48 protein-coding genes and 4 tRNA genes are annotated in these 57,671 nt (G+C 43.0%); 24 read left to right on the top strand and 28 right to left on the bottom strand.

Annotated features, from left to right (window positions below; translation table 11 throughout):
• Positions 1 to 12: 12 nt before the first annotated feature.
• From BTV98_RS08255 to acs, 3 genes are all read right to left on the bottom strand, one after another.
• Positions 13 to 441: an MgtC/SapB family protein gene (locus tag BTV98_RS08255; RefSeq protein ID WP_058367943.1), complete on the bottom strand. Its 429-nt coding sequence runs from the start codon at positions 439 to 441 to the stop codon at positions 13 to 15.
• A gap of 56 nt (positions 442 to 497) precedes the next feature.
• Complete coding sequence (locus tag BTV98_RS08250) at positions 498 to 1,778, bottom strand: NAD(P)/FAD-dependent oxidoreductase (protein WP_143505704.1); 1,281 nt, start codon at positions 1,776 to 1,778, stop codon at positions 498 to 500.
• A gap of 224 nt (positions 1,779 to 2,002) precedes the next feature.
• Complete coding sequence (acs, locus tag BTV98_RS08245; RefSeq protein WP_058367942.1) at positions 2,003 to 3,973, bottom strand: acetate--CoA ligase; 1,971 nt, start codon at positions 3,971 to 3,973, stop codon at positions 2,003 to 2,005.
• A 608-nt stretch (positions 3,974 to 4,581) separates the two neighbouring features.
• Here acs and BTV98_RS08235 point away from each other — a divergent pair.
• Positions 4,582 to 5,844 (top strand): NAD(P)/FAD-dependent oxidoreductase, encoded by a 1,263-nt coding sequence (locus BTV98_RS08235; protein ID WP_058367940.1) that lies wholly within the window; start codon positions 4,582 to 4,584, stop codon positions 5,842 to 5,844.
• A gap of 86 nt (positions 5,845 to 5,930) precedes the next feature.
• Here the strand turns inward: BTV98_RS08235 and BTV98_RS08230 are convergent, their stop codons facing one another.
• The 3 genes from BTV98_RS08230 to trpB all read right to left on the bottom strand — a co-directional run bounded on the left by BTV98_RS08230 (position 5,931) and on the right by trpB (position 9,611).
• Positions 5,931 to 7,043 (bottom strand): alkene reductase, encoded by a 1,113-nt coding sequence (locus BTV98_RS08230; RefSeq protein WP_058367939.1) that lies wholly within the window; start codon positions 7,041 to 7,043, stop codon positions 5,931 to 5,933.
• 307 nt (positions 7,044 to 7,350) lie between these two features.
• Entirely contained in the window at positions 7,351 to 8,253 is a 903-nt protein-coding gene (locus BTV98_RS08225) for a DMT family transporter (RefSeq protein ID WP_058367938.1), read from the bottom strand.
• A 131-nt stretch (positions 8,254 to 8,384) separates the two neighbouring features.
• A complete protein-coding gene (gene trpB, locus BTV98_RS08220; RefSeq protein WP_058367937.1) occupies positions 8,385 to 9,611 on the bottom strand; it encodes a tryptophan synthase subunit beta in 1,227 nt (408 codons plus the stop codon).
• A gap of 254 nt (positions 9,612 to 9,865) precedes the next feature.
• On the opposite strand from trpB, the gene BTV98_RS08215 reads away from it, so the two are divergent.
• Positions 9,866 to 10,177, top strand: a complete 312-nt coding sequence (locus tag BTV98_RS08215) for a Trp family transcriptional regulator (protein WP_058367936.1) — start codon at positions 9,866 to 9,868, stop codon at positions 10,175 to 10,177.
• 120 nt (positions 10,178 to 10,297) lie between these two features.
• Here the strand turns inward: BTV98_RS08215 and BTV98_RS08210 are convergent, their stop codons facing one another.
• The gene (locus BTV98_RS08210; protein WP_075103381.1) at positions 10,298 to 11,104 is read right to left on the bottom strand and encodes a DUF2971 domain-containing protein; all 807 of its coding nucleotides are present in this window, start codon (positions 11,102 to 11,104) and stop codon (positions 10,298 to 10,300) included.
• A 334-nt stretch (positions 11,105 to 11,438) separates the two neighbouring features.
• Here BTV98_RS08210 and BTV98_RS08205 point away from each other — a divergent pair, with 334 nt between their 5' ends.
• From BTV98_RS08205 to BTV98_RS08180, 6 genes are all read left to right on the top strand, one after another.
• Positions 11,439 to 12,542, top strand: coding sequence for a M28 family peptidase (locus BTV98_RS08205; protein ID WP_075103380.1), 1,104 nt, complete (start codon positions 11,439 to 11,441; stop codon positions 12,540 to 12,542).
• Between the two features lie 268 nt (positions 12,543 to 12,810).
• Complete coding sequence (locus BTV98_RS08200) at positions 12,811 to 13,815, top strand: lipoate--protein ligase (RefSeq protein ID WP_075103379.1); 1,005 nt, start codon at positions 12,811 to 12,813, stop codon at positions 13,813 to 13,815.
• Positions 13,816 to 14,032: 217 nt separating this feature from the next.
• A complete protein-coding gene (locus BTV98_RS08195; RefSeq protein WP_075103378.1) occupies positions 14,033 to 14,566 on the top strand; it encodes a PAAR domain-containing protein in 534 nt (177 codons plus the stop codon).
• Positions 14,559 to 15,677, top strand: a complete 1,119-nt coding sequence (locus BTV98_RS08190) for a polymorphic toxin type 44 domain-containing protein (protein WP_075103377.1) — start codon at positions 14,559 to 14,561, stop codon at positions 15,675 to 15,677. Before BTV98_RS08195 ends, BTV98_RS08190 begins: the two co-directional genes overlap by 8 nt.
• 10 nt (positions 15,678 to 15,687) lie before the next feature.
• Entirely contained in the window at positions 15,688 to 16,173 is a 486-nt protein-coding gene (locus BTV98_RS08185) for a hypothetical protein (protein WP_075103376.1), read from the top strand.
• 86 nt (positions 16,174 to 16,259) lie between these two features.
• Positions 16,260 to 17,066 (top strand): tetratricopeptide repeat protein, encoded by an 807-nt coding sequence (locus BTV98_RS08180; RefSeq protein ID WP_058367929.1) that lies wholly within the window; start codon positions 16,260 to 16,262, stop codon positions 17,064 to 17,066.
• A gap of 96 nt (positions 17,067 to 17,162) precedes the next feature.
• Here the strand turns inward: BTV98_RS08180 and BTV98_RS08175 are convergent, their stop codons facing one another.
• The gene (locus BTV98_RS08175) at positions 17,163 to 19,277 is read right to left on the bottom strand and encodes an NADPH-dependent 2,4-dienoyl-CoA reductase (protein WP_075103414.1); all 2,115 of its coding nucleotides are present in this window, start codon (positions 19,275 to 19,277) and stop codon (positions 17,163 to 17,165) included.
• A 505-nt stretch (positions 19,278 to 19,782) separates the two neighbouring features.
• On the opposite strand from BTV98_RS08175, the gene BTV98_RS08170 reads away from it, so the two are divergent.
• Positions 19,783 to 21,447, top strand: a complete 1,665-nt coding sequence (locus BTV98_RS08170) for an AMP-binding protein (protein ID WP_075103375.1) — start codon at positions 19,783 to 19,785, stop codon at positions 21,445 to 21,447.
• A gap of 167 nt (positions 21,448 to 21,614) precedes the next feature.
• Here BTV98_RS08170 and BTV98_RS08165 read toward each other — a convergent pair whose 3' ends face one another.
• The 4 genes from BTV98_RS08165 to hemA form a co-directional block, all read right to left on the bottom strand.
• Positions 21,615 to 22,034, bottom strand: coding sequence for a DUF6691 family protein (locus BTV98_RS08165; protein ID WP_075103374.1), 420 nt, complete (start codon positions 22,032 to 22,034; stop codon positions 21,615 to 21,617).
• Positions 22,035 to 22,111: 77 nt separating this feature from the next.
• Entirely contained in the window at positions 22,112 to 22,549 is a 438-nt protein-coding gene (locus tag BTV98_RS08160; RefSeq protein WP_058367933.1) for a YeeE/YedE family protein, read from the bottom strand.
• Between the two features lie 150 nt (positions 22,550 to 22,699).
• Positions 22,700 to 23,836 carry an aminotransferase class V-fold PLP-dependent enzyme gene (locus BTV98_RS08155; protein ID WP_075103373.1) on the bottom strand — a complete coding sequence of 379 codons (1,137 nt, stop codon included), beginning with the start codon at positions 23,834 to 23,836 and terminating at the stop codon, positions 22,700 to 22,702.
• 512 nt (positions 23,837 to 24,348) lie between these two features.
• Positions 24,349 to 25,707, bottom strand: a complete 1,359-nt coding sequence (gene hemA, locus BTV98_RS08150) for a glutamyl-tRNA reductase (RefSeq protein WP_075103372.1) — start codon at positions 25,705 to 25,707, stop codon at positions 24,349 to 24,351.
• A 640-nt stretch (positions 25,708 to 26,347) separates the two neighbouring features.
• On the opposite strand from hemA, the gene BTV98_RS08145 reads away from it, so the two are divergent.
• The 10 genes from BTV98_RS08145 to BTV98_RS08100 all read left to right on the top strand — a co-directional run bounded on the left by BTV98_RS08145 (position 26,348) and on the right by BTV98_RS08100 (position 35,248).
• Positions 26,348 to 28,288, top strand: coding sequence for a tetratricopeptide repeat protein (locus BTV98_RS08145; protein ID WP_256713874.1), 1,941 nt, complete (start codon positions 26,348 to 26,350; stop codon positions 28,286 to 28,288).
• 174 nt (positions 28,289 to 28,462) lie between these two features.
• Positions 28,463 to 29,128: a lipoprotein insertase outer membrane protein LolB gene (gene lolB / locus BTV98_RS08140; RefSeq protein WP_083606152.1), complete on the top strand. Its 666-nt coding sequence runs from the start codon at positions 28,463 to 28,465 to the stop codon at positions 29,126 to 29,128.
• 12 nt (positions 29,129 to 29,140) lie between these two features.
• Complete coding sequence (gene ispE, locus BTV98_RS08135; protein ID WP_075103370.1) at positions 29,141 to 30,106, top strand: 4-(cytidine 5'-diphospho)-2-C-methyl-D-erythritol kinase; 966 nt, start codon at positions 29,141 to 29,143, stop codon at positions 30,104 to 30,106.
• Positions 30,107 to 30,248: 142 nt separating this feature from the next.
• Positions 30,249 to 30,324, top strand: a tRNA-Gln gene (locus BTV98_RS08130).
• Between the two features lie 166 nt (positions 30,325 to 30,490).
• Positions 30,491 to 30,566, top strand: a tRNA-Gln gene (locus tag BTV98_RS08125).
• A gap of 110 nt (positions 30,567 to 30,676) precedes the next feature.
• Positions 30,677 to 31,624: a ribose-phosphate pyrophosphokinase gene (locus BTV98_RS08120; RefSeq protein WP_058367921.1), complete on the top strand. Its 948-nt coding sequence runs from the start codon at positions 30,677 to 30,679 to the stop codon at positions 31,622 to 31,624.
• Between the two features lie 387 nt (positions 31,625 to 32,011).
• Complete coding sequence (locus BTV98_RS08115) at positions 32,012 to 32,698, top strand: 50S ribosomal protein L25/general stress protein Ctc (RefSeq protein ID WP_058367920.1); 687 nt, start codon at positions 32,012 to 32,014, stop codon at positions 32,696 to 32,698.
• A 224-nt stretch (positions 32,699 to 32,922) separates the two neighbouring features.
• A complete protein-coding gene (gene pth / locus BTV98_RS08110) occupies positions 32,923 to 33,504 on the top strand; it encodes an aminoacyl-tRNA hydrolase (protein WP_058367919.1) in 582 nt (193 codons plus the stop codon).
• A gap of 163 nt (positions 33,505 to 33,667) precedes the next feature.
• Positions 33,668 to 34,048, top strand: a complete 381-nt coding sequence (gene panD, locus BTV98_RS08105) for an aspartate 1-decarboxylase (protein ID WP_010196068.1) — start codon at positions 33,668 to 33,670, stop codon at positions 34,046 to 34,048.
• A 159-nt stretch (positions 34,049 to 34,207) separates the two neighbouring features.
• Positions 34,208 to 35,248 (top strand): calcium/sodium antiporter, encoded by a 1,041-nt coding sequence (locus BTV98_RS08100; RefSeq protein ID WP_058367918.1) that lies wholly within the window; start codon positions 34,208 to 34,210, stop codon positions 35,246 to 35,248.
• 46 nt (positions 35,249 to 35,294) lie between these two features.
• Here the strand turns inward: BTV98_RS08100 and BTV98_RS08095 are convergent, their stop codons facing one another.
• The 3 genes from BTV98_RS08095 to BTV98_RS08085 all read right to left on the bottom strand — a co-directional run bounded on the left by BTV98_RS08095 (position 35,295) and on the right by BTV98_RS08085 (position 36,478).
• Positions 35,295 to 35,951, bottom strand: a complete 657-nt coding sequence (locus BTV98_RS08095; protein WP_058367917.1) for an RDD family protein — start codon at positions 35,949 to 35,951, stop codon at positions 35,295 to 35,297.
• A gap of 178 nt (positions 35,952 to 36,129) precedes the next feature.
• Positions 36,130 to 36,206, bottom strand: a tRNA-Arg gene (locus BTV98_RS08090).
• 182 nt (positions 36,207 to 36,388) lie between these two features.
• Positions 36,389 to 36,478: transfer RNA gene (locus BTV98_RS08085), tRNA-Ser, on the bottom strand.
• 381 nt (positions 36,479 to 36,859) lie between these two features.
• On the opposite strand from BTV98_RS08085, the gene BTV98_RS08080 reads away from it, so the two are divergent.
• The gene (locus tag BTV98_RS08080; protein WP_075103369.1) at positions 36,860 to 37,657 is read left to right on the top strand and encodes a hydroxymethylpyrimidine/phosphomethylpyrimidine kinase; all 798 of its coding nucleotides are present in this window, start codon (positions 36,860 to 36,862) and stop codon (positions 37,655 to 37,657) included.
• A 145-nt stretch (positions 37,658 to 37,802) separates the two neighbouring features.
• Here BTV98_RS08080 and BTV98_RS08075 read toward each other — a convergent pair whose 3' ends face one another.
• From BTV98_RS08075 to ppx, 5 genes are all read right to left on the bottom strand, one after another.
• Positions 37,803 to 38,372, bottom strand: a complete 570-nt coding sequence (locus BTV98_RS08075) for a YggT family protein (protein WP_058367916.1) — start codon at positions 38,370 to 38,372, stop codon at positions 37,803 to 37,805.
• 85 nt (positions 38,373 to 38,457) lie between these two features.
• Complete coding sequence (gene proC, locus BTV98_RS08070; protein WP_075103368.1) at positions 38,458 to 39,288, bottom strand: pyrroline-5-carboxylate reductase; 831 nt, start codon at positions 39,286 to 39,288, stop codon at positions 38,458 to 38,460.
• Positions 39,289 to 39,481: 193 nt separating this feature from the next.
• Positions 39,482 to 41,044 (bottom strand): tRNA lysidine(34) synthetase TilS, encoded by a 1,563-nt coding sequence (tilS, locus tag BTV98_RS08065; RefSeq protein WP_075103367.1) that lies wholly within the window; start codon positions 41,042 to 41,044, stop codon positions 39,482 to 39,484.
• A 159-nt stretch (positions 41,045 to 41,203) separates the two neighbouring features.
• Positions 41,204 to 42,007: an acetyl-CoA carboxylase carboxyltransferase subunit alpha gene (locus tag BTV98_RS08060; protein WP_075103366.1), complete on the bottom strand. Its 804-nt coding sequence runs from the start codon at positions 42,005 to 42,007 to the stop codon at positions 41,204 to 41,206.
• A gap of 186 nt (positions 42,008 to 42,193) precedes the next feature.
• A complete protein-coding gene (ppx, locus tag BTV98_RS08055) occupies positions 42,194 to 43,732 on the bottom strand; it encodes an exopolyphosphatase (protein ID WP_075103412.1) in 1,539 nt (512 codons plus the stop codon).
• A 394-nt stretch (positions 43,733 to 44,126) separates the two neighbouring features.
• On the opposite strand from ppx, the gene BTV98_RS08050 reads away from it, so the two are divergent.
• The gene (locus tag BTV98_RS08050; RefSeq protein WP_058367912.1) at positions 44,127 to 44,543 is read left to right on the top strand and encodes a DUF962 domain-containing protein; all 417 of its coding nucleotides are present in this window, start codon (positions 44,127 to 44,129) and stop codon (positions 44,541 to 44,543) included.
• A 23-nt stretch (positions 44,544 to 44,566) separates the two neighbouring features.
• Here BTV98_RS08050 and BTV98_RS08045 read toward each other — a convergent pair whose 3' ends face one another.
• The 3 genes from BTV98_RS08045 to BTV98_RS08035 form a co-directional block, all read right to left on the bottom strand.
• On the bottom strand, positions 44,567 to 46,303 hold the full coding sequence (locus BTV98_RS08045) for an AMP-binding protein (RefSeq protein ID WP_075103365.1): 1,737 nt from the start codon (positions 46,301 to 46,303) through the stop codon (positions 44,567 to 44,569).
• Between the two features lie 226 nt (positions 46,304 to 46,529).
• A complete protein-coding gene (hemL, locus tag BTV98_RS08040; protein ID WP_075103364.1) occupies positions 46,530 to 47,831 on the bottom strand; it encodes a glutamate-1-semialdehyde 2,1-aminomutase in 1,302 nt (433 codons plus the stop codon).
• A gap of 77 nt (positions 47,832 to 47,908) precedes the next feature.
• Positions 47,909 to 48,262, bottom strand: coding sequence for a zinc ribbon domain-containing protein YjdM (locus BTV98_RS08035; RefSeq protein ID WP_075103411.1), 354 nt, complete (start codon positions 48,260 to 48,262; stop codon positions 47,909 to 47,911).
• A gap of 310 nt (positions 48,263 to 48,572) precedes the next feature.
• On the opposite strand from BTV98_RS08035, the gene BTV98_RS08030 reads away from it, so the two are divergent.
• Both BTV98_RS08030 and BTV98_RS08025 read left to right on the top strand, forming a co-directional pair.
• Entirely contained in the window at positions 48,573 to 49,325 is a 753-nt protein-coding gene (locus BTV98_RS08030) for a folate-binding protein YgfZ (RefSeq protein ID WP_075103363.1), read from the top strand.
• A gap of 64 nt (positions 49,326 to 49,389) precedes the next feature.
• On the top strand, positions 49,390 to 50,718 hold the full coding sequence (locus BTV98_RS08025; protein ID WP_075103362.1) for a D-amino acid dehydrogenase: 1,329 nt from the start codon (positions 49,390 to 49,392) through the stop codon (positions 50,716 to 50,718).
• Between the two features lie 161 nt (positions 50,719 to 50,879).
• On the opposite strand, the gene BTV98_RS08020 is transcribed toward BTV98_RS08025, so the two are convergent.
• Positions 50,880 to 53,108 carry a molybdopterin oxidoreductase family protein gene (locus BTV98_RS08020; RefSeq protein ID WP_075103361.1) on the bottom strand — a complete coding sequence of 743 codons (2,229 nt, stop codon included), beginning with the start codon at positions 53,106 to 53,108 and terminating at the stop codon, positions 50,880 to 50,882.
• A gap of 132 nt (positions 53,109 to 53,240) precedes the next feature.
• Positions 53,241 to 53,945 (bottom strand): TetR/AcrR family transcriptional regulator, encoded by a 705-nt coding sequence (locus BTV98_RS08015; RefSeq protein WP_075103360.1) that lies wholly within the window; start codon positions 53,943 to 53,945, stop codon positions 53,241 to 53,243.
• Between the two features lie 414 nt (positions 53,946 to 54,359).
• Between BTV98_RS08015 and BTV98_RS08010 the strand changes: the two genes are divergently transcribed.
• The gene (locus BTV98_RS08010; protein ID WP_058367905.1) at positions 54,360 to 54,563 is read left to right on the top strand and encodes a CsbD family protein; all 204 of its coding nucleotides are present in this window, start codon (positions 54,360 to 54,362) and stop codon (positions 54,561 to 54,563) included.
• Between the two features lie 1,081 nt (positions 54,564 to 55,644).
• Here the strand turns inward: BTV98_RS08010 and BTV98_RS08005 are convergent.
• The 3 genes from BTV98_RS08005 to purC form a co-directional block, all read right to left on the bottom strand.
• Complete coding sequence (locus BTV98_RS08005) at positions 55,645 to 55,956, bottom strand: YqfO family protein (RefSeq protein WP_075103359.1); 312 nt, start codon at positions 55,954 to 55,956, stop codon at positions 55,645 to 55,647.
• Between the two features lie 52 nt (positions 55,957 to 56,008).
• A complete protein-coding gene (locus BTV98_RS08000; RefSeq protein WP_075103410.1) occupies positions 56,009 to 56,674 on the bottom strand; it encodes a DNA-3-methyladenine glycosylase in 666 nt (221 codons plus the stop codon).
• 189 nt (positions 56,675 to 56,863) lie between these two features.
• Positions 56,864 to 57,577, bottom strand: a complete 714-nt coding sequence (gene purC / locus BTV98_RS07995) for a phosphoribosylaminoimidazolesuccinocarboxamide synthase (RefSeq protein WP_058367900.1) — start codon at positions 57,575 to 57,577, stop codon at positions 56,864 to 56,866.
• Positions 57,578 to 57,671: the final 94 nt, after the last annotated feature.

The raw sequence follows: 57,671 nt of genomic DNA, 5'->3' as shown, positions 1-57,671 counted from the left end.
GTTTGACTACTATCACTTATTTTTGACTTTAAATGGTTCCGAAAATTGCAGTATTAAAAACCCAACCAAAGACAAGATAATCGCTATCTCGTAACGACCATAGGCAACTGAAATACCGATAGCACCAGTATTCCATAAGCTGGCTGCTGTAGCGGTGCCTTTTGAGCCTTCCTCATTTTTAAAAATGGCACCACCACCGATAAAGCCCATACCAGTAATAATGGCGTACATAATCCGCGCTTCACCAGCAGATTCATAGATATCCATACCGACTAGCATAAATGCACATGAAGCAATCGTTACAAGCGGGAAAGTTCTAAGTCCTGCGCCGTTGTCTTTCATCTCACGATTCAGCGCAATCGGCAGTGACAATACAAAGGCAATGCTTAATTGAAAAAAGTGGTACTGCATTAAGTCTATATCTATATCAAATCCAAACATGGTTTACGGTGCTCTCTATCTTTAAGTTGCAAATGAATGAATTTGGCTTATCTTGTCTACTTTATTTTACTGATGCTTTGTACGGTGTTTTTTGCCACGTGATAACAGCTTTCAATATTGCCTTGTCCGCACCAGTCACCACTGACAATCCATTGATGCTCTTGATCAAACAATATTCCTAACGTTTCATTGTTGTCTTTATTTTTTGCCTCAATCACTGTCGCAGCATAGCGCCAGCGATGGCAATCTATCTGGCTGGGTGCTGTATCCGCGCTCCAATGCAACGCTTGCTGGGCTGCTGCTAATAATTGCGCTTTAACCGTCTCCATATCATCATCGACATGCTTTTCTGACCAGTCGTTGCGCGCATGAATAGTGACACTTGGAAGTAGCTTATTATGAGCAGGCTTTTGATGTTCAATAAACACTCTATCGAGTATTGAGTCATTTACATAAGCCACATCCCATACTGGCGCTGTCTGATTGCTTAGAGTTTCAGGAAGCATATCAACATTATCCCAGCCTAGCATGAGCGTATAGCAAGCTTGCATTTTTGGTTCGGTAATTTTGGCTTGCTCCATAAAGCCGCTATCTGCCATCAGCTCTACTGCCTGACCGTTGGGTACTGTACAAATAACCCAATCAAACCTGCCAAGACTATGGCCCTTTTCATCAAACAGTTCAGTCTTTATATTTTTATGAGCTTTTGCGTTATCTATTTGCGCTTTGTTGATTGGTGCGACACGGGTTTTAAAGTTAATAGTTGTATGCTGCAGATCATCAGCCAATGCGTGCCCCCAACTGGTCATTTTAGGGGTACTAATATAACGTGCATGATTGGTATCCCACTGCTCTTTTTTCTGAATGTCAGGTGAATAAGCATCTTGAGAATTGGCATTAGCTGGCGTCAAATTAACTACTTGAGCGCACCACGGTTGCAGTAATCTTGAGTCTAGCCAAGGCGTTATAAATTGCTGAAAGCTGGAGGTTTTTGCCGTAAAAAACTGCGCACCAAATGCCCATTGCCAGTTTTTATTAGTATTGCTATCGGTGCGATAGCGCGTGGCTAAGCGACCAACGCTACGAGATTTTTCAAAGATAGTAATTTGCGGCACTGAAAAATGAGCAGATGGTTTAGTCTTTTGCTTAAGAAAAGCACGCTCTAACAATGTCGCTGTAAATAATCCAGTCAAACCACCACCAATGATGGCTACTTTCGGCGCAGTATCCAGATTAGTGTTCAGGCCAGTATTCAAGGTAGCCTGATTGTCATGGTTAGTTTGCTTTAAACTATTATCAGTAGACATATTAGTAGACGACATAGTATGTTCAGTCATAGGAACGGTAGGCCTTATTAGAAATTGAGCAAAAATTAAAAAGAGCTTATTAAACAAAAATGTTGAGCAAAACATTAAGCAAAAAGCATCAGTTTTATTCTTGTTTAGCAGTATTTATATTAATGATTATCACTTATATTAAAAAGCCATGCTATTGGAAACAGCATGACTTTTATGTCGATAGATAATTAGCTTGTTTAGACAGTGACACTAACTGTCATTTGCTAGCAACGCTTGGCCTCACGTTCCGCTTTGACCACGTCAATTATCTTATTAATAACCGAACTATCAGCAAGGGTAGATAAATCACCCAGTCCGACATATTGTCCTGCCGCAAGGTTACGTAAGATGCGCCGCATAATCTTACCAGAGCGAGTTTTGGGCAGTGCTTCAACGATATAAATGGCATCTAAATTGGCAATCGGACCAATTTCGGTGCGCACATGGCGATTTAATTCTGCTTTTAGCTGATCACTTGCGACCTCGCCCATACTAAGAATAATAAAGGCAGCAATACCCACACCGCGAATCTCATGCGGCATACCAACGACGGCTGCTTCGACGGTCGATGGATGCGCATCTACCGCACTTTCAACTTCTGCAGTACCCAAACGGTGCCCTGAGACATTGAGTACATCATCGACACGGCCAGTAATCCAGTAGTGCCCATCTTCATCGCGTTGTACCCCATCACCAGTAAAGTAATAGCCCGGATACTCAGTAAAGTAGGTCTCCAAAAAGCGCTCATGGTCATTATAGATAGTACGCATCTGTCCCGGCCAGCTGTTGCTGATAGCGAGATTGCCCTCAGCGGGACCTTCAAGTGCCGTGCCATCGGTATCGATTACTTGCGGTATGATGCCATATAGAGGGTTCATCGCGGCACCCGGTTTAAGCGCTACCGTACCCGGTATTGGGGCGAGCAAGATACCACCCGTTTCAGTCTGCCACCATGTATCTACAATTGGGCAACGACCACCACCAACGACATCATAATACCAATCCCACGCCTCAGGGTTGATAGGCTCCCCAACAGTACCGAGCAGGCGCAGACTTGAGCGATTAGACTCACGGACAAAGGTATCGCCCTCTTTCATCATTGAGCGAATCGCTGTTGGCGCTGTATATAAGACACTGATTTTGTGTTTATCAATAATATGACCAATCCGCGCCCATGTTGGATATTCAGGTACGCCCTCAAACATCACCGTCGTCGTCCCATTGGCAAGCGGTCCATAAGCGGAATACGTATGACCAGTTACCCAGCCGACGTCTGCTGTACACCAGTAGACATCATCGTCTTTGATATCGAAGACATCGCGAAAAGTCGATAGCGCATAAGTGATATAACCGCCAGTCGTGTGCAGAACGCCTTTTGGCTTGCCAGTCGAACCAGAGGTATATAACAAAAATAACGGATCTTCGGCGTTCATGACTTCAGGCTCGCACTGCTCTTGCTCGCCGGCTATTAAAGAATGATACCAAACATCACGGCGTCCACTCATCGGAATCGAATTACCTGTCCGATGCACGACGACGACTTTTTCGACACTATCAGTTCCATCCATATCTAGCGCACGATCAACATTGACCTTAAGCGGTGTATGTTTATTACCGCGCAGACCTTCATCGGCCGTAATTACGATTTTGGATTGACTATCAATAATACGGTTACCTAAGCTTTCAGTAGAAAAACCCCCAAACACGACCGAATGCACCGCACCGATACGCGTACATGCCAGCATCGCTATCATCGCTTCAGGTATCATGGGCATATATAGGGTCACGCGATCGCCTTTTTTGACCCCAAGCTTGCGCATCGCATTACCTAAGCGACAAACATCAGCGTGCAGCTCTTTAAAGGAGATAATCTTGTGTAAAGAAGGATGATCCCCTTCCCAAATAATGGCAGGTTTATAGGGGTTAGTTTTAAGATGTCGATCAAGGCAGTTTACTGAGATATTGAGCTCACCATCCTCGTACCATTTAATACGAAAGTCGTCCAAATCATAACTGACGTTGCTAATGATAGTCGGCTTTTTCATCCAATCGATCAGCTCAGCACGCTTAGCCCAAAAAGCATCAGTAGCCTCAGGTGATTCAACGGATTGCTTATAATCGTGAGCGTACTGCTCGGCGGTGGTGTTGGCAGCGGCGATAAATTCAGCCGTAATAGGAAAAGATTTCTGAGTCATAAGATATTCCTTTTTTAATTATTATTGTCTGCATAAAATATCGAGAATAAAAGAAAAACTATCTCATAAACTGACTGAGACTAAGGCGACAAAACTACCATTCAGGTAGTGATAATCGGCAGTTAATCAGTCACAACGGTGGTTGCAGACGACAGGCTATCATCTTCCATAATGAGTGACGCCTTGATTCTAGTTTGACAAATAAGAAGAAGTGATGCAAGACGCTAACGACTAATTACAACAATTCCAATGTACAGCTGTTTACTTATGTATTTATACACTCTATTAATCATAGATAGTAGAAAATTGAGCCGTATTTAATCCTTGTAACCCTAGCTTAAATATGGACAATAGCCACACTAAATACACTTTTTGCACGATAGTTACATCAGCATATTCCTATAGTCGATACTAAATACAATATCTACACGTTATTACAACGCTGAATTGGGACAAATTTTTTGTAGCCCCTGTCGGCGTAGGCACAGCAAGCAAGAAAAATTTGTCCCAATACCACTATATCTTTTTTATATTGATCTGACTCTATCATTGCTTCTATCACATTTTTACGTTTGTTTAAAAGCAGCGCTTTATGGACCAAAACCGCCATGGACAATAACACCCATTACGATGTCATCATTATTGGCGCAGGTGCCTCAGGGCTATACTGCGCGCTCACCGCTGGTCGTCGAGGTCGCCGCGTACTAGTGCTCGATCATGCCAATAAAGTCGGCAAAAAAATCCTGATGTCAGGCGGTGGACGCTGTAACTTTACCAATTACTTCGTCGAGCCTGAGCACTTTATCAGTGCCAACCCGCATTTTTGTAAGTCAGCTCTGAGCCGTTATCCCAGTTGGGAGTTCATTGGCATGGTTGAACAGCACAAAATTGCTTATCATGAGCGTGAGCACGGTCAGCTGTTTTGTGATGATTCCGCGCAAGATATCGTCACTATGCTACTTGATGAATGCGCCGCGGTAGGTGTGCAAATACGCATTAATACCCAGATTGATAGGGTCGATGTCATCGATGACAAGCACAAAAACTTTGCGTTATCGACAAGCAAAAAGCTCAGTAAAAAAGATATCGCTAATAGCGTTAAACCTTCGCAAAACAAATACATTTGTGAATCATTAGTCGTGGCGACTGGTGGCCTGTCTATTCCAACGATGGGAGCGAGCGGTCTTGGCTATGAGCTAGCGCAGCAGTTTGGGCATCAGCTTATGCCGACCGATGCCAGTCTTGTTCCCTTTACTTTCACTGATAAGACAGGCGAGCTCATCCGTGCCTTGTCTGGCATTAGCTTGCCAGTGATTGCCAGTAATGAGCACATCTCGTTTAAGCTGCCGCTCTTATTTACCCATCGCGGTCTATCTGGTCCTGCCATGCTACAGCTGTCCAACTATTGGCAGACGGGCGAATATATCAATATCAACTTACTGCCTGATATCGATGTCGCAGCCCTCCTACTCGCTCACAAAAAATCGCACCCTAAGCAGCTTATCCGTACTGTACTAGCAGACTATACAGACAATGCATTGCCTAAAAAACTACTGACGGCCCTACAAACAACGCTGTGGGATGATATAAAAGACAAAGAGCTTGCCAATATTAAAGACGAGCGCCTAGGCGAGCTTGGTGAAACCTTAAATGGTTGGCAACTCAAACCCTCTGGCACTGAAGGCTATCGTACGGCTGAGGTGACGCGCGGCGGTATAAAAACCGATGAAGTGTCGTCGAAAACCATGCAAAGCAGCTTTCAAGATGGGCTATACTTTATCGGTGAAGTGCTTGATGTCACGGGCTGGCTTGGTGGCTATAACTTCCAATGGGCTTGGGCAAGTGGCTTTGTCTGCGGTGAAGTCGTTTAGCCGATAATACAAGCTCAAAAAAAGCCGCCTTACTATGACAGTAAGGCGGCTTTTTATTATATTGATATTTAAAACTAAGCGTACACTTAAGCTTGTTTTTGGTTCAAATACGGATAATCGGTATAGCCTTCGCTACCGCCACCATAAAAGGTTTGTGGATGCTGCTCATTGAGCGGCGCATCTTGACGAATACGCTCAGGCAGATCAGGGTTGGCAATAAAATCACGACCAAAAGCAACTGCGTCGATATAGCCTTCACGGACATTTCTTTCTGCTTTTTCGGCAGTATAGCCACCCGCTGCGATGATCGTATTATCAAAGGCATCACGAATACGCTGGCGGAAACTATCGCTATACGGCGTGCCACCTGCCCAATCAGGTTCAGAGAGATGGAGATACATCAAACCGCGTTTATTGATTTGCTCGATGAGCCAGATATTATCATCTTCATCATAGCCTGCTTCTACCGCGTTGAACGTGCCTTGTGGCGAGATGCGAATACCGACGTGATCGTTATCCCATGCATCAACACAAGCATCGACGACATCAAGCGTCAAGCGTGCGCGGTTCTCGCGGCTACCACCATACTCATCATCGCGCTTATTGGTTTGCTCAACCCAAAACTGATGTAACAGATAACCATGTGCGCCGTGGACTTCTACGCCATCAAAGCCTGCCTCACGAGCAACTTTGGTTGCATGAGCAAAGTCTTTTATCACTTGCTCAATCTCATCAAGAGTGGCTGGACGCGGCGGTGTGGTATCGACGCGAATCGCTTGATTGTCACTATCACGTAAAGATGTGCGGGCATCGACTTTGACATCTGATGCTGAGATAGGTGCCTGACGATCAGGCTGGACACTTTCGTGTGCGACAAGACCCGTATGCCATAGCTGAACGACGATTTTTCCGCCTTTAGCATGAACATTATCGACGATGGCTTTCCATGCAGTCATTTGATCTTCGGTATGGATACCAGGCGCACCTGCATAGCCTTTTGCTTGAAATGACACTTGCGTCGCCTCTGCGATGACAAGGCCCGCTCCTTCAGCGCGCTGTGAATAATATTCACCTGCCAATGCGGTCGGCACATCACCTGGTTCAACGGCGCGCAGACGAGTCAATGGCGCCATAATGATACGGTTTTTTAGGGTTTGCGTACCCATTTTTACTGGTTCAAATAATTTATCGTAAGCCATGGTATGCCCTGTTTGTTGTTATCAAAAACATGAATAAAAATAGTATTCACAACTATAAAGTAATTTACTTATAACTATGAAATCTTTATGAGTTATTCGGTCAACAAAATGTATGTTTGCTTAGCTAATAAGTAAATACCTATTAAATAAGACCTATATTGAACGACCGTTCTCTTTATAAGGAGCATGTACTATTATTCAAGCAAGCTTTACAAACAGAAACATTGATTTAGATATATTTTAGACATTTAAACTACGGCAATTCGAACTATTTAAGTCATGTGACGCGCTAATGTTTAGACAACACTTATGCTTTCATCATCTTTTTAAAAGAGATATTTAAAGACAGATATGTACCAATTAAAATAACTGCCGAGCCAATAATCGCGCCCAAATCTAACGCTTCGCCAAGCAATACATAACCGAAGAATATCGCAAAAATCGGAATAACTAAGGTAATACTGGTCGCGCGCATTGGACCGATATTTTTAATAAGCTGATTCATAAAAATCAGTGCGATTGCCGTCGAAAACACCCCAATGCAGATGACAGATACCCACGCTTGTAAACTGATGCTTTTGCCATAGGGAAACTCATACAAGCCGATGGGTAGCATGACCATGCTGGCAATAATGGTCGAGCCTGCGGTGATAGCAATCGGTGATAAGCCTTGCAAATAGTTTTTGGTAATATTGGCTCCTGTCGCATAACCGACGCAGCCTAGTAAAGCGTAGCCCATTGGCAATAAGCCTTCAATCAAACTTGTATCTGTCTCACCACCAGCAAATAAGCTCTCACTCATCAAAATGATGACACCTGCAAGGCCAATAAATAGACCGAGAATTTGCTTTTTTGAGAGCTTATCATTAAAAAATGTACTAGCGATAAAGCCACTTATCATCGGTACAGAGGCGTTTAGCACTGCCAATACACCAGCGTTCACTGACTGGGCTGAAAATGAAAATAGCACAAACGGAATAGCGGTAGAAAATAAACCGACGACGGTCAGTAGCTTCCAGTTTTCGCGAATGCCGCGTCGATTTTCCAAACTGACAAACACAAAGACCAACATGGTTAAGCCTGCGAACAATACGCGTAAACTTGCAAACGCTATCGAGCCAAATTCGGGCACACCGACGCGATAAAATATAAAAGACAGCGACCACATAAAAGAGAGGGTAAAAAAGATAATGAGGTCGCGTTTAGTCACTGGTGAATCCTATTAAGCGTTTAGACTGCTGTTACGAAGTCGTCAAAAGTTATGTTGTTAAGAATGCCACGATGATAACTTTTTAATTGCTCTTTAGGTGCTGTTTTATGTATTTGTTAGTCATTAATTATTTACAAATCGACTTTATTCAAAATAAAATCGATATCTTTGTCACCGCGCCCCGATAAATTGACCAAAATAGTGTCATCAGGCGACATATCTTTGGCCACTCGCATTGCATAGGCAATGGCGTGAGCAGTCTCTAAAGCGGGAATAATACCTTCTAATCGTGACAGCGACATAAAGGCTTCTAGACACTCAGCGTCTGTCGCCGACTCATAAGTCGCCAGATTATTGTCTTTTAATAGTGAGTGCTGCGGCCCAACGCCTGGATAATCCAAACCAGAAGCAATCGAATGGACAGGCGCAGGCTCACCATCTTTATCGAGCAGCACATAACATTTAAAGCCATGAATCTCACCCTTGTTACCTAATGTCATCGTCGCCGCATGATTGGGTGTATCTAAACCTTCGCCTGCGGGCTCTACCCCTACTTTTTCAACGCTCTCATCTCCCAAAAAGCCACTGAATATACCGATAGCATTAGAGCCACCGCCGACACAGGCGACTACTTTATTAGGCAATTTGCCAGTTGTCTCTAAGAACTGTGCCCGCGCCTTACGACCAACGACGGATTGAAAATAGCTGACAATCTCGGGATAAGGTGCTGGCCCAAGAGCTGAACCAATGGCAAACATACTGGTGTCCAGCTCATTAAGATAAGTCTCAAAAGCGCTGTCTACCGCTTCTTTTAGCGTTCCTGCGCCGCGCGATACGGGTACGATATTGGCACCTAATATTTTCATACGGCTGACATTGGGATGCTCCTTTTCAATATCGACCACACCCATGTGAATCTCACATTCAACACCCATCAACGCCGCTGCGGTTGCTAACGCCACGCCATGTTGGCCTGCACCTGTCTCCGCGATGACTTTGGTTTTACCGAGCTTTTTGGCTAGTAACACTTCACCCAAACAGTGATTAATCTTGTGGGCGCCCGTATGATTTAAGTCCTCACGCTTGAAATAAATTTGCGCCCCGCCGCAATGCGCGCTTAAGCGTCTGGCATGGAATATCGGACTAGGTCTGCCGACATAAGTCTCACGCAGACGTTTCATCTCAGTGATAAAGTCGTCGTCTTTGATAATTTCACGAAATCCTATTTCTATCTCATCCATGGCTTTGGCAAGTTCAGGATGGCCTATTTTGCCACCAAACTCGCCGTATAAACCCTCGCTACTCGGCAAAATCGACTGATGTAGGCCATAGCTATCTGTTGCATTATCTGTTGTCATCGTTAAACCCTAGTATCTGAACTTGTGATATTTAAAATTACGGTATTGAAAACTGTAGTATTTGAAACTTTGGCGTTTGAAAATTATCCAAGCAAATTATTTTTATAGCGTTATAATAAAGCTATTGTATCAATGTTCTAGTACACTGAAACATATTCTAAGTTAAGTCCTGTTTAAGGTCAATAACTAGAAACGATCTGAAAGTGTTTATTAGCTAGTTTGATTCATTAAGAAGATATTATGAGGATATTAAGATGTCACAAAAAGACATTCAGGCGAACAATCAAGCAAGCGGCGCTTATGATTATCTACTTAAGCTACTGGTCGAAACTGATGACACAGAACGTCTATCAGCGATATTTGCTGCGCTCATGACCGATAAAGAACAAACGGAGCTTGCCAACCGCTTAACTATATTTGCCCTTCTGCAACAAGGTATGACCCAAAGAGAAATCAGTGCAAAGCTTGGTGTCGGCATAGCAACCGTCTCCCGCGGTGCCAAGGTATTTAGTCAGCATCAGATTGATAAATTGCTGCCGAATATTGGAGAAAAGATTGAAATTTGAGTGTGGTTTTATTGGGTTAGATATTGCATGAAATATGAATTTTGCCGTAGGGTGGGTTAGACTTGTCGAGTTCTCGTAGAGAATGAGGACAAGGCGTAACCCACCATTGAAATTAGGTAATTATCTACTAGCTCTTTTCTTTAGATCCCAAGAATTTAATTCGCATTCACAGTAGTAAACTTCAATGTCTTGGTCTTGCCAGCCCTGAATTAAAGACTCATATTCATTTTGAGAAACTGTTGCCGTTCTCGATATATTTTTATAAATATTTTTACCTAAATAAACTTCTTTGATTGAACTTTGAGGAATAGAAAAACAGTATAGGGGTCTGTTTTGTATTCTGACTATATTGAAGTCTCCAAAAACCCCTTCACTGGTATGATAGCTAGCTTTTAGACTTTTAACTTCTTTTACTACTCTTACCTCCTCTTCGTAAGCCCAATCTAATGATTTGTATAAAAAAGCTCTTTTCGCAAGGTTAAATAAGTTTCCTTCGAACAGAGTATTTTTGCCAATATTCATTAATTCATCATCGTTAATTATATCTAAATCATTCTGCGGTTTAGTTTTTGTATATACAATCTCACCAAACTGGTATGGAATAAAATTATCGGAAAGTGAATGAAAGTTAGCTTCGTCAACATCAATACCAATAACAACTCCTTGATGAGAATCCCCATAATGAGACCACATTAATGAGTTCAGTGGTTGTCTGGACAAAGACAATACGGCATATCCTCGAGAGAATCTATTTTTACAAGCGTTTTGAGCTATTTGAGGACTTACCATAAAATTCGGTTTTTCTTTAAAACCAAAAGCAGTACATTCAAAAGGATCATTAAAGTCTTCTAAGTGTGTAAAACCAATAGATGACGTTTCGATAGCTTTTATCGCACCTGATAATGACATATATTTGTATAAAATCATGTGTTTCCTTCTACACTAAACTAACAGTAAAATTATTTTGTAAGCTTAACCTTTTACATTAATTGAATACTGTATACAACTTATCTTTTTTAGACATATTAGGTGGGTTACGCATTCGCTAACCCACCCTACGCTAAAATCAAAATTACGTCCAAGCTTTATTAAGACCTCTATAGACCACCCTTTACAGTCATTACCCCAATCTGCTATCCACCCACCTCCGTCAAAACACAACTGACGACAATGTCCCTATAAAACTATTTACACTTTGGTCTAAAAACGTTCTATATTACTTATTAGGTCTTTTTCAATAACTAAAACAGGGATGCTGACGATGTTACAGATAATAGCGAAACAAACCTCAAAACAAACGATGAAAATTATGGCTGTAGCTATCATGGTTGCAGGGGTGGCCGCATGTAATGATGATGATAGCGAAGCCGTATTTGTTACTGTACCTACATACGGTGAGTATGGTACTGATACGGCACTGACCTTGGCGCGTGATTATCCGGGTCGTTATATGGGATCGAGTACCGAGCTTGCCGCTGCTCAATATATGAAACAGCGCATGACCTTTGGCGATAATGGCGATGAGGTGATACTACAGCCTTTTACCTTTGTCGCCTCTAGAGGGCCATTTGCTGATCAATCGATTACCAGTCAAAATGTGGTCGTTACTCACGAAGGCACAGAAAATACCGGACGAACCTTATACGTAGGCGCTCACTATGATTCGGCGACGCAGTATCCCAATTATATCGAGCTTGAAGGATTAGATGACAATGCCTCAGGTTCTGGCGTACTAAGCGAGCTGGTCTATCATTTTAACGGAGTCAATACCGCAGATACGATTAAATTCGTGGCATTTGGCTCTGAAGAAGGCGGACTGCAAGGTTCCAAGGCATTTGTAGAAAGCTTAAGCCAAGATGAGATTGACAATGCCATCGGCATGATAAATCTAGACAGCTTGCTCACAGGCGATAATATGTATGCCAACGCTGGGGACAATAGTTACGACGATGACGGCAATGAGATCGCAGCCAACGTCAAATTACGCGAAGCGGCGCTGCGTATTGCAAACGAGCTTAACCTTGGCTTGCAAGTAAATCCAGCTATCATTCCTCCGGGCGAAACCGAACCTTATAAACCTCTTGGCGTTGGCTGTTGTAGCGATCAAGAGTCATTTGACAGTATTATGCCTGTCGTCGCCTTTGAAGCAACCAACTGGAGCTTGGGACCAGATTTTGATGGCTATACGCAAACGGATAATCCTGATATTCCCGGTGGCTATTCATGGCACAACCCAGATGTGGATAACGAAGCAGTATTGACGCAAGCATTGGGCGAGGAGCGGATCAAACAGCGCATGAGTGCTTTTGCTCAAATTGTTACCAAACTTATCGCAGAACAAGTACAAGCTGAGTCTATTCGATAGATTAGAGCCGTAGGGTGCGTTAGACTTGTTAAATTCTCGTAGAGAATAAAAACAAGGCGTAACCCACCATTGAAAGCAGAAGATAATTCGGTGGGTTACGCGTTCGCTAACCCACCCTACGCCACACTTAAAAATTAATCGTAAGCAACATATCTAACCCTATTAACCCTTCAAAACCATTCCCTTCTCCCGCACCCCCATTGAATTAAAGCCCCGCATCGGCAACAATAACTGCTACCAACAATCTCCATAATAAAAAGGACACTCAATGAAACTGCGCATTCTAAAGTCCGCCGTTACCAACCCTTGGTTTAACCTTGCAACTGAGGATTGGATATTTAATACGCTCAACCCCGACTCGCATACGCTGTTTTTATGGCGCAATAGCGAGACCGTGGTCATTGGCCGCTCGCAAAATCCATGGGTAGAATGCAAAATCGATAAGATGGAAGCCGACAAGGTGTTTTTGGCGCGGCGTCAGAGTGGTGGCGGTGCGGTGTTTCATGATTTGGGCAATACCAACTTTACCTTTTTATCGCCCAAAGACGACTATGACCAAGAAGCGAACTTTACCATTATTATTAATGCACTAAAGAAGTTAGGCATAGACGCGGATTTATCTGGGCGTAACGATATGCAAGTCGGTGATAAGAAAATATCAGGCAGCGCCTTTAAACATGCGGCCGATCGCAGTTTCCATCATGGTACGTTACTCGTGCATGCCAACATGCAAAAGCTCGGCGATTATCTCAATCCGCACCCACTTAAGCTCAAAGCCAAAGGTATTAAGTCGGTACGCGCGCGCGTCGCCAACTTGGTTGAGTTTAATGAAAACATCAATCACGAGACCTTATCTGATGCGATTATCGAGGCGTTTTGCGAATATTATAATGTTACCGCGCCAGTAGAAGAATTGGATGAAGCCAGTCTCGCTAAGCAACCAGCGCTCAATAAATACTATCAGCAAATGGCAGATTGGGATTGGCGCTTTGGTAAGACGCCTGAATTTAGCCATCATATCGAGACGCGATTTGATTGGGGCATTATTGATTTGCACCTTGATGTAAAGCACGCAGTCATTAGCGAAGTGGTCATCTTTTCTGACGCACTAAACGTGGAATTGATTGACTTATTAAAAGAGACACTAACTGATATCAAATACGATAGACATGATATTAAAGCCAAGCTGGCTAAGCTGGGGCAAGCACATCTTGATGTGGCAGCGCAGATTAATGATGTGTCTGCGTGGTTGCTTGGTGAGATGGAAGGTTAGATTTTTGCTTGTTATTAATAATGAATAAAGAGAGTCAAGTTCCTCTTGCAGTCAATTACTCAAAAGCCTTCATAGTTCACGCCGATTGAGCTTACCATATAATTTATACCTTTAAACAAACTTAAGTTTGATATTTAGCGTTATAGCCATCTATAATGTCATGCAAATAATAGATTTTTTAAAATCTAAACTTCGGGCATTTAAGCAAGGTAGCACTATGGCAGCCTATATAACCGTCGGCGCAAAGACCTCTCACGGTGGGACGGTCATCTCCGGCTCACCGCATACCACTCATAACGGTATCCCAGTCTCGCGTAAAGGCGACAAAGTCATCTGTAAAAAATGCAAAAAGGTCACTACTATTCTGACAGGTGATCCCACCTTTATTGTCGATGGTGCGCCTATTGCACGCAGTGGTGATATCACCAGCTGCGGCGCGAAACTGATTGCGATTCAGCAGTCATTTGCGGAGTCGGACTTTGAGGTGTTTGGGGTTGAGCAGGCAGAGGAAGTAAGACGTGAAGCTAAAGAATACTTTAATGAATCAATGGATGATTATAATCTACAGTTTGTCATGCAGGATAAAACGGAGAACGCTTTATCAGGCAAAGCTTATGTCATTTACGACGCAGATGGTGAAATATTCCAAACGGGTAATTTGAATAAAGATGGTCAAACTCCTGTGCTAAAAGATGGACAAGAGAAAGAGTATTTCATCCATGTGTTAGATGAGGAAGTAATTAATGACTAACTCTAAAGATATTATCGTTAAATTGCGCTTGTTAGTGAAACCGCCGATCAACATAAACAACTTCTTTTATAAGATGACGTATACAAAGTTCGGTTATCAAAACGAAGATGGTTCTTATGTCTCACCAAGAACTATAAAGCATGCATTGACAAAATTTACAGCAAATCCAAGTGCCAATAAAAATGGGTTAGTCGCTATTGATTCAGAAGAAATAGTACTGTTTAAATACACCAATAACATCAAAAAAACCTCTTTCCCTGCTGCGAAAAATGGCAGCGCTTGGTTCCAAATTGAAAACCGATCTAATGGCAAAGTTGTTAGAAAAAACAAGTACCCACAATGGTCATATAGGCACAAACGAGAAATATCTGAATATAAATGGGACACTACAAGCTCAAAAAATAGTACTACTCCTAATACTAAAAAAGAACAGCAGATTAAACAAAAATGCCCACATACGGTAGACGGAGCAATTGAGGTTGCAAAATATATCGTTGATGAGATTAAGAAAAACTCTAAGAGTAGAACTGTAAGTTCAATTAAACATCTGTTAGAAAGATCGAAAAACCTTCAATGGTTTGACGCCATTGGAGGAGCTAACCCAGCTATGTTATATTCTGATGCGTTAGTCCTATGGACCTTAAAAGTAGGTCCAACTATGGATTGGGATCATAAGCCAAAAATAGCTGAACATCCAGTTTTAAAAAAAACTACAACTCGTAGAAGACTTAGAGCTGAAGAGCAAGGTGGAAAAGAGTCTACGAAATATTTTCATAAATACAAAGGTTACGATTATTTTTACGATGTTTGGTCAAACATCCATTATAGTTACGTTGGTATGGTCGCAGGCTTTACAGAAAAAGAACTGATAGACGGTTCAAATGATCAGCAAAAAACAAATCCTAGCACTGAAGGGGCCGATACAATAGATGACTACAATACTATGATGATAGGAATAAATTTGTATAAGAAGTTCGGTAAGCATACAGACGATCTAAATTTTAAGCATGTTTTAGATGCGTTAGATAAATTACCTGTTGAAGGTAACTTTAAATATTCTAAGCAAATACACTGGTGCTACAATCCCTACAACAAAAATAAAGTTCGGTAAATAGGCAGTTATGTATATTCTCAATAAATTAATTATTGTACTTATTTTATTATCTGCTGCCTGCTTATACTTAGTTTCTAATAAGTCATTCATGGTGATTAATAGTACGAATAAACCTATAAGTACTATGAATTTTCAATATGTAGGCTTAGAGGGTGATCCTACTATTGCAGAAATGGAGAGTTATGCAGATAGATATACCATTGAAAACAATGGTTCTAGAGAGTTTAAAGTACTCATGAGGAACTGGTTAAAAAATCATTTATATATAGGAATTGATTTTTTTTACGAAGAAAATAGTCCTGAAAAAGAAGAGTATTATAGTTTAAAAGGTACAACTTTTTCTAGCGAACCTCAATACGTAAACCATCAACCTTATTGCAGTTTTAAAATTGAAGTTTATTCAAACGAAAAGACTCTCGTAACGCCAACTCGTAAATGGGGATGCATCAACCCTATGTATTATCATAAGCCTTCACTCGAACAGGGTAACTAGTTTACACACTGGTACCAAAAGGTGAAACCTATAAGTAAATGAGTACAAATCACCCTATTAAATATATAATTTCGAATAAGATTTCAATGTATCAAAAAAACATCACGCCTTTAATTCAGTCTTTACTAATAGCCACAATGCTATCCAGTGGTTTGATAGCTTTTGCTTGCTCAGCCGAATCATCAAGCATATCTGTATTATCTAATCAAAGCACCCCTACTGAAATATACAAACTTGGACAAGCCTATTTTGAGGGTGACTCAGTCCCTGAAGATGATGACAAAGCTTTTGAACTGTTCCAAAAAGCCGCTGATCAAGGCTATGCGCCTGCTCAACATCATATAGGCATTATGTATCACGAAGGTATTGGTGTAGATCAAGATTATCGCAAAGCATTTGAGTGGGTTCAGCGAGCTGCTATACAAGGATATTCTCACGCTCAAACAGACCTAGCTATCATGTACGAAAGTGGAAAGGGTATTGATCAAAACTATGAAAAGGCTATGAAGTGGTATTTGTTATCAGCTAATAACATGGGTTCTACTAATGCTTCTGTAGACGCTCAAGGAAATATTGGTACGATGTACTATTTTGGTAGAGGTGTGCCGCAAAGTTATGCCATAGCGTTGGATTGGTACAAAAAAGCTGCCGTTCAAGATTCGGATATGGCACAACTTAACATCGGTGGTCTCTACGAGAATGGCTATGGCGTCCCGCAAGACTATGACAAAGCTTTTGAATGGTATCAAAAGGCCGCCGATCAAGGCAATCAACAAGCCAGTAATCGCATTGGTAGATTGGTCATGAATGGTAAAATCGACGATGAAGGTATCGTTATTTATAGCACACAAGAAACTGGACTCACATTAGGTGATATCGAAGAACCCCTATAGAATTAAAAAGAGTGACGGTTTACGAAGTAAAAAACGGCAGGAAATCGCTCCCCTACCGTCCTTTCAATTTAAAACTTTAATTCAAAAATTAAACTTTTAAATACTCGCTGCAACCTCAGCGCCATCACGAATCGCACGTTTGGCGTCTAGTTCAGCGGCGAGCTTTGCACCGCCAATCAAATGATACTGCGCGTCTGGCGCATCACCGACATTTGGCATCAGCTCTACGACCGACTCTTGACCGGCACAGACCACCACGCTATCGACACGTAGCAATTGACTTTGGCCTTGGTTATTGGTGATCCAAATACCTTCATTAGTGATTTTTTCGTACTGTGCTCCTGATACTTGGATGACGCCATGCGATTTGACATGAGCGCGGTGTACCCAACCTGTGGTTTTATTGAGGCTGCGACCCAAGCGGCCTTTAGTGCGCTGCATGAGGTACACTTGGCGAATAGGCGTGATGCCTTCAGGCTTAATCAAGCCACCTTCAGTTTGATAATCAGGGTTATTCGTAACGCCCCACTCTTCACGCCACTCATCAACCGACTGCGCCTTTGGACGATAGCTTGGATCTTTCAGCGTTTCAGGATCTAGCTCATCGAGTGGCTGACCATGATTGGCCGTTAGGTATTCACTGACATCAAAGCCAATACCGCCAGCGCCAATGACTGCGACCGTATCACCGACTGATTTCTCACCCGATAACAATTCTGCATAGCTCATCACTTGTGGTAAGTCCGCGCCTTCGAGCTTGCCTTCTAAGCTTCTTGGCACCACGCCTGTGGCAACGATGACATGATGGAACTTGGCTTTCTCAAGCATGTCTTTATCAACTTTGGTATTGAGTTTAATCTCAACGCCTAGATGTTCAAGCTCATTGATATAGTAGCGGATGGTCTCAAAGAATTCTTCTTTACCAGGGATGACTTTGGCATAGTTAAACTGACCGCCCAAGATATCTTTGGCTTCAAATAATGTCACGTCATGCCCACGCAATGCCGCGACGTGAGCCGCTGACATACCAGCGACACCGCCGCCAATGACCGCGACTTTTTGCGGTTTTTTGGTTTTTTTATAGACCAACTCTGTCTCATGACACGCTTGCGGATTGACCAGACAAGTTGAGCGTTTGTTCTCAAAGGTATGATCGAGACAAGCCTGGTTACAGGCGATACAAGTGTTGATACGCTCAGCTTCGCCATTTTTGGCTTTATTGACCCAGTTGGCATCGGCGAGGAATGGACGTGCCATCTGAATCAAGTCGGCCTGACCGCTAGCGACGATGGCTTCGGCAGTATCTGGCATGTTGATACGGTTGGCTGCCATCATCGGGATATTAATATGCTTTTTAATTTCAGCGGTAAAGTCAACAAAGGCAGCACGTGGTACGCTTGTCACGATCGTTGGAACGCGCGCTTCATGCCAGCCGATACCAGTATTCATGATAGTTACGCCCGCTTCTTCTAGCGCTTTAGCGACGGTGATGACTTCATCCATGACGTTACCGTCTTTGACTAAGTCAATCACTGACAAGCGGAATAGGATAATAAAATCTTCACCTGTCGCTTCGCGTACCGCTTTGACCACATCGACCGCGAACTTCATACGATTTTGGATATCGCCGCCGTATTCGTCGGTACGTTTATTGACATGACGCGATAAAAACTGATTGAGCAAATAACCTTCAGAGCCCATGATTTCGACACCATCATAGCCCGCTTGCTTGGCAAGTTTTGCGCAGCGTGCATAGTCTTTCACCGTCTGCTCGATGTTTTTAATGCTCATTTTGCGCGGTTTAAACGGAGTGATTGGTGACTTAATAGGACTTGATGACACGATAAATGGATGATAACCGTAGCGACCACTGTGCAAGATTTGCATGATGATTTTGCTGTCATATTTATGCGCCGCTCGAGTGACTCGCTGATGGTTGATGACATCAGCTCTCGTATTCATGGTGCCGCCAGCAGGCAACAGCCAACCTTCACGATTGGGCGAGATACCGCCGGTGATCATCATTGCCACACCGCCTTTGGCCCGTTCTGCAAAATACGCCGCCAGTTTACCGTAGTTATAAAAGCGATCTTCAAGCCCTGTATGCATAGAGCCCATAACCACACGGTTTTTGAGAGTGGTAAAGCCCAAATCTAACGGCTCAAATAGATGCGGATAATGCTCAGCTGCATGGCTAGCATCCAAAGTCATGTCAGTGCTGGCAATACGATCAGAAGTTTTGGTGTTTGAGTTTTCTGGGCTTGCAGTATCATGGTTGGCGCTCATATCATTATCCTTATGAATTAATAGTTTATAGCTGTTATAGTTTGTTCACTATGATATGAATACATGGGCAACATCATATATTATACGGTGACATCGCCTGCGTTTGACTCTCCTGTGTCCATATCGTTGTAGATGAGGTATATTGTGCTTAAGAATGGTAAGTATTTGATGATTCAATATGCATTCTATCGTAACACACCGCTATTATTATCAGCTACGCAGACAAACGACTGGTGAGTGAACACTATATTTTCTGTATTTAACTTCCGTATATGTCACTTAGTAAATTGAGGCTACAAAACAAACTCACTTATTGATGATAGCTATCTATAATAAATGGGCTACCTGTTGATGAAGATAGCTATTAGCAGATAAAATCTAGTATGAGAACGACAAAACTACAATACGTTAAAGATAAAGGACTATCCTTATGACCGACTTTCACACAGGTCTTGGCAAAAACGAAGCCAATTATCAACCACTTACTCCAATTGACTTTATTATCCGTAGTGCACAGGTTTATCCTGACAAGACTGCCATCATTTATGACGATCTAGAGCACAATAGCCTCACCCAAACGTGGCAGCAAACTTACGATCGTTGCCGCCAGCTGGCAGATGGTTTGCGTAAGCTTGGTATCGATAAGAATGACACAGTCGCGGTTATGATGCCGAACACGCCAGCGATGGTTGAGTGCGCGTTTGGTGTGCCGATGTCAGGTGGCGTATTGTGTACGTTGAATACGCGTCTCGATATCAATGCCTTGACCTTTTGTCTACAGCATTCAGAAGCCAAAGTCTTAATCTTGGACAGTGAGTTTGCTGAACATGCTGAGATTATCGATGAAACTTTTCCAAACTTGATCGTCATTCATGCAACAGATGCTGCAGTCGATGTAGAGCGTTTTGGACGGATGAGCTATGAAGAATTGGTTGCCAGCTCAGACAGTCTAGATAATTGGGAAAAGCCTGCGGATGAATGGGAAGCGATTGCGCTCAATTATACATCCGGTACGACGGGCAAGCCTAAGGGCGTCGTCTATCACCATCGCGGTGCCACGCTTAATGCTGTCTCCAATATTCTAGATTGGGATATGCCCAAACACCCCATGTACTTATGGACACTACCCTTGTTTCACTGTAACGGCTGGTGTTTTCCGTGGACCATCGCTGAGCGTGCTGGTGTCAATGTCTGCTTACGTAAAATCGATGCCGACTTAATTCTGCAGCTCATTGCTAAGCATAAAGTGACGCATTATTGTTCAGCGCCTATCGTACATAACATGATTGCTGGCGGTAAGCCTGAGTATAAAGAAGCGATTAACCACGAAGTCAAGGGTTGGGTCGCTGGTGCGCCGCCGTCTGAAACCATGCTAGCGGCTATGGAGGCGATGGGCTTTCATATCTCGCATGTGTACGGTTTAACTGAAGTGTATGGACCAGTTACCGTCTGTGCTGAGCAAGCTGAATGGGATGATCTTGATGTTGCGGCACGCGCGCAAAAAAAGTCGCGTCAAGGCGTGACCTCGCATTTGATGACTGGATTTGAGCTGTTTAAGCAAGGTACCACGGAACCGGTTACCGCCGATGGTGAAGAGATGGGTGAGCTGGCACTACGCGGTAATATGGTGATGAAAGGTTATCTTAAAAGCCGTAAAGCGACTGAAGAAGCCTTTGCAGATGGTTGGTTCCGTACGGGTGATTTGGGCGTCAAGTATCCTGACGGTTATATCAAAATCATGGATAGACTCAAAGACATCATCATCTCAGGCGGTGAAAATATCTCAAGTATAGAAGTCGAAAACGTCTTATATAAATTACCTTCGATTCAAAGCTGCGCGGTAGTTGCTGCTCCGCATGATAAGTGGGGCGAAGTACCAGTCGCCTTTATCGAGATTCATGAAGACAGCACCTTGCAGCGCGATACGGTTATGGAGCACTGCAAGCAACATTTAGCCGGTTTTAAAGTCCCTAAATACATTATCTTTGCCGAAATTCCAAAAACCAGTACCGGTAAAGTGCAAAAGTTTGAGCTGCGTCAAGCGGCCATCTCACTTGCTCATGAGACGCCAAAAGTAACGTCTAGTGCAAAATAGCTCTTGAATTTGAGTTGTAAGCTATTGCATGCTTAAGCTTAAATCACAAAATAAGTCACAAAAAAAAGGCTCAATCTATTCTCTTAGACTGAGCCTTTTTTTATTTTAGACTTCTTTTTTACTAACCAATCTTGTCATTAGCCAAGCCTACGTTCATTAAGCTTACGTTAATTAAGCCTAGGCTCAAGCCACTGAAAAGCAAGCATACCTGTTATCATCGCTGGGATAAATACATAGGCCTGCCATTGTCCAGTGCCAAGCAGCACAATACCTGGTCCCGGGCAAATACCAACCAATCCCCAGCCGATGCCAAATAGCATCGCTCCGATTAACAATTTTTTTGTGATGACTGTTTTGTTTGGCATATCAATTGCGGTGCCAATCCAGCTGCTCTTTTGCCGTCTGGCTAACTGTACGCCAACGATGGCAACTGCTAGGCCGCCGCCCATCACTAGGGCTAGAGAAATATCCCAAGCACCAAAAACGTCCAAAAAGCCTTGTACTTTAACAGGATCGGTCATACCTGATATCAGCAGCCCAAACCCGAATAATAATCCAGCCAGTAATCCAATTATGTTTTTTAGCATTATTATATCTCGCTATCATCTTTTATTAAAAGTATCGAACGCCGTCTATGCAATACGCTATCTAAGCCATTTTGCATTTATAGTAACCCTAGTACATGACGACCGATATAGACGGTCACGATACCAAAGAGCATAAAGGTCACTGTCGCTGCTATAGAGCGCGGTGACATACGCGCATTGCCGCAGATGCCATGACCACTTGTGCAACCTGAACCTAAGCGCGTACCAAAGCCGACTAGCAACCCTGCTGCAATCAGCAGCGGTAAAGAGGTGCTGACTTCTATGTCAGGCAAAGGTCTGAACGCACTATAGAGTAAAGGCGAGATGATTAGACCAGCAATAAATAGAACTTGCCACATCTCCACGCGCCTGGGTTTGAGCAAACTTGAAAAGATGCCACTAATGCCAGCAATACGCCCAATACCCAGCAGCAAGATGACAGTCGCCACTCCTAGCATCAAACCACCTACTAAGGATATGGGCGTAAATGCTTGCCAGTCCACTTGTATACTCATAACGGTTTACTCACTAGTTTTATTAATTATTTAATAAATAATCTATTTATTAAAATACATTATATTATAAAATATAATAAAAAGCCAAAAAAATACTGAGCACAAAGTCTCAGTATTTTTTGGCCAAAAGCCGCTTAGTAGATACAGATATTATTTAGCTAATACTTTATCAAGTACTGACTCAAAACGTTGTACCGCACCGTCGATATCCGTTAGCTTATCTAAGCCAAATAAACCTAAGCGGAAGGTTTTGAAGCTATCAGGCTCACCCACTTTTAATGGTACGCCAGAGGCGATTTGCATGCCAGCTTCAGCAAAAGCACTACCTTTATGCATATCATCACGTTCAGTATAAGAAACGACGACTCCTGGCGCTTTAAAGCCTTCAGCAGCGACGCTCTCAATGCCTTTATCTTCTAGCACTTTACGGACACGCTTGCCCAATTCCCACTGCGCATCACACAGCTTATCAAAACCGATCTCTTTAGCTTCATTGATAGTATCGCGGAACTGACGCAAGCTATCTGTTGGCATGGTGGCATGATAAGCATGGCCACCATTTTCATAAGCGCGCATGATGTTTAGCCACTGCTTTAAATCAAGGCTAAAGCTGTTTGACTCGGTATTGTCTACTTGTTTGACGGCAGCATCGCTTAGCATGACGAGTCCAGCACATGGGGTGCTGCTCCAGCCTTTTTGCGGTGCGCTGATAAGCACATCAATACCCAACTCTTTCATATCGAGCCAGACGCAACCTGAAGCGATACAATCAATTACTAATAAGCCGCCAACGCTGTGAGTCGCATCTGCTAACGCTTTGATATAGTCTTCTGGCAAGATGATACCGGCTGAGGTCTCGACATGCGGAGCAAAGACAATCGCTGGTTTTTGTTCTTTAATCTTAGCCACAGCGGTTTCGATATCGACAGGTGCAAATGGTTTTGGCGTATCGGTATCTTCAGTACGGTCAGCGGTTAGGACCGTAGATGACTTAGCAATGTTGCCTTTTTCTAAAATTTGCGTCCAGCGATAACTAAACCAACCATTGCGGATGATTAGACAGTCTTGATCTTTGGCTAGCTGCATGGCGACAGCTTCCATGCCATAAGTACCAGAACCTGGAACAATGGCGACGGCATCAGCGTTATAGACTGACTTTAGCTCGCTAGATAAGTCATTCATTACTTGCTGAAAGACTTTTGACATATGATTGAGGGCGCGATCAGTATAGACCACTGAATATTCTAATAAACCTTCTGGGTCGACATCTTGACGTAATGCGGTCATGGGACACTCCTTGTTTGTTGTTAGATTATGTAGGTGTTATTGATTTTTAATTATAAAAAAGCTTGGTTATAGCAAATTTTTGGTACTAAACTTGGGCACTGATACGATTAACTAGGCAACAGTACCGAACAATGAACACCGAGTAATAATAGAGGGTATGACATAGGATTGACGATATAGCACTTTATCCTAGCGCTATTGCCGTTGTTGGTTATGTTTTTTATAACTTAGATTTTATAACTTAGGCTTCGTAAACCTTAAGTGACATCTGTACCATTATTGATGCTACGCAGCGGTAGGTGGGTAATAATGATCACTGATTCTTGTCTGTTCAGAATATATCAAACAAAAATGAGCGCAGACATACTTAGAGCAAAGTGCGTCACATATCGTGAACCAATATCTTTATGACAGCTTGATAGTAGCACTGATAATGACAGTTGACAACGGTTTGTTGGCGTCATAATGGCGTCTATACAATAGATAACTTATTGACGACCAAAAAGCGACTATTACCGCTTACGGTAGGCATCATGTAGTCCCGATACCACAAATTCGAGCAACTCACTATCGCCCTCGCGAGCCGCTTTACGCATAAGCTTTGATGGTGCATGAGTGAGCGTCTGAGTAAGACGCCGTGATAGCTCAGTGATGATATCTTCGGGACTAGCTTCACCTTGCTCAAGCTTGGCTATGGACTCATGCAACAGTTTATCGACTTGGGTACGCGTGGACATACGATAGTGCTGGATCTCTTTTCCTACTTGCTTGACTTGAAAGCTGCGCTCCATCTCTACGACCAATTGACTGACTAACAGCTCAGCATCGACAGCCGCTTGTCTACGCTGCTCGATATTGCCTGCGATTACATGCTGCAAGTCGTCGACAGAATAAAGATAAACGTCATCAATACGACTAATCGTTGAGTCGATATCACGCGGTACAGCCAAGTCAATCATTAGTATTGGTCGATAGCGACGGCGTTTTAGCGCTTGAATGGTCATCGGTTTATCAATCAACAAATCCATACTGCCGCTGCAGCTACTCACAACATCGGCCTCTGCCAGTACTTGCGGCAGCTCTTGTAAGGATCTAACCTCCACGCTGCGACTAGGATGACGCAGCTCTGCCGCTAGCGCTTCAGCGCGCTCAGGATTGCGATTGCAGATGATAATTCGGCCCACTCCAAGCCCTGCAATATGGGTCGCAACCAAGCGATTCATCTCACCTGCTGCCACCACTAATAAAGTACGGCTAGGTAAATCGTCAAATATTTGGGTGACCAATTTGGCTGCTGCAAAGCCGAGTGATACCGCTTGAGCACCAACTTGGGTTTCATTACGCACACGTTTGGCCGCTGCAAAGACTTGATCGACAATCCAGCCTAGCTGATTACTGAGTGCTTTTTCGTCCTGCGCAAGATGCACGGCTCGTTTAATTTGACCGAGGATTTGTGGCTCACCCAATATCATAGAGTCAAGACCCGCTGCCACTCGTAGCCAATGAGTGAGCGCATGCGTGTCGCGGTGTACGTATAGATAAGCATCAACTTCGGTCAATGGCAACTGCTTAAAATCAGCAAGCCATGTCTTGATCTGCATGATATGAGCGTTAATGGATGCTGAAAAAGTATGGGAGCTGGCAGTAGCATCACTACCAAGCGCGTTACTCGCGGATGTTTGAGAGGCTGTTATTTGAGGCACTAGGGCATAAATTTCAGTACGGTTACAAGTTGAAACTATCACGCTACCATCGGTAAAGGCTTCTAACTGTTCAAGAGCGATATTTACATCATCACCCACGAACGCCAGACGCTCACGTAAAGCGACTGGTGCGGTTTTGTGATTGACCCCAATGACCACTAATCTCATTATGATAGACCATAAACATAACGCTCACCTACCTAATCATTATAGTATGCTTAAGATATGTTGCAGCATACTATAATCAAAGATTAGCTGGCGCATAGACGTGACGTTATTGATTTGAATAGGTTATATAGCAGATACTATAAATATAAAACCGCTTATTATACCATTGTTACCGGTTTTATTTAATACCTGCTCACTTGCGATAGCTATTCGCTTGTATCTGGGCGCCTGATTAACAAATCAACCGTCATGCAAGCTTTTACTAAATATTATTGCTAGATATGCAGAGTATGGCCTGTCACTACCGACAAACTAAAATTAAAAACAGTCAGTATGCTATGATTGACATAGATATTATCCAGAGCGTTTATCTAATCTCTTTGTTTTTTTGGACATAGCGCCTATTTTAACGCATCCTTAGTAGTGGTTAATTTTTACCGTATTCTGTTAATTTTAGTTTTAGCTGCTGGGTAACATGAGTACTATTGTTTAGTATCTTGATAGGCTTTTATAATGAAATGTCTTTTTTATTAGTGAATACCCTTACTCTATGATCTTTTTTGGGTGGTTGTTTCAATCAAAATTTGCGCTATCGTTTATATACGATCGTCAATTTAATGTTCAGTATTTATTAAATGATATGATGAGTCGTCTACGTAAGCGCCGTAAGCTAACCTTGCTGTTGGCTGTATGGCTATGTGTTGGAACTTCTGCTCATGCAAATTTCGTCGACACCCCAACACTAATATGTACACCTAAGACAATCGTCGTCGATATAGATCACGACCCAGCTCGTCATGACATCGAAAATAACAGTACTCGACATGCCACGTTCCATAGAAATAATACTGATTTAATGGTATTTCCACTAAACGGTGACTTAGCAGGCACTGATGACCGTGCCCAATTAAAGAGTGATTTAAAAGTCCAAACGGTAGATAGCACAATCAATACTGCCAAGCTGCCTTCAGCGACTGTCTTACAACCAGAGCTTAGAGAGCCTAGTTTATATGCCTTACTAAATGCAGAATTTGCCGCTGATCGCGGTGACATTGAACGGGCGCTTACACTTTATAAGCAGCAGTCTTTTAAAGAAGACGCAACAGCAGTATTTGAGCGTGCGCTGAGCTTATCGCTACGTCATGACAATGTTGGGGACTCATTACAGTTTGCTAAGATGTGGCAAGATCAGAATCCTGACCATGTACCAGCTTGGTTTTATGTGGCGCATTTGGCGCTTAAAGCTCATGATTATACTCTAGCTGGACAGTCCTTAGAGCGTATTTTACGTTATGATCCTCGTACTGATTTGAGCGACATACTAATTGGTATTTATCCTACGACAGACAGCGATCAGCGTGAGCTGTTAGAAGCCTTGCAGCCTATTAATAGTGAGCAAAACGCCTCTTTATCGGTGTTAAAAGCGGGTCTACTCTATCAGTTCAATGAACCTGAGATAGCCATTATCCATATCAATAGGGCTTTGTTACATCAGCCTGATTATGTACCTTTTATTACCCTAAAAGCCGATATCTTACGCAAAACCGAACCAGCTGAAACAGTGCTTAATTATGTCAACCAAGCACGCTTGCGCAATCCTGATAGCAAAAGCTTGTATTTGTACGAAATCCGCTATTTGCTTGATCTAAAGCAAAGTCAAAAAGCCTTACAATTACTCCTTGATGCTCATCAGCGTTTTGATGATGCAGAGATTACTTTGTTGGCCGCTTTAGTCAGCTTGGATAACGAAGAGTACCGTAGCGCTGACCGTCTCCTAAATGTACTGGCAAAAACCCCTACTTATCTTGATCAAGCATATTATTATTTAGGTATTAGCGCAGAGCGACAGCAGCGCTTTGAACAAGCCAAATCCTATCTAAAGAGCGTCATGCAAGAAGACTTGGTACTGGCAGCACGCAAAAAAGTGGTTGATCTTGAATTATTGGATGGCAATATTGACGCTGCAATCAACACATTGGCTGATCTGCGTAAACAGTTTACCGTTTTTGCTCCCGAAACCTATGTCTTACAAGCTAATATTTTATGGCAGCATGATCAGGCCGAGGAAGCTCTACAGTTATTGACTCGTGTCAGTCGTAAGTACCCTAATGATCAGTCCATACTGTTCGCCCGTGTGCAACTGCTCGATGATCGTAGTGACTATATTATTAAGCGTACTTTGCTTAATCACTTGCAAGCGCTAGATCCTAGCAATCTATCTTACCAGCTAAGTTACGCCCAATTACTGTTATCCAACGATCAAAACTCCGAACAAGGCTTAGAGCTTGCACAAAACATACTTCAGGTACGTTTCGATGATCCTCGCTACGATAACGAGCTGCATTTGCAGGCACTAAATGTGCTGGCTAGCAGCGCTTTGGCCAATGAAAACTACGCGCAAGTCATCGATTATCTAAAAACCCCTTACGATGTGCTGCCAACGCTGCGTTCAGGTGTGCTCTTGCTACGCGCCTATCAAGGACTGGGCGAAAGCGCAAAGGTTAATGCCCTACTTGCGGACTTGCAACAGCGTTTTTCGTTTGGACAACACAACGTCAATGACCGCGTACAACTTTATTAAAAATTGTTTGGGTAACCATGCTCATTTGTTTTCAACACATACAATCGTTACTCATGTGACCAATAAGTCTCTAACAACAACGTATAACTGAGTAACAAATTGAGCGTAATATTTTTGCTCATTAACTATTTGATCATTAACTATATTAAGTTTGCAAATTTTTGAGGTATACCTATGTCAGCCTTTTCACCAACACTCTTTTCAATCCCAAAGCTTTCAACCATAAAACGCCTTCAATCTAAAAAAATTGTTGCATGTAGCGCAGCGATCACTGCGTTATTGATTACTTCTGGCTGTCAATCTTTGCAGAGCACGAGTACTAATGCTGGCCCTTCAACTATGGTGCAAGCTCAAAAGCTTAATAACTTTAACATTACAGGCAAGATTGGTGTGACCACGCCTGCCAATAGTACGACTAATACAAGCGCGCAAGGTGGTAGTGCCTTTTATGCTTGGGGACAACAAAATGAGCGTTTTGCCATTGAATTGATCGGTGCGTTAGGTATTGGCAAAACCAATATCGAATACAACGGTCGAACGGCAACCTTAGTTAGTGAAAAAACCGGCACTTTGACAGCTGACGACCCTGAGACCTTGCTACAAAAAGCCACTGGTTGGCAAGCGCCTATTTCACAAATGCCGTATTGGATATCTGGACGCCCAGCACCCTCAGACAGCGCTCCGCAGCTTGATGCGCAAGGTAGGCTGATAAGCTCGGTCAATGGACGATGGACAGCAAGCTTTACTTACAAGGGGACAGATAAATTGCCTATTAAGATTAGCGCTGTGCAGCTAAAAGGCCACAAAGTCATCATGACCATTAATCACCAAAGCAGCTAATAAATATAACCAATGACGACCGATAATTCCTTAACTTCAAAAGCGTCTATAACACGCTTATCTCCTGCCAAAATAAATTTATTTTTGCATATTATAGGTAAGCGTGCAGATAACTATCATAATTTGCAAACGGTTTTTCGCCTACTTGATTGGGGTGACTATTTGCATTTCTTAGTTGCAGAAACGGTAGTTGCGATTAAGGGTCAAGATGTAAGTAATATCTGTCGTCAACTGTTGACCTTGTCTGGTGCAGATACTATTACTAGTGCTATAGAAGATAATTTAATTGTTAAAGCCGCTCATGCTTTATTGGCTGCAGCTTTGCAGTCAAAAAAACTACCCAAGCAGCTACCGCAAGTATGTATTGGTTTAGACAAGCGTTTGCCAATGGGTGCAGGCTTGGGCGGTGGCTCTTCTAATGCGGCGACGACACTGCTGGCACTTAATGAGATATGGGCGTTCAACTTTTCCCAATATGAGCTGATAAACATCGGTGCGACAGTGGGCGCAGATGTGCCGATTTTTATTTTTGGCCAGGACGCGATTGCGCAGGGTATTGGCGAGCAATTAACGCCGATAGCGCTACCGGATCAGCAGTATTTGGTTTTGACGCCTACGGCACATGTCAGCACCGCTGAGCTGTTTGCCCATCCTAAGCTGCAGCGTGATATCGCTCCCCTCTCCATACCGACCATCAAGCGCCAAGCAGCGCACTATACGCAGGCTCTACATGCGCCGTATCATAATGTCTTCACGCCTGTCGTCACCAGCCTTGCCCCCGCCGTTGATGAAGCATTAGATTATTTGAAAAGTTTAGAAAAAGTGGCGTTAGGCACAGCACGAATGACTGGCTCTGGTAGCGCGGTATTTTTGCCATTAGAGAACAGTATAATTGATGATAAAAAGCTTTTAGCGAAATGGATTGCGGATGCGCCTTGCCCTGCTTATGTGGTAAACAATCTGTCATGTAGTGGCTGACATAGCGACTGAAAGTGCATTTTGGGCATCAAAAAGAGATTACTTTAGTAATATTAGAATTTACTAGTTTTGAATAATTGTCATAAAAAGGCGTAAATGACTTGCAAAATTTAAAAAATTACTTATAATAGGTCGCCACAATAGGGGTATAGCCAAGTTGGTAAGGCATCAGGTTTTGATCCTGACATCCGTTGGTTCGAGTCCAGCTACCCCTGCCATTTTTTAGTTTGGATTGCTGATTTATAGCAATTGACAACACCTTCCCAGTTTCGGTATAGTTCGCAATGAACACCGCTCGGGAACACCGTCTTAGACGGTTGAATAGGTAACGACGACAGTCTAGTATTTTATCAATATTTAGCTTTCGTACTACCTAGACATTACAGGGGTATAGCCAAGTTGGTAAGGCATCAGGTTTTGATCCTGACATCCGTTGGTTCGAGTCCAGCTACCCCTGCCATTTTTTACTGTAATAGTAGTCTTCAACTATTTTCACCACTCTTTTCTTTATTTGGGCAGTTAGACACTGCTTAGTGGTCGCTGCTTAAGTCAATAAATAGGACTTCAGTCATGCCTTATTTGGCAATTTTTACGGGCAATGCCCATCCTGAACTTGCGAAAACCGTCGCCGACCACCTACACATCCCTCTTGGTAAAGCTGACATCACGCGTTTTTCTGATGGCGAAATTGCTGTGGAAATCAAAGAACACGTACGTGGTAAAGACGTGTTTATCATGCAGCCAACTTGTGCACCGACCAACGATAATTTGATGGAAATCATGATGATGGCCGACGCCCTGCGTCGTTCTAGTGCTGGCCGTATTACTGCAGTGATGCCGTATTTTGGTTATGCACGTCAGGACCGTCGTCCTCGTTCAGCTCGCGTACCTATTTCAGCTAAGGTTGTCGCTGACATGTTAAACATCGTCAGTATCGACCGCGTTATGACGGTAGATTTGCACTCAGATCAGATTCAGGGTTTCTTTGATATCCCTGTGGACAACATCTACGGCACACCTGTCCTGTTAAACGATTTACAAAAGCAAGATTACGACAACATCATGGTGGTGTCACCTGATGTCGGCGGTGTGGTTCGTGCGCGCGCAATGGCTAAACAGTTGGGCGACACTGATATGGCGATTATCGATAAGCGCCGTGCCCGTGCCAACGAGTCACAAGTGATGCACATCATCGGTGATGTCCGTGACCGTGATTGTGTCATTGTTGATGATATGGTCGATACCGCAGGCACCCTATGTAAAGCCGCTGAAGCATTAAAAGAAAACGGCGCGCGCCGCGTATTGGCTTACATTACCCACCCTGTCCTATCAGGCAATGCCCTAAAAAATATCAGCGAATCAGCACTCGATGAAGTGGTCGTAACCGATACCATTCCATTGTCACCTGCTGCCCAATCATGTAGCAAAATCCGTCAAGTAAGTATCGCACCGATGCTGGCCGAGAGTTTACGCCGTATCAATAACGAAGAATCTATCAGCGCGATGTTTGATGCCTAATTTGATGCTTAGATTTTAGTTGTTATAAACTAACCGTTAAATCTTAAAAACAGCGCCAAGTTTCATGGACTTGGCGCTGTTTTTGCGTCAGCGTTTTGCGTAGGTCTTTATTATTGCTACAAAACCACGTATAATGCGCGCCTGTGCTGACCGTTTGTATTATTTAACCGGCTAGCATTTTCAAAGTGCTGATCATGCTTAGAAGTAACGACTGCCATGATAACCAATATCATAAAAACTGTTGCTGCTAGCAAATGGCTAACGTCATTGGTTGCAAGCTTTATTTGCAATTACCAATCTTAGCTATCATCACCCATTAGTGGATTGGTCGCAAATCCACTTTTTTATGACCAGACACTTCATTTATTTTTCTATAGGATTATATCCATGAGTACTAATCATTTCTCATTAAATGCCGTTGACCGCTCTGCTGAACAGCAAGGTAAAGGTGCGAGCCGCCGCCTACGTAAGCAGAACCTAGTGCCTGCTATCATCTATGGTGGTAACGAAGAACCAACAGCAATCTCTATCAAGCTTAACGAACTAGTAAAATCACTAGAATTCGAAGCGTTCTTCTCGCACATTTTGACTATCAACGTCGATGGCGAAGAGCACCAAGCGGTTATTAAAGACCTACAACGTCATCCAGCTAAAGGCTTCCCAATGCATGCTGACTTCCAGCGCATTGTAAAAGGTCATAAGATTCACATGAATGTTCCTGTGCATTTTTCTGGTCGTGAAGAAGCGCCTGGTACTAAAGCTGGTGGTATCTTATCTACGCTCGTTTCTGATATCGAAATCGTCTGCTTACCATCACAGTTACCTGAGTACCTAGAAGTTGACGTATCAGGTATGGAAATCGGTGATCTGTTCCGTTTATCAGATATCGACTTGCCTGAAGGTGTTATTATCTTCGATCTTGATATGGAAGATGCGCATGACCGTACTATCGTTAACATGCAGCCACCAACGGTTGAAGAAGTTGACGAAGATACTGATGAAGTTGATGCTGATGAAGTGCCAGCAACTGAGCAAAGTGACAAAGCTGATGAAAATAAAGACGGCGAGGAGTAAATATTACTCGTTGCTTTATTAATGCTATGATGTTTTATAGCAGTAATTGTCAACTTTCTTACTAATACTAAAGACAGTAGGTATTAAATACAGCAGGGGATCAATGTCTCCTGCTGTTTTTGTAAGTGTCATTTATTAAGGCTAAAATAGCAACTGCGGTTTGATGGCAGATTTGTCGTCATATTTGTTTTAATCTATTTATTCTATTAATGCAGAGTATAGTCATGTCCATAAAACTTATCGTCGGTCTTGGCAATCCTGGTCAGCAGTATATGTTTACACGCCATAATGCAGGGTTTTGGTTTGTCCATCACTTGGCGCAGCAATTTAACATTACACTCTCACCTGACAAAAAATTCCATGGCGTGACAGGACGCGGACAAATTCATGGGTCTGATGTGCGCTTACTTATGCCTCTAACCTTTATGAATAAATCTGGTCAATCTGTCGTACCGATGGTCAACTTTTATGGTATTGATAATGATGAGTTACTGATTGCGCACGATGAGCTAGATATCCCTGCTGGCAGTATTAAGCTTAAAACAGGCGGTGGTCATGGCGGTCATAATGGCTTACGTGACATTACTCCACATATCGGCAACGACTTTCATCGCTTGCGTATCGGCATTGGCCATCCAGGACACAAGTCTAAAGTAAGCGGCCATGTCCTCTCTAAAGCATCTCCGGATGAACAAATTGCAATCGATAGTGCACTTACGGCAGCTTTTGAGGCACTGCCTTTATTATTAGATGGTGATATTGAACGCGCGCGTTCGCAAATTAATAGTTTTAAACTACCTGCCTAAACGGTATGATACTTTTGGTTAAATTTACCTAAAACTGATGATGCTATCTTGGCTTTATCAGTCGGTAGGTAGCACAAACTTTATAAGGTCTTGATTTAGCCTTTAATTTTTGTGCATCCGTCCCCATTAACTGATTACTTTTGTTACGCTAAGGAAGCAATTCATGCTACTTAATATGCTCAAATGCAAATTGCACCGTGCCCGCGTCACCCATGCTGAGCTGCACTATGAAGGCTCATGCGGTATCGATGGCGATTTATTAGATCTTGCAGGATTACGCGAGAACGAATCTATCGACATCTATAATGTCACCAACGGTAAACGCTTTCGCACCTACGCTATTCGCGCTGAAGCTGGCTCTGGCATCATCTCATTAAATGGTGCTGCCGCTCATATGGCAGACTTAGGTGATATCGTCATTATCTGCGCTTATGCTCATTTTGATGAAGTTGAAGCCTCGACCTACCAGCCAAAACTGGTCTATTGTAATGAAGATAACACGGTCAAAGACACCGCAAATATTATCCCTGTACAGGTGGCTTAACAGTTTCTAAAGTGTCAAAAGCACTTATCTTTATAGATAGCCAATAGTAGACTTTGCAAAACTATTTATCTCGATACAAAAGCTGAATCCAAATTGTGGTTCGGCTTTTTTTATATCAATTCAAATTTAATAATTCATTATTTGTAAAGGAAAATACTCATGTGGTTGGCAGGTGTTGCAATACTGATTGGTTTGGCCATTCTGGTTTGGAGTGCTGATGTATTTATTGATGGCGCAACTGCATTAGCAAAGACGTTAGGTGTACCAAGTTTTTTGATTGGGGTCTTGATTTTAGGATTGGGCACATCAGCGCCTGAGATGGTCGTATCAGTCTTAGCAGCGCTAGACGGTAGTCCTGAGCTCGCCTTAGGTAACGCTTATGGCTCAAATATTATTAATATTGCGTTAGTCTTGGGGGCAACAGTCCTTATCAGTCCTATTATTATTCATAAAAGCATTATAGCGCGTGACTTACCTATGCTATTACTCGTTACTGCTCTAGCAGCGTGGCAATTGCGTGATGGCGTGCTCAGCTTGAACGATGGTATCTCATTATTAGTCTTATTAGTCATTGTCTTGAGCATTCAAATCGTGCTGAGCTTGCGTGAAGGCCGCTCAAAGCCTAAAAACAATGTCATCGAAGCCACTCATACAACAAAAAGTATGACAGCAACGAACACCACCATAGAGAACATGGACATAACAAGCTCTGACTCGGGTTATATAGAGCCAAGTTTGGCACGAGGTTTGGGTAGCTTGTTTGTGGGTATGTTGATGTTGGTCTTAAGCTCACGAGCGATTGTCTGGGGCGCGGTCGAGATGGCAACATTTTGGGGATTAAGTGAGTTGATTATTGGTTTGACCATCGTGGCTGTAGGCACGTCTTTACCAGAGCTGGTAGCAAGCCTTGCAGCAGCGCGTCATGGGGAGCACGATATGGCACTTGGCAATATTATTGGCTCAAATATCTTTAATACGTTAGGAGTGGTAGGGCTAGCAGCCGTTATCGCACCGATTACAACCAATCCAATGGTCTTATCTCGTGATGTGTTCGTAATGGCGCTAATTACTTCTCTACTCTTTTTAATGTGTGTGTTTGCTTTTATATCCAATCGAAAATTTGGCCGTACCTCTGGCGCTACGATGATAATGCTATTTATCGGTTATACGGTGTGGCTGGCTCAAACCGCCATTGTATAAAAGGCATCAGCATCATCGGTAAGCTTATGATGCTGAAGTCTTTTGATTATTTGTTCTGTTTGCGATTTTTAAAGCCACGCCATAGACCTTCATGGGCAACTTTTGGCATCTTTAAGGTAATGGTGTTTGAGAGCATATCTTGTACTGCAAGGCCGCGACGATTAAACAAGCAAAATACGTAGTTAAAGACCAAACCCAAAAAGGCACTGGTTAGCAAAATAGCACGCGACCCACCTATTAAGCTGCCAATAATAGCAAAAATTAATGGCATTAATGCAGCTGCTAGAATGCGCTTAAACGATTGTCCCCACGTTAGCAAATGCCCGGCATTGTTGACGGTTTTTAGGCGCCATGTCTGCATACCTAATGTCTGACCACCGCGACGCCAAAACACTCCATAGAAGGCCACTAGCGTCAATATAAAGGATGGTGTCATGATGACGTTTTGATACCAGCTTGGTAGCGACTGCGCCTCTTCAGACTGCGTCCCTGTCTCCATAGTCAGCAGCGTCCCTATTACCGTCAGCATCGTTCCTACCAAGAATAACAATGCTAAGATCAACATACCGTCGTATAAGATCGCAATGACCCGGGTTGTCGGTTTGGCAATAGTAGGCTCTTCGGTTTGAGGGACGCGCTGTTGAGAGGTATTCTTTTTTTGAGGCTTTGACTTAAGGACAGTTTTTGGTGTACTTTTTGACATGATACAAGCTCATAGCAAGCGAAAAATAATGACTCTATTGTACCGTAATTTGGGTGTGTAACGTACACTTATACCAAGCCCAAAAATAGCAGACATAAAAAAATCGCCAAATTGTCATAAGACAGGCGATTAATTTAATCTTTAGCTCGAAGCTTAATAAGACAAGCTAGTATGCAAATGGTGCGCCTGGAGAGATTCGAACTCCCGACCCCTTAGTTCGTAGCCAAGTGCTCTATCCAACTGAGCTACAGGCGCGTATTTTGCACAACATCTACTGTATTTTAATTATCATTTACAGTAAATTAGGTTGGCTATTATATAGATAATTCAGCTGATGTCAATCGTTTTTTTAATTTAAATAGAGTATTTTCTATTATAAATTTAAACTCACCTGACATCGACTTACTGCATTATAATCTAACAATAAACCGAATAAATGGCGGTGAAGGAGGGATTCGAACCCTCGATACGCTTACACGTATGGTTCCTTAGCAGGGAACTGGTTTCAGCCACTCACCCACTTCACCGAACGATTTAAGACACTTATCGAAATATTTATTAAAATAATTTTAAAAAATATGTCTTTAAACTATAGTATCAATGCTTATTGATACGTCTTATGTCGTGGGCGAGTATTATAACAAAGCCAAAACGAATTGCAAGCATTACCCGCCATTTTCATGACACTTTCTTATAATTTTTAATTAACATGCTTTTTAAGAACCAAATAAGCTCTATTTTTCAACAGATTAGCTTTATTTCTTAATTATTTAAATTAATTGAGAGTCAAGCAGTGGCTTACTGCTGTGGCTTTTTTGGTTTGAGATGGCTATAGTAATTAACAAGCCAAAAACCGCGTTAATTTTTTAAATCTTTAACCATTATAACAAAATAGACAAAGGAAGGTTATGCGACCAGTTGTTTTATGTTTTTCCGGATTGGATCCCTCAGGTGGTGCAGGGTTACAAGCAGATATCGAAGCGATAGGTGCAGCAGGTGGACATGCAGCTGTCGCATGTACTGCCATCACTGTTCAAAGCTCACAGCAAGTATTCGGTTTTGAAGCCTGCGCTGCAACCTTGGTAAAAGATCAGGCAATAGCGGTTCTCAAGGACTTGCCGGTTCGCGCGATCAAATCAGGTATGCTTGGCACCACGGATAATATTGCTATGCTGACCCGCTTATTTGCAGAGCAGACAATTAGCAGTGTTACGCCCTTTGTACTTGACCCTGTACTCGTTGCCAATAGCGGCGGTAGCTTGGGCGATGAGCAAACGCTGGTCGCAGCTTTTAGAGAGCTGCTCCCCTATGCCACGCTCATCACGCCAAACACGCATGAGCTAAGATCGTTGAGCGGTGAGCAAGATCTACATAGTGGTGCCCAAAAACTATGCGCACAGGGGACACATGCCGTGCTGGTCAAAACCTCACATGACTTTGACAGCGGTGATATCGAGCAATACTTATACGTTAAAGGTGACATGGTACACCAAAGTACGTTGCCGCGCTTAGACGGTGAATTCCATGGCTCTGGCTGCTCACTGGCCAGCTTTATCGCAGGACGCTTAGCTTTAGGTGATGAGCTGATTACAGCTGTCAAAGCTGCTGATCGATGGATTACACAGACATTGGTGGCAGCAGATCGTCCACATCCTGAAGACAGCAGTGCCCAACTGTTACCGAATCGCTTTATCGCTTTTAAGTAAGACTACGGTAGAAGTAAGTTTATAAAACAGCTTTCACTAAAGATACAAATAAAAAAGACGCCCTATAATAAGAGCGTCTTTTTTGTGTTAGGCAGTTTTTAGAATATGTCGATAAGTGTACTTGATAATCAATACGTAATAGAGTTTAGCCTAACATCGGCATAAAGCTTGAGGCCAAACCGCCGATAAACATCTCGAGTAAAAGAAAAGCAATAAAGGCAACCATCGGTGATAAATCAAGCATGCCTAGGTTTGGCGTGATGCGACGAAACGGCGCTAAAATAGGCTCAGCTAAGTTGATAATGATGCCAATGATAGGGTGCTCAGATCTGGTGAATACTACAATCCAGCTCACAATAATAGAACCAATGACCAAATAGCGGCACATACGTAAAAAGTCTAAAATCAAACTGGTGGTACCAGCAAAAAACAGCGGCGCAGGTGCTATACCTTTATGCATCAGCGCCGCTTTGCCTGAGATATCAATGAGACGGATTAAAAACATTAATACAATGGCCGCAATACTGATACGCCCTTGCGCGACTGTCGGAAAGATACGCCCAAACGTATCTACAATGCGCGTGGCCTTGTAAGCAGGCGCAATCATAGGGTTTCTCTCATCCATCCCAGCAAACTGCAGCATAAAACGGATAAATACCAACATCATAGCGAAGGTAGTCACTAAGTCAAAAATTTGCAACAAGGTGTTGTTCATAAAACGCTACTCAATGTGCCACGGATAAAGATTGTTAAAATGGTGGCTTATTTATATTAAAAAAGAATTTTATTGCTCCAAATTCTTATTTATTTTCTGTACTAAGGGCCTGACTACGATCGTAACAAGCTTGCATAGCTTCACCGATTTGACGTCCGATCTCATTGGCTTGCATTGACTCAATTGCCGCTTGGGTCGTACCGTTTGGCGAAGTGACCTTACGACGTAGCTCAGCAGGTGTATCATCACTATTCATCGCCATTTTGGCAGCGCCCAGCATCGTTTGCATTGCCAGTGATGACGCTTGTTCTTTATTCAAGCCTAAAGCGACGGCGCCATCAACCATCGATTCGATAAAGTAAAACATATAGGCGGGTGCTGAACCAGAAACTGCCGTCACGGCATGCATAAGCGTCTCATCATCGACCCACATGACCAGTCCTGAAGCTTCCATCACTGCGGTGGCCAATTGCTTTTGTTCTGCACTAATGTTATCTGTACCGTACAGACCAGTCGCACCCATCTGAATCATCGCAGGTGTATTTGGCATCGCACGTACGATATTGCTATGGCCGCCCAGCATGTCTGACAAAAGGTCCGTCGACAAGCCTGCTGCCACTGACACTACCAATTGTTTGTCTAGGGCATCAGCAAAAGCACTGACAACAGGTCTCATGACTTGAGGTTTTACCGCTAGGACAACGACATCAGCATTAACAACAGCAGCTTTTGCATCGGCTGTTGGATCAACCGCATTCAACCCTTTAGCAACCAATTGCTCACGCACCTCGCTACTAGGGTCAGCAACCGTAATTAGACTTGGTTTGACATCGCAAGCGATAAGTCCACTTATCAAGGCTTGCGCCATGTTTCCACCACCGATAAAGCTGATTTTTTTATTATCTAGTATTGACATTACTGCTCCTCACTCACAAAACGCAAAGGTATTCAAAGATGTAGTTTCTAACAATATAAAGTATATTATGATCATTAGTGTGACCACTGAAATGACACTTAGTCTACCATACTGCCACGAGCATTAAAGAAATTTATCTATAGCCCAATCACCTGAAAAAATCGATGAACGTAACGATTTTATTGCATACTGACTATATGCTTAAGATATTTTTGATAGCACTAGCTAAGAAAACACTATCATTTGTAACGTTTGCCAACGCCTTATCAGTCCCTAGTACCCAACTTTCAAATGGTGATACTAGCAATAACGGCAACGCCTCATCTTTATGAGCGAAGACAATACTGACAACCACCAAGCTATCACGCAGCCAGACAGGCACGCCCAGTGTTTGATAGAGTTTTTTGCCCGCTTGCGGACGAGTGGCTAGCGTGGTTTGAACGCGCTGCTGCCGCCCTAATGGTGTACACGTCAGCTCAATCTTATCTTTATCGCTTATAATATTATCGCTTATAAATCTATCATTTATAAAGTGTATCAACGTATTGAGCGTGATTTTTAATTGCCAATTGGCACCTTTGCCTGTGCGTAACGTCACCATCATGGCATGTTTTTGAGGCAAGCTTAAACAAGGTAACGTTTGGGTGTGTGCAGTAAGTGGTAGCGCTAGCCATGTAAGCCAACTACTGCTAAGACGATATAGCTGCTGACGATAACGGCGGATAGTATAAGTCTGCTTACTGCCCTGCCAGTCTAATTGGGTTTGATGGTCGTGATCATTACGCTCAGTTAAATTCAAAACATTATCTACAAGTTGCTTAGTCGGTGGCAGTGGTTCATCTTGCGCTAGCCAAGTGTGCAGTAATTGCCGTTGTCGATAAATAGGCAATGTATGTAGCTCATCAATATTCAGTACACGCTGAAACGGTGGATAGCTCGAAACAGTAGCGGGCGGAATAATAGCGGTCTGCTGCAAGTCTTGTACGGCTTGATCGCTCACGATAGCCTGAGCATCCGCGAGTAGCTGCGCACTGCGAGCAATGTTATCAATAACATTCGAGTTATACGTAGCAAGTGCTGGCATGATATCGCGGCGTAGCCCACTCCGCACATTATCACCGCTGTCATTGGTAGGGTCATCGATATAAGGCAGCTTTAATTGCCGAGCATAGTGACTAATGGTGGAGCGACGTACCGATAACCAGGGCCGCCACAGTATGTTGCGATGCATGCTTTGTGTCTGCTCTCGCCACGCCTGCATACCTGACAAGCCATTCACCCCTGCCCCTTGAATCAAGCGCATGAGCACCGTTTCAGCTTGATCATCAGCATGATGGGCCAAGAGTAGCACATCATCTTGATTAATATGGGCGCGCATAATACGATAACGTGCCAGCCGCGCCGCTTGCTCATCATGACCGTCAACTTTTGCCATTAGCACCTGACACGGTAGCTGCTGAGCGCGTGCCCAACTGGTGACATGCTCTGCCCAATAACCACTATCTACTTGCAGTCCATGATCAACATGCAATAATTGCGGTAAAAACGGCAGCTTGCCCTGTTGGTATAACTGCACACATAGCGCAGCTAATGCCAACGAATCTCGCCCACCACTACATGCCAGCCAAATACGCCGACCGTGTAATTGATTACTATACTCAGCCATACTAACCAATAATGCCTCTGCCAGATTATCATCGATTGGCAACTGAGCTACTGGCTTGATAGGATGGTTTAGAATAGCGCGACTGGTCATAATCAATCTTATATAGGTAAATTTAAAAACGAAAAAACGCGCCATCAAGTAGCGCGTTTTTATTTTATCACTTTTTATTCTATCACTAAGAGTAACCGTCTAGGACCAAACGCTTATCATCAAACAAAAGTAATAACAAATCGGTATTATGCTACACAACTAGCAAGGCAGCATGACCTCTGAATTAAAGGTTTTGAGCTTTTCGTAGCGCTGCTCGCAACGAGCGTCTGCATCCATGTCTTTGATTTCATCAAGCTGTTCTAGCAGTAGCGCTTTAAGAGAGTTCATCACTGGCTGTGGATGGACGTGTGCGCCCTCACCTTCTTCGATGACCGCATCAATGAGTCCCAGTTGATACAAGTTATCTGCATTCAACTTCAAAGCTTCACTTGCATCTTTCGCTTTTTCTGCCGTTTTCCATAGGATTGAAGCACAGCCTTCAGGAGAAATGACGGAGTAAATACTGTTTTGTAGCATATTTACTTTGTCACCGACCCCAATGGCCAATGCACCGCCTGAGCCGCCTTCACCGATGATAGTAACAATAATAGGGGCTTTTAAACTCGAAAATACAGCAATGCTCTCTGCTATCGCTTGCGCTTGCCCACGCTCTTCGGCACCAATACCAGGGTATGCACCTTGCGTGTCGACAAAGGTCATTACGGGAATATTAAAACGCTCCGCCATCTTTACCAAACGTATGACTTTACGATAACCCTCAGGGTTTGCCATACCAAAGTTATGAGCAATGCGCTCACGCGTACTACGACCACGATGTTGTCCAATGACCATGACTGGCATACCATCCAAACGGGCCAATCCACCTACAATTGCTTTGTCATCAGCATAGGCACGATCACCATGCAACACATCAAACTCTGTGAACAGCTGATTAATATAGTCCATAAACAATGGACGTTTTGCATGCCTTGCAAGCTGAACGCTATCCCATACAGTACTCATAGACGTTTCCTTTCTGTCGTTTTGTATAATTTATATGTTACTACGTGTCATGATTTATTTAAGACTAAATAAAGTACAGTTGTAAACTCAATAAAACTTATAGTAGCACAGTTTATATACTGTGGCATTTAACAATGCTTTTGTAATGTAATTAATTGGCTCAATTAACTAACCAAAGCCCATCAACTAGGCGGATAACGTGGCTTCGATCACATTGAGCTTAACACCCCATTTTGCAAACTGCTCAATCTCTACGCAAAGATCTGAAAACAAAAATGCATAGTGCTTTTTATCGGTACTGACAGTAAGTTGCCAGCAGTTGGTATCCGTGATGACAAGACGCATGTCAGGTAGATCATACTCACTACGGCTATGATGCGCTAAGACCGCAAGCCTTAGTAGTAAGCATAGATAGACCAAATCATTACCGCCAATGTTACATGTCTGCTCAAGCATATCGCTTTTGAGCTTGCGTCTATGGTTGAGCATCAGCTGTGCCATACGCTTTTGGTCGACTTGCGAAAATCCCGGAATGTCAGAGTATTCAAGTAGGTAAGCGCTGTGCTTATGATAGCTGCTATGGCTAATTGCAAGCCCAATCTCGTGCAAATATGCTGCCCGTCTCAATACGTCAGCATCGTCATTGGTCAATTGCAAATCATCTTTGACTTGTTTGAACAAATGGCGACTGGTTCTAACCACTTGTCTGGCTTGTTTTTTGTCCACTGAATAGCGTTTGATTAACGCAAGCACACTACGGTCACGGACATCCTCACTAGCCAAGCGTCCAAGCATGTCATACATCACTCCTTCTCGTAGCGCGCCGTCAGAATAAACGATAGTATCAATGCCAAGCACCTTCATCGTAGCACGTAGTACTGCTACGCCTGCTGGAAACACTGCTTTACGGTGCTCTTTCACACCTTCTAACTCAATGTCATTTACATCACCGATTTTGATGAGTAGTTTTTCTAATTTTTTGACCCCTTGATAAGTGACGCGCTCTTGCTCATCTGACCAACCTTTGGATACCAGCACATTACGCACGGCTTTAATCGTACCACTAGAGCCAACCACACTACTCCAGCCTGTCTTTTGATATTGGCCATTAATAGCCAGTACTTCTTTGCGAGCTGCGACGATAGCACGATTAAAATTCTCTTTAGTAATTTGCCCATCCGCAAAAAATCTCTTTGTGAAAGCCACACAACCCATCTGTAAGCTTTCAGTCAATAATGGATCAAACCCTTGTCCGATAATAAACTCAGTAGAGCCGCCACCGATATCAATAACCAAACGCTTATCACTACTAGCATTGGTGTGAGAAACACCAAGATATATCAGTCGCGCCTCTTCACGTCCAGAGATGATTTCAATCGGCTTGGGTAGTATCTCATTAGCCCGCTTTATAAAATCATTGGCATTTTTCGCTTGACGCAGAGCATTCGTTGCAACGACACGTATACGCGAAGAAGAAACTGAATCTAGACGTGCAACGAAGCGGCTAAGACATTCTAGACCTCGCTTTTCAGCAGCAGCGCTTAAGATATTATGTTCATCTAATCCTGCTGCCAGCTGTACTTTTTCGGACATGGAGACTACTTTTCGCACCTCACCATGATCAAGACGAGCAATAGCTAAATGGAAGCTGTTCGAACCGATATCGATGGCCGCCATCAGTTCATCATCAGCAAGTGGCGAATCTATAATGTCATTATTGAGCATAGGATTAAGCATAGAAAAATCGTTATCCTGTAGGATGGTGTATAAGAATATAGTCGTAACCACAAGTGTTGTAATAGATAATACTTGCTTTGGATATCAAGTTTACAAGCCTTAAATTTTTAACGTAGTGTCGCAGACAAGCTTTGCTATTAAAGCATTTCTATTAAGGTACATTCAATAACTTGTGTTCATTATAACCCTTTGCTACATTCTAAATAAGTCATATTATTAACCAGTAACATTGATAATTTAGAATGACTATTAATAGCTGTAACTTCTATCTTGGTGTCTATTTTATTGTTGAATTACATTGTTGATCTTCCTTTATTGATGTAGTCACCAAGTATTGATAGTTCTCTGTTAGTCCAAATAATAAGCAAAGGAAGCTGCCATCATGAATCAATCTACCCGTACTCAATCTCGAGCTACTGCCAACATAGAGACAAAAGATGCAATTGTTGGCACAGATATCACCAAAGTAGACCCTGTCTCTGAGCAGGGATTTTACGATTTTTATTTAAATGAGCATCAAAACATTATTTGTCGCCGTCTGCATTTTGCTGGTAGTAGTTTTGGTTTATTAGGACTAGCAAAGTCGGTTAAGACGCGCTCGCCAAAACCTTTACTCAAAGGTATTGCAGCAGGGTATGCTTGTGCTTGGGCTGGACATTTCTTTTTTGAAAAAAATAAACCAGCCACGTTTAAATACCCATTACAAAGCTTCGTCAGCGACTTTCGTATGTATGGTGACGTCTTGCGCGGCAACTTAAGTTTAAGTGACCGCAAATATGATAAAACCGAACGGAAATAGTTTACTGGTACTTTTTTACACTACTAACGTAAAGACTTACGCAGTATCTTACCTACCGCAGTCTTAGGTAGCTCATCGATAAACTCGTATGATTGCGGGCGCTTATAACCTGTTAAACGCTCGCTTGCAAAAGCTTGTAACTCCTCTACGGTCAAGTTTGCCTCTTTTTTGACCACAAAGGCTTTTGGCACCTCGCCACTATGCTCATCTGCAATACCGATTACCGCCACTTCAAGCACTTTTGGATGCGCGGTCAATGCGGCCTCTACTTCATTAGGATAAACGTTGAATCCTGAGACTAGTATCATGTCCTTTTTGCGATCCACTAGCGTCAAAAACCCTTCTTCATTCATTACCCCGATATCACCTGATTTAAAATAGCCATCTTTGGTAAAGGTGTTGGTATTATCTTGTTGCCAATAACCGCGCATTACTTGTGGGCCTTTTATCCCTACCTCTCCAGGCTCGCCAATCGCACATGCTGAGTCATTTTCATCAATGATTTTGATATCCATCATGGCTAGTGGCAGACCAACACTACCATTAAAATGGCTAATACCAGGTGGGTTAAAAGAGATGACAGGAGAAGTTTCAGACATGCCGTACCCTTCATTGATAATCCTACCAGTGACTTGTTGCCATTGATCAGAGACCGCTTTAATAATCGCTGTACCGCCACCGATAGATAGCGCCAAGCGACTAAAATCAAGGCTGGCAAACTTTGGATGATGGAGCATACCGATAAACAAAGTATTAACCGATGGAATGACATGTGGACGATGCTGCTCAATGGTCTTGACTAGCCCATCGATATCGCGTGGGTTGGTGACCAATATATCCTCCCAACCGCCATAAATTCCCAGCAAGCCGCAAACGGTAAAAGAGAAGATGTGATAGAGCGGCAACGGGTTGAGTATCTTAATCTGCTCGCGACGTCCCGCTTCAATCGCACTGCCAAACATCGCATAACACTGACAGACATTGGCCATGACATTATAGTGCGTCAGCATGGCGCCTTTTGGCTTACCAGTCGTGCCCCCTGTATATTGTAATAAGGCCAAATCTTCGCGCTCGATGGTGACGTCTTTAAAGTCTTCTGCGCGCTGCGATTGTAAGATATGCGCAAATTTTATATAGTCCTTTGAGTCTAACGTATTAGCCGCCGCTGATTCTATTATGGATGAGTTGTCGGCTGGCTTGGCGCTAAGCTGACTTAATAAAGCTATATCATTGTCAGAGGGGGCAGCATGCGGATCTATAGAACATCTTACAACCCATTGCAGCTGCGCCTTGATGTCATCGTCTAGCTGCTCATAAGCTGAGTCCATGCCCTCTAGGATGATAAGACCGCAAGCTTGTGCATCTGTCAGCTGATGCGCCAACTCATAGTGGGTATACATAGGATTGACATTGACCAGTACCGCTCCTGCCCGCAAGCAGCCGAGCAATACCACGGCATACTGCAATATATTGGGCAGTTGGACAGCGATACGATCGCCTTTACTGATGCCCTGCGCTTGTAAAAAGGCGGCAAAGCGACGACTGGCGATATCTAATTGCGCAAAACTCAACGTGGCAGGACCCATACTAAAGGCCACAGAGCCGCTGTGCTGATCAATCTTTGGTTGTAATAAATCTAGTAGGTTATGCTTATCTTCTAACACATTTAGATTGTTTCTTAGTCCGTATTTTTCATACGCGGCTTGCCATAATGGAGGGACGGTACTACTGGGGGCATTATTTTCAGAACTGGTATTCATCAGTTGGCATCCTTGCTCGTGATCATTGTTAGCTTCAGAATAGCACAATTTATTCTCTGTTTTGCAAACGAGTAGAGTATGGTCTCTTTTGGCTTCTACTCAATTTTTATGGTGAACGCGACTCAAAGTAGGAGCCGATAAATCACAAAGTACAACAAAAATTAGCCACAAAAAAACCAGCACAGTGGCTGGTTTTTTTATGTAATGAAGACTACAACTGACGTCGTTACGCCTTCGCCATTTCTGCAAAGATTTCATCAGCGGCTTTAATTGAAGTCTCGATGTCTGCATCGCTATGCTTGATAGACATAAAGCCGGCTTCATAAGCAGAGGGCGCCAGATAAATACCGCGATCTAACATACCATGAAAGAAAGTATTAAACACATCCATATCACATTCTGTTACGTCATCAAAGTTCTGCGGTACAGTGGTCTCACTGTCTCTGACAAAGAACATGCCAAACATACCGCCCAATTTATTGGTGCGCAGATTGATACCATGCTTGTCAGCTGCCGCTTGAAAACCATCAACGAGCTTATCTACTTTCGCTGATAATTCATCATAGAAACCGTCTGCTGTTAAGTCTTCAAACATCGCGATACCAGCACGCATCGCCAGCGGATTACCTGATAACGTACCCGCTTGATAGACACCGCCAAGTGGGGCGATGCAAGACATAATCTCTTCTTTTCCGCCAAAGGCACCAACGGGTAGACCTGCACCGATGATTTTACCAAAGCAAGTCAAGTCAGGGTCGATACCGAAGTGCGCCTGTGCGCCACCAAGGCCAACGCGAAAGCCCGTCATGACTTCATCAAAAATCAGTACCGCGCCATTGGCGGTACACTCGGCGCGCAAGGTATCATGAAACGCTTGGGACGGAATGACCATGTTCATGTTCCCAGCGATCGGCTCCAAGATAACGCAGGCAATCTCATCGCCCCATTTTTCAAAACAATCTTTAATCGCTTGCGGATTATTATAAGGAATCGTAATAGTATGCTTAGCAAAATCCGCTGGCACACCTTTTGACGTTGGCTCACCAATATCGAGCATCCCTGAGCCTGCTTTGACCAATAAGCTGTCTGAATGGCCATGGTAGCAGCCTTCGAACTTAACGATTTTGTCACGTTGGGTATAACCACGCGCCAGACGAATCGCACTCATAGTCGCCTCAGTACCTGAGCTGGTCATACGAATCATTTCAACGCTTGGGACGATGTCACAAATTTTATCAGCAACCGTGGTTTCAAACGGCGTTGGTGTGCCAAAGCTTAAACCATCATCAGCGGCCTTTTTGACCGCATCGATCACTTTTGGATGCGCATGACCCAAGATCATTGGACCCCAAGAGCCGACATAGTCGATATAAGCATTGTCTTCAGTATCATAGATTTTGCTACCGTTAGCACGGTGCATAAAGATGGGTGTACCACCCACCCCTGCAAAGGCGCGAACTGGTGAGTTGACACCACCTGGGATATGTTTGCGTGCTTGCGCGAAAAGCTGTTCGTTTTTAGTACTCATGGTTATTCTCTGTTGTTTTATTAAAAGTAAATTTTTTCACTTAAACATCATTGAACTTGTTGGTTAAACTTATCGTCTCAAGCCTTTTTGACGACTGAAGATTTAAGCTTCATGGGGCCATAGCTATCAAGTTTACAGTCAATATCGTGGCCATTGCTCGCATCTGGCAACAAGCGAATGCTTTTTGCTTTGGTGCCTACTTTGATAACGGTGGATGAGCCTTTAACTTTCAAGTCTTTGATGACGGTTACGGCATCTCCATCTTGCAGCTCGTTGCCGACCGCATCGCGAATGACCGCGTCTTGGTCTTCAGCTTGCGCCGCATCCGTTTCAGCCGCCGTCCATTCATGAGCACACATCGGACATATCAGTAACGCACCATCTTCGTACGTGTATTCAGCATCACATTTTGGACAATTGGGTAAGCTCATCATTTCCTCGGCAGCCAGCAACATGTAGGTTTATTCTAGACTTAGCCTAGACCCCAGACTAGAGATAACATTGTACCGTAACTCGCTTGCTTTAACCAATTTGTACGGTTGAAAATTGGGCACTGCGCCCAATCTAAACCTTAACCATAGCGTTTCTTATGACAGTACTTTTTATGGTACGCTTCTTAACCTCATTTAATTTTGTATTCGCTTGTCTAATAGGGGATAAAAGCGCCAATTTGCTTCTTTTGTTCCTTATATCTAAGACCCAGTTATTCATAAGTAAGCTCTTATTAGAAGGATAATAACAATGACTCAATCTACCGACGTCTCGACTTTGCCGCAGTTTTCTCAATTAACCCTCCAAGGCGAAGATGCTGAAAAATTCTTACAAGGACAATTGACTTGTGATGTGACTAAGCTTGGTCTTAGCTATCAACCAACTGCCCTTAGTAACTTAAAAGGGCGTATTGAATTTGGACTTTGGATTAAAAAACAAGACGAAAAACATTATGATGTGGTGATTAGCGCTGATTGTGTCGACGCTTTACAGGCACATTTAAAGAAATTTGGGGCGTTTTCAAAGTTTGAGACCAGTGCAGCAGCAGCCATTTATCCTTGCGTGCTCGCTGATGAGCCTACCTTTAGCCATAAGGATGAGCATGATACAGCAGAAGATATTCAAGCTTGGATGCAGCGAAGTATCGCCACTGGCAACTATTGGATAGTAGCAGCAACGCAGGGTGAGTTTCAGCCGCAAGAGCTGCGTCTGCATCAGCGCGGCGGTATGGACTACGATAAAGGCTGCTATTTGGGTCAAGAGGTCATTGCCCGCATTTACTTTAAAGCGGCACCCAAAGCATTTTTGCACTATGTTAGCGGGACAGGTGACGCGCCAGCAGCAGGGGATAAGCTTGATAAAATCCAAGTGGTCAACGCCATTGCTACCAATGATGGCTTTGAAGCATTAGTCGTTGCGCGTCCAGCACATCTTGATGATAGCGACCTTACCCTATTGGAGTTGCCAACAGCACTTCAAGCTGATGTCGCACGTCCAAAGTAGCATGGTCCAAACCGCAGCAAACTGCCAAACAAGCAGCTAAAACAGTCACTAAGAGACTTTACTCATGACACATATTGCGGTACTCGGAGCGGGCGTGGTGGGCGTGACTACCGCATGGTATCTTCGCCAAGCTGGCTATGATGTGACTGTCATTGAGCGTGAATCTGCAGCGGGAATGCAGACGTCGTTTGCTAATGGCGGGCAGATATCGGTCTCGCACGCGACGCCTTGGGCCAATCCTACTGCTCCAATGAAAGCGCTTAAATGGCTATTTAAAGAAGACGCGCCACTACTGTATCGTTTGCGAGCTGACAAGGCACAGCTTAAGTGGGCGATGCAGTTTTTGCAAGAGTGCCGTGCAGATAAAGCCGATGCCAATTTGGTGCAAATGGTACGTCTAGGATTGTATTCTAGAGATGCCTTGCAGCAGCTACGTGCTGACATTGGTATTGATTACGAGCAGCAAAAGCGCGGTATCATGCACTTTTATACCGACCAAGCTGAGTTTGACGCTGCTATTGCGCCAACAGAGCGTATGCAAGCGCTAGGCTGTGAGCGTCATATCATTGATATTAATAATGCGGCCAGTCTGGAGCCAGCGCTTTATCCTATTGCCCATAAGCTCAAAGGCGCTACTTATACCAGTCGCGATGAATCGGGTAATGCCCATCTATTTACCCAGCGCTTAGCTGAGCGCTGCGCCAAGGCTGGCGTACAGTTTTTATATGACACCGAGGTATTGGCATTAAACGCTGATGCCCACTCTACTAATCCGCATATCCATAGCATTAACATCCGTCCCAAAGGCGAAAATGTGCAAACTTTTAGTGCAGACAGCCATGTACTAGCGCTTGGTAGCTACAGCGTTGTATTAATGAAGCCTCTCAATATTCATTTGCCTATCTTCCCGGCCAAAGGCTACTCGGCCACTTATCAAGTCAATCCCCGCGCCCCGCACCTAGCACCCTTTATCAGTCTCATTGATGATGAGTTTAAGCTGGTTACCTCACGCCTTGGCGATAAATTGCGCGTCGCGGGCACAGCAGAGTTTAACGGCTATAATTTAGACTTAAATACTATACGCTGCCAAGCCATCACGCGCCGTGTACAGCAGTTATTCCCGAAAGGCATCATTGCCAACTCTGTGCAATATTGGACAGGACTGCGACCGATGACCCCATCAAATGTACCCTTAATAGGACGCGCGCATAGGGGTCATATCCGTCACGGTAGTCACAATACAAACGCTAGTTTTGATAATTTATGGCTCAATACGGGTCATGGTACGCTTGGCTGGACGCATGCTTGCGGTTCGGCAAAAGCGATTAGTCTGTTAATACAGGGCGAGACACCGCCAGTCGATTTTGACTTTGTGGGTGTGAACGCTCAATAGAGAACATTTACACCAGCCATACATATTTGCTTTTCGTATAGTTAATCTGCCATAAAATAAGCATAGTGCTACTGGTAAAAATTTTGCGTAGCCTCTGTCTGCATAGTCACATAAGCAAGGAAAAGTTGTACCAGTAGCACGTTATAGTTTTTGTACTTATTTTATGCAGCACTTCCTGATTTGATTTCGGAAGATTCGCTGTCAGCATCAACACTTGAATCGGTAGTGTCCAAATCAACCACTTCAGGCTCGATGGCTTCTAGCTGCACCGGTACGCCGTTGACTGCTGCATTACCACTTAACTGATCAATTAACGTATCATCCGTCAAGTCATTGACACTGACACCGGCATGCGCTTGAGCAATCTTCTGTTTCACGCCTTTACGGCCGTGACCCCAACCATGCGGGATACTCACCACGCTTGGCATCAGCTCATCCGTGACTTCTGCGATGGTATTCACACTGCCAACGCGCGAAGTAACTTTTACGTTTTGACCGTCCTCGATACCGTATTCTTTGGCCGTTTCTGGATGCAACATAAGCGTACAGCGTGGTTTACCTTTTACCAAGCGATAGCTGTTATGTAACCAAGAATTATTACTGCGTACATGGCGGCGACCTATCAATAATATTTGCTTATCATCATAGTTACGCATCATCTCTTGTACACGCTCTAAATCAGCTTGATAAAAATCAACATTAAGATGAATCTGCTTGTCTTTATGTTTCAAAGCTTCTGGCAACATCCTTTTGAGAGGCCCTAAATCAATGCCATGCGGATTTTTCTTTAACTTTTTTAGATTAAGACCCTTATAAGGCCCACGCTTTAAACCCTGATTGAGCACAAATTTCGGCCCCAACACTTTTACTAATAGACGCTCAACTCTGGTGACAAGTGGTGCTTTTTTATCTAAACGTTTTGCCAGCTCTAGATAGATTTGCCAGTCAAATTTGGCACTTTTTTTCTTATGGAATAGGGCTTTTGAGTATTTAGCCACGTTATGGACGGCAAAGTTGTTAAAAGTGACATCATAATGGTCACGCTCTAGTGGTGATACGGGTGGCAAAATGATATCGGCATGACGACTGGTTTCTGTGACAAAATAATCGATCGCAACCATAAAATCCAAGCTGGCAAAAGCTTCATCTAACTTTTCACCATTGGGCGTGCTGAGTACAGGGTTGCCAGCGACAGTCATAAAGCCTTTTAACTGCCCTGCGCCCTCTACCAGCATCTCATCCGCCATCGCCACCACTGGATAATCGCCATTAAAATCAGGCAAATTACTCACGCGGCTATGGCGCTTACCAAGATAGCCTGGGCCTGAGTTATTGACCACATCGACTGCAGGATTGGGGAACATCAGGCCACCTACCTCATCTAAGCGACCTGTGACAATATTAATGACCATAATGAGATACTGACTTAATAAGCCAAACGCTTGTACCGATACGCCCATGCGTCCATAGCAGACGGAGCTTTCGGCTTCACAAAACTCTTTAACGAGACGTTTAATCTTATTTGCAGAAATGCCAGTAATATCAGCTACGGATTCGGCGCTATAGTCTTTAGCAAAGTCTGTAAGTCGCTCAATATCTGGCGCTAGGGCCACCGCTCTATTATTTTTAGCGCGCGCTTTGTCCGCATAACCTTGCAGATAGATTTCATTAAGCATGGCGAGCAAGAGTAAGACATCGGTTGCTGGACGAATAAAATGATGCTCGCTCGCAATATCTGCTGTTTCTGTGCGTCTTGGATCAATGACCACCACTTTGCCATCACGGGCTTTGATATCTTTTAGCTTTTGGCGCATGTTTGGCGCGGTCATAATACTGCCGTTAGACGCCAGCGGATTGCCGCCGATGATGAGCATATATTGGGTACGATTGACGTCAGGCACAGGGATGCGCAGCATATGCCCAAACAGATGCATACTGACAATATGGTGCGGCAGTTGGTCGATGGAAGTCGCAGAAAAACGACTACGCGTCTTTATACTACTAAGTAAATGCTTAATCGTTAGCATACCGCCCAAGTTATGGACGTTAGGATTGCCTAAATAAATACCAAGGGCGTTTTTACCATGTTTTTTCTGTACCGACTGAATACCGGCTGCCACTTTATCTAGAGCATCAGGCCAGCTAATCTCTTTCCAACCGTGAGCGGTTCTTTCAACCGGATGACGCAGGCGATCACTGTCTTCATGCAAGTCTTGCAAGGCGGTCGCTTTTGGGCAAATATAACCTTTGGAGAATGGATCGTCCTTATCGCCTTTAATCGACAATACCTTGTCACCATCGTGCTTAATGACAATACCGCACATAGCTTCGCATAAATTGCAGGTTCTAAAGTGGGTTTGCTCATTCGTCTTGGTTTGTTCACTAGCCATGGTCGCGCTCCCTGTTATTTTGCAATATAGTTCTTACTATATAAATTCCGTTTTATGACTGTTATGACTTTAATATGTTTAATGATATGGGTAACTAGCTACCAAATAATTAGCAATTGATAAACTGGATAACTAACTCCCCAGTCCATGCCGCTCTTTTATAAAAAAACTGCTAAACAATGCATCAAAGTTCTTACTCAATATATCAATAGCCTGCTGCTGTGAATAACGCTGCTGCCGACAGCCTAGTATCAATTCATGGACTTGAGCAGCAGCGACATCGACACAGAGATTAACTTCAGATTCCTCAAAAGAGTAATCGGTTGACTGTAATCCTTGCATGAATATATTCGTCCACTCTGTTTGTATTTCGCTAATCAGACTTGCCAAGCCTTTATCTTCTACTGTTGAACCATAGCGCAGACTGTCTTCAATTAAGCGTTGAAACAATTCGATATTCTGAAACGCGGCATCAAAAATCATAGTCAGACACTGCTGACAACGCTGGTGGAACTGCGCTTTTGTTAGGGTTGGATAGTCTTTGAGCATATTTACCCATGCCATGCGCATCGGTGATAGATAGTTGTTTTTTAACTGAACGCTCAGCTCATGTTGTAGCGCCTCGACGCTAGCAAAATGATTGTAAAAACTGGGCTGGGCAATACCTGCGCCTTTTGCGATTTTATTCATACTTAAGCCGCCAGCACCTTCAATACGGTACAACTGCAGGGCACTTTTTAACAAGGCATGACGCGTCCTAGCTTTTGCCCAATCTCGCTTCGTATCTGCCTTTGCCGCATTCACTGTATTGGATATTTCAGGTGAGTCCACTGCCATTCATCTTAGCTCCATAAAGCAACTATCATGTTTGTTATCTCGACTATAAGGTTATAGTCAACTAGACGATATGTCTATAATTAGTTTTCATAAAAATATGTTTACAGTCTTGTCCCTTTAATTAATCCTTATATTATTAATATTTGTTTGAAATCTACTGATCTGTTTTACATATCCTACTGAATAATAGCTTATTCATTACATAGATAAGTAACCCATAACAAAGATAAGCAGTTAACCATAATGAAGTAACACTCTAAACATTGCATATACAGACAAGGCAATTATCAGCCCTTATATTAGATATCACCAGTCGGCATATTGGTGTTTATCAATAGCGACTGAGTGTTGAATGAAGACAGATGGAATAGTTGTCTCAAAACTTAATTTGATAATAACAGAAGGAATATAACAATGAATGAACATACTCTAAAAGGCGAATGGAACCAGATGAAAGGTGCGGTTAAGCAAAAGTGGGCCGATCTCACTGATGATGATCTCACTCACATCGAAGGCAACCGCGACAAACTGGTCGGTCGTGTACAAGAACGTTATGGTCATAGTAAAGATAATGCCGAACGTGAGGTAGATGACTGGCGCCGCGAAAATAACTACTAAAGTAATTATTAGTGTATTTTTTAGAAAAATACATTAGATAATATTTAAAGTTATCTTATTTTAAACCATAAAAACCGCATGAATATCATGCGGTTTTTTGATTGTCAGTAATTTATCTATTAACTAACAAGCTTACTTAACGCATTAGTTAGCAGGTCTTTATTTTTTGACCTTTTAAATAACTAACGTTTCAGCTGAGCATACATTTTGGTATCATATAACTTTCTTAACCTCCAGACACGATAAAACCGCATAGCAATTAATTGTTATGCGGTTTTATTGTTAACCATCCATATTACTTATCACGACTGTCTGTTATACATCCTTGCATAATATTCAGTATATTGTGATACTAGGCATCCTGCCCTTTTTACTACGATTATCACAGCGTTTACTGCTGCTATCAGCAAAGGGTTAGTATCCTTACTTCACTTATTGTTATCATCCTGATGCCGATAAGTGAATCATTATCCTTAATACGGTAAACTCAATCCTTGAGTCATACTCCCTAATGCCGTGTGACTATAGTGTCAAAATATTATCTTCATGTTAAGTCGCGTAAGCGTCATCTTCTGTAAGCATATGCTTACACGAATATTGTTTTTATCTTCTATGCCTTGTTATTCCTACAATTGCATAAAATAAAATGTTAGTTAAATTGCAAATAAAGTATATTTTTTATTATTTAGCTTCCTTCAAATTGTTACTCCCCTTTTCTTTTCATTTACATTTTATTAACGTTACCGACATTTGTTATCAAGTTTTATAGACTACCATGCGTATGTAAGAAATTATTTCAAAGATTAAGTCAGCTCGGGTATAGAACGTAAAATCTTTTTCATAAGGTTTCTTCATGGCCATCAAAAAATCTAATATCGATAACAAGTTAAGATAATTCGATTAAAACTTTTTTTATCTTTTAAGCTTAAATTTTATGAAGTATGTCATTTACATAAAGCTTTTGGCATCGTTAAAGTTTTGATGCCCAGGTCAAATAAACCAGCAAGTGGTTTTGTTTGGCCTTTTTTTATATGTCATTTTTTATTTTAAAAAGTGACAGTCATCTCTATAACATTCATCTTCAAAAATCTAAGATCTTTATGACATCATACGCTGGGGTTTCATAAGGATGCGCCTCTTTTAGTGCCGCAATGACCTCATTAATGACGTCCTCATCAACCACCATTTCAACTCGCCATTCATCAACTTCTTCAAGTTTGTCATGTATACCAATATGCGGCGTACTACCTGTCAATGGCTTGAACTGCCCCGTTCCCTGTACTTGCCAGCAGCACTGCTCATAATTACCAATAGTCCCAGCACCCGCATTAAATAGAGCAGACTTCACCGACTCTAAAGCATTATCTGGAATAAAAACCGTTAGCTTATACATTTGTTAATCTCCAATTTTTGACTAAATACATAATACAAAGCACTAGCACCCCTTACTTTTTTGATAAAGAAGGATGGTCCGTCCATACGTAGCGCAGTAGCCAGTCCTTTGCCTCACCAGCGTAATCGATTCCGATACGAGGACGTAATGATAATGGCGGCTGACAACCATCATCCTCAATCCAGACATTCGATGTAGGCCAGATAGCTTGGCCATACAAGCTACGGTTAATCTGCAAGCGTTTGGTTAACTTCCCAGGCCCAGCAAACTGCTTTGGATGCGTCAATTGCTTATCAGCGCTAAGCTGCTGCTCGTCTACTAACCGATCACTATTATCTGCCAAAAATCCAGCTCGTATGAGTACCGATTCAGGTGTCTCTACAGACCCACTGATAAGATTGAGCATATGATGTACGCCGTAGGTCAAATAAACATAAAATACACCGCCTTGTTCATACATAATCTCGGTACGTGACGTACGAGTACCCGCATGCGAATGACAAGCAGGATCGTCTTCACCAATGTAAGCTTCGGTTTCTGAGATGCGCATACGTAGCGTTTTTTCGTTGCCATCACTATCAGTTAATCGTCTACATAGAACTTTACCGACCAAGTCAGCAGCGACTACGCAGGTCGGACGAGTAAACCATGTTGGCTCTATAATCAAAGTGGACGTTTCGGGAGTTATATCCGGGTTAAGTTTATTTGGCTGGGGCATTAATTGACCTTTTTTCTTATATTTAACGATATTCATAAATTATCATAAAAATAAAGATAGGTATTGAGGACAATTATTAACAGCACTTGCAGTAAAATTTTGCCAAAAAAAACCGAGCATCAGGCTCGGTTTTGCAATGTTCCATTGTAATAAGGTGTCATAAGGTCAATATAGCATCTCGCTCAATATTTAGTTTAGTGGCACACCAATACGTTTAGCGACTTCTTCATAGCCTTCGATCACATCTCCCAAAGATTGACGGAAGCGGTCCTTATCGAGTTTTTTCTTGGTGTTCTTGTCCCAAATACGGCAACCATCTGGTGAAAACTCATCACCTAAGACGATGCGGTCATGAAAGACGCCAAACTCAAGTTTAAAGTCAACCAAGATAAGATCACCTTTATCAAACAAGTCTTTTAATACCTCATTCACCTGATAGCTGATTTCTTTCATTTTAGCAAGCTGATCATCATTCGCCCAGCCTAAGGTTACGGCCAGTGATTCATTAACCATCGGGTCGCCTAGCGCGTCATCCTTATAAAACAGCTCAAATGTTGGCGGCGTCAATACCTGCCCCTCTTCTAACCCTAAGCGGCGCACCAGACTGCCAGCGGCATAGTTGCGCACCACGCATTCAACGGGCAACATATCCATGCGCTTGACCAGCACTTCATCGCTAGAGAGCTGTTTTTCAAAATGCGTCTCGATGCCAGCTTCGCTAAGTTTTTGCATAATAAAAGTATTAAAGCGGTTATTGACCTCGCCCTTACGCGCCAATTGTTCGATGCGCTTACCATCAAGCGCTGAGGTGTCATCGCGAAAGTGCAAAATTAAAAAGTCGTTGTCCTCGGTTTCATAGACAGATTTGGCTTTGCCTTTATAGAGCAGTTGTTGCTTTTGCATGGTAGAGGATCCTGTTCATTCAAACTTAGGTAATAAAAACGTGCAACTACGGCCAAAGTATTGGCTGCAATATAGTACGTAAAAGACTAGATTA

The organism is Psychrobacter sp. Cmf 22.2 (assembly GCF_001921745.1).
In the GTDB taxonomy this organism is placed as follows: domain Bacteria; phylum Pseudomonadota; class Gammaproteobacteria; order Pseudomonadales; family Moraxellaceae; genus Psychrobacter.
This window is presented reverse-complemented; position numbering and strand designations above follow the sequence as displayed.

Bases quoted from the DNA above. Each gene is read 5' to 3' on its own strand.
- BTV98_RS08010 (WP_058367905.1), top strand. From the start codon at position 54,360: ATGAATGAACATACTCTAAAAGGCGAATGGAACCAGATGAAAGGTGCG.
- BTV98_RS08120 (WP_058367921.1), top strand. From the start codon at position 30,677: ATGCCTTATTTGGCAATTTTTACGGGCAATGCCCATCCTGAACTTGCG.
- BTV98_RS08190 (WP_075103377.1), top strand. From the start codon at position 14,559: ATGACTAACTCTAAAGATATTATCGTTAAATTGCGCTTGTTAGTGAAA.
- BTV98_RS08005 (WP_075103359.1), bottom strand. From the start codon at position 55,956: ATGTATAAGCTAACGGTTTTTATTCCAGATAATGCTTTAGAGTCGGTG.
- purC (WP_058367900.1), bottom strand. From the start codon at position 57,577: ATGCAAAAGCAACAACTGCTCTATAAAGGCAAAGCCAAATCTGTCTAT.
- BTV98_RS08030 (WP_075103363.1), top strand. From the start codon at position 48,573: ATGACTCAATCTACCGACGTCTCGACTTTGCCGCAGTTTTCTCAATTA.
- BTV98_RS08025 (WP_075103362.1), top strand. From the start codon at position 49,390: ATGACACATATTGCGGTACTCGGAGCGGGCGTGGTGGGCGTGACTACC.
- BTV98_RS08255 (WP_058367943.1), bottom strand. From the start codon at position 441: ATGTTTGGATTTGATATAGATATAGACTTAATGCAGTACCACTTTTTT.
- BTV98_RS08175 (WP_075103414.1), bottom strand. From the start codon at position 19,277: ATGACTTTGGATGCTAGCCATGCAGCTGAGCATTATCCGCATCTATTT.
- hemL (WP_075103364.1), bottom strand. From the start codon at position 47,831: ATGAGTACTAAAAACGAACAGCTTTTCGCGCAAGCACGCAAACATATC.
- BTV98_RS08205 (WP_075103380.1), top strand. From the start codon at position 11,439: ATGTTACAGATAATAGCGAAACAAACCTCAAAACAAACGATGAAAATT.
- BTV98_RS08210 (WP_075103381.1), bottom strand. From the start codon at position 11,104: ATGATTTTATACAAATATATGTCATTATCAGGTGCGATAAAAGCTATC.
- BTV98_RS08230 (WP_058367939.1), bottom strand. From the start codon at position 7,043: ATGGCTTACGATAAATTATTTGAACCAGTAAAAATGGGTACGCAAACC.
- BTV98_RS08075 (WP_058367916.1), bottom strand. From the start codon at position 38,372: ATGAACAACACCTTGTTGCAAATTTTTGACTTAGTGACTACCTTCGCT.
- BTV98_RS08020 (WP_075103361.1), bottom strand. From the start codon at position 53,108: ATGGCTAGTGAACAAACCAAGACGAATGAGCAAACCCACTTTAGAACC.
- BTV98_RS08080 (WP_075103369.1), top strand. From the start codon at position 36,860: ATGCGACCAGTTGTTTTATGTTTTTCCGGATTGGATCCCTCAGGTGGT.
- BTV98_RS08145 (WP_256713874.1), top strand. From the start codon at position 26,348: ATGATGAGTCGTCTACGTAAGCGCCGTAAGCTAACCTTGCTGTTGGCT.
- BTV98_RS08250 (WP_143505704.1), bottom strand. From the start codon at position 1,778: ATGACTGAACATACTATGTCGTCTACTAATATGTCTACTGATAATAGT.
- BTV98_RS08100 (WP_058367918.1), top strand. From the start codon at position 34,208: ATGTGGTTGGCAGGTGTTGCAATACTGATTGGTTTGGCCATTCTGGTT.
- BTV98_RS08170 (WP_075103375.1), top strand. From the start codon at position 19,783: ATGACCGACTTTCACACAGGTCTTGGCAAAAACGAAGCCAATTATCAA.
- BTV98_RS08165 (WP_075103374.1), bottom strand. From the start codon at position 22,034: ATGCTAAAAAACATAATTGGATTACTGGCTGGATTATTATTCGGGTTT.
- acs (WP_058367942.1), bottom strand. From the start codon at position 3,973: ATGACTCAGAAATCTTTTCCTATTACGGCTGAATTTATCGCCGCTGCC.
- BTV98_RS08115 (WP_058367920.1), top strand. From the start codon at position 32,012: ATGAGTACTAATCATTTCTCATTAAATGCCGTTGACCGCTCTGCTGAA.
- hemA (WP_075103372.1), bottom strand. From the start codon at position 25,707: ATGAGATTAGTGGTCATTGGGGTCAATCACAAAACCGCACCAGTCGCT.
- BTV98_RS08195 (WP_075103378.1), top strand. From the start codon at position 14,033: ATGGCAGCCTATATAACCGTCGGCGCAAAGACCTCTCACGGTGGGACG.
- lolB (WP_083606152.1), top strand. From the start codon at position 28,463: ATGTCAGCCTTTTCACCAACACTCTTTTCAATCCCAAAGCTTTCAACC.
- pth (WP_058367919.1), top strand. From the start codon at position 32,923: ATGTCCATAAAACTTATCGTCGGTCTTGGCAATCCTGGTCAGCAGTAT.
- BTV98_RS08155 (WP_075103373.1), bottom strand. From the start codon at position 23,836: ATGACCGCATTACGTCAAGATGTCGACCCAGAAGGTTTATTAGAATAT.
- BTV98_RS08000 (WP_075103410.1), bottom strand. From the start codon at position 56,674: ATGCCCCAGCCAAATAAACTTAACCCGGATATAACTCCCGAAACGTCC.
- BTV98_RS08045 (WP_075103365.1), bottom strand. From the start codon at position 46,303: ATGAATACCAGTTCTGAAAATAATGCCCCCAGTAGTACCGTCCCTCCA.
- BTV98_RS08215 (WP_058367936.1), top strand. From the start codon at position 9,866: ATGTCACAAAAAGACATTCAGGCGAACAATCAAGCAAGCGGCGCTTAT.
- proC (WP_075103368.1), bottom strand. From the start codon at position 39,288: ATGTCAATACTAGATAATAAAAAAATCAGCTTTATCGGTGGTGGAAAC.
- panD (WP_010196068.1), top strand. From the start codon at position 33,668: ATGCTACTTAATATGCTCAAATGCAAATTGCACCGTGCCCGCGTCACC.
- BTV98_RS08160 (WP_058367933.1), bottom strand. From the start codon at position 22,549: ATGAGTATACAAGTGGACTGGCAAGCATTTACGCCCATATCCTTAGTA.
- BTV98_RS08200 (WP_075103379.1), top strand. From the start codon at position 12,811: ATGAAACTGCGCATTCTAAAGTCCGCCGTTACCAACCCTTGGTTTAAC.
- BTV98_RS08185 (WP_075103376.1), top strand. From the start codon at position 15,688: ATGTATATTCTCAATAAATTAATTATTGTACTTATTTTATTATCTGCT.
- BTV98_RS08180 (WP_058367929.1), top strand. From the start codon at position 16,260: ATGTATCAAAAAAACATCACGCCTTTAATTCAGTCTTTACTAATAGCC.
- trpB (WP_058367937.1), bottom strand. From the start codon at position 9,611: ATGACAACAGATAATGCAACAGATAGCTATGGCCTACATCAGTCGATT.
- ispE (WP_075103370.1), top strand. From the start codon at position 29,141: ATGACGACCGATAATTCCTTAACTTCAAAAGCGTCTATAACACGCTTA.
- BTV98_RS08035 (WP_075103411.1), bottom strand. From the start codon at position 48,262: ATGAGCTTACCCAATTGTCCAAAATGTGATGCTGAATACACGTACGAA.
- BTV98_RS08060 (WP_075103366.1), bottom strand. From the start codon at position 42,007: ATGAGTACTGTATGGGATAGCGTTCAGCTTGCAAGGCATGCAAAACGT.
- tilS (WP_075103367.1), bottom strand. From the start codon at position 41,044: ATGACCAGTCGCGCTATTCTAAACCATCCTATCAAGCCAGTAGCTCAG.
- BTV98_RS08015 (WP_075103360.1), bottom strand. From the start codon at position 53,945: ATGGCAGTGGACTCACCTGAAATATCCAATACAGTGAATGCGGCAAAG.
- BTV98_RS08235 (WP_058367940.1), top strand. From the start codon at position 4,582: ATGGACAATAACACCCATTACGATGTCATCATTATTGGCGCAGGTGCC.
- BTV98_RS08050 (WP_058367912.1), top strand. From the start codon at position 44,127: ATGAATCAATCTACCCGTACTCAATCTCGAGCTACTGCCAACATAGAG.
- BTV98_RS08095 (WP_058367917.1), bottom strand. From the start codon at position 35,951: ATGTCAAAAAGTACACCAAAAACTGTCCTTAAGTCAAAGCCTCAAAAA.
- ppx (WP_075103412.1), bottom strand. From the start codon at position 43,732: ATGCTCAATAATGACATTATAGATTCGCCACTTGCTGATGATGAACTG.